General features: G+C 68.7%; 37 protein-coding genes, 1 tRNA gene and 1 pseudogene. 23 read left to right on the top strand and 16 right to left on the bottom strand.

The annotated features are described in order from the left end of the window. Positions 1-66 precede the first annotated feature (66 nt). Both argF and Q7S93_RS08720 read left to right on the top strand, forming a co-directional pair. On the top strand, positions 67-981 hold the full coding sequence (gene argF / locus Q7S93_RS08725) for an ornithine carbamoyltransferase (RefSeq protein WP_304713496.1): 915 nt from the start codon (positions 67-69) through the stop codon (positions 979-981). Between the two features lie 54 nt (positions 982-1035). Next, positions 1036-1947 carry an Hsp33 family molecular chaperone gene (locus Q7S93_RS08720; RefSeq protein ID WP_304713495.1) on the top strand — a complete coding sequence of 304 codons (912 nt, stop codon included), beginning with the start codon at positions 1036-1038 and terminating at the stop codon, positions 1945-1947. A gap of 6 nt (positions 1948-1953) precedes the next feature. Here the strand turns inward: Q7S93_RS08720 and metZ are convergent, their stop codons facing one another. Continuing rightward, on the bottom strand, positions 1954-3138 hold the full coding sequence (gene metZ, locus Q7S93_RS08715; protein ID WP_304713494.1) for an O-succinylhomoserine sulfhydrylase: 1185 nt from the start codon (positions 3136-3138) through the stop codon (positions 1954-1956). 137 nt (positions 3139-3275) lie between these two features. Here metZ and Q7S93_RS08710 point away from each other — a divergent pair, with 137 nt between their 5' ends. After that, positions 3276-4298: a 2'-deoxycytidine 5'-triphosphate deaminase gene (locus Q7S93_RS08710; protein WP_304713493.1), complete on the top strand. Its 1023-nt coding sequence runs from the start codon at positions 3276-3278 to the stop codon at positions 4296-4298. Between the two features lie 11 nt (positions 4299-4309). On the opposite strand, the gene Q7S93_RS08705 is transcribed toward Q7S93_RS08710, so the two are convergent. Next, positions 4310-4510, bottom strand: a complete 201-nt coding sequence (locus Q7S93_RS08705) for a hypothetical protein (protein WP_304713492.1) — start codon at positions 4508-4510, stop codon at positions 4310-4312. A gap of 53 nt (positions 4511-4563) precedes the next feature. Here Q7S93_RS08705 and Q7S93_RS08700 point away from each other — a divergent pair. The 10 genes from Q7S93_RS08700 (at position 4564) to Q7S93_RS08655 (ending at position 14419) form a co-directional block, all read left to right on the top strand. Then, positions 4564-4637, top strand: a tRNA-Gly gene (locus Q7S93_RS08700). 520 nt (positions 4638-5157) lie between these two features. Next, complete coding sequence (locus Q7S93_RS08695; protein WP_304713491.1) at positions 5158-5430, top strand: hypothetical protein; 273 nt, start codon at positions 5158-5160, stop codon at positions 5428-5430. A 204-nt stretch (positions 5431-5634) separates the two neighbouring features. Further along, a complete protein-coding gene (locus Q7S93_RS08690; protein WP_304713490.1) occupies positions 5635-6354 on the top strand; it encodes an IclR family transcriptional regulator in 720 nt (239 codons plus the stop codon). Positions 6355-6362: 8 nt separating this feature from the next. After that, entirely contained in the window at positions 6363-7769 is a 1407-nt protein-coding gene (locus tag Q7S93_RS08685; RefSeq protein ID WP_304713489.1) for an MmgE/PrpD family protein, read from the top strand. A 21-nt stretch (positions 7770-7790) separates the two neighbouring features. Then, on the top strand, positions 7791-9326 hold the full coding sequence (locus Q7S93_RS08680) for a carboxylesterase/lipase family protein (protein ID WP_304713488.1): 1536 nt from the start codon (positions 7791-7793) through the stop codon (positions 9324-9326). 16 nt (positions 9327-9342) lie between these two features. Beyond that, a complete protein-coding gene (locus Q7S93_RS08675) occupies positions 9343-10914 on the top strand; it encodes a carboxylesterase/lipase family protein (protein ID WP_304713487.1) in 1572 nt (523 codons plus the stop codon). Between the two features lie 47 nt (positions 10915-10961). Continuing rightward, the gene (locus Q7S93_RS08670) at positions 10962-11603 is read left to right on the top strand and encodes a pentapeptide repeat-containing protein (protein ID WP_304713486.1); all 642 of its coding nucleotides are present in this window, start codon (positions 10962-10964) and stop codon (positions 11601-11603) included. Between the two features lie 48 nt (positions 11604-11651). Continuing rightward, entirely contained in the window at positions 11652-12278 is a 627-nt protein-coding gene (locus Q7S93_RS08665; protein WP_304713485.1) for an NUDIX hydrolase, read from the top strand. 97 nt (positions 12279-12375) lie between these two features. After that, entirely contained in the window at positions 12376-13983 is a 1608-nt protein-coding gene (locus Q7S93_RS08660; RefSeq protein ID WP_304713484.1) for a leucyl aminopeptidase, read from the top strand. 16 nt (positions 13984-13999) lie between these two features. Further along, complete coding sequence (locus tag Q7S93_RS08655; RefSeq protein ID WP_304713483.1) at positions 14000-14419, top strand: hypothetical protein; 420 nt, start codon at positions 14000-14002, stop codon at positions 14417-14419. On the opposite strand, the gene Q7S93_RS08650 is transcribed toward Q7S93_RS08655, so the two are convergent. The 3 genes from Q7S93_RS08650 to Q7S93_RS08640 all read right to left on the bottom strand — a co-directional run bounded on the left by Q7S93_RS08650 (position 14416) and on the right by Q7S93_RS08640 (position 19368). After that, positions 14416-15390, bottom strand: coding sequence for an alpha/beta fold hydrolase (locus Q7S93_RS08650; RefSeq protein ID WP_304713482.1), 975 nt, complete (start codon positions 15388-15390; stop codon positions 14416-14418). The genes Q7S93_RS08655 and Q7S93_RS08650 overlap by 4 nt on opposite strands. Before the next feature lie 99 nt (positions 15391-15489). After that, positions 15490-17640: a malate synthase G gene (locus Q7S93_RS08645; protein WP_304713481.1), complete on the bottom strand. Its 2151-nt coding sequence runs from the start codon at positions 17638-17640 to the stop codon at positions 15490-15492. 312 nt (positions 17641-17952) lie between these two features. Then, a complete protein-coding gene (locus Q7S93_RS08640; RefSeq protein WP_304713480.1) occupies positions 17953-19368 on the bottom strand; it encodes a helix-turn-helix domain-containing protein in 1416 nt (471 codons plus the stop codon). A gap of 149 nt (positions 19369-19517) precedes the next feature. Between Q7S93_RS08640 and Q7S93_RS08635 the strand changes: the two genes are divergently transcribed. The 3 genes from Q7S93_RS08635 to Q7S93_RS08625 all read left to right on the top strand — a co-directional run bounded on the left by Q7S93_RS08635 (position 19518) and on the right by Q7S93_RS08625 (position 22428). Then, on the top strand, positions 19518-21110 hold the full coding sequence (locus Q7S93_RS08635; RefSeq protein WP_304713479.1) for an isocitrate lyase: 1593 nt from the start codon (positions 19518-19520) through the stop codon (positions 21108-21110). Between the two features lie 164 nt (positions 21111-21274). Beyond that, positions 21275-21625 (top strand): hypothetical protein, encoded by a 351-nt coding sequence (locus Q7S93_RS08630; protein ID WP_304713478.1) that lies wholly within the window; start codon positions 21275-21277, stop codon positions 21623-21625. Positions 21626-21666: 41 nt separating this feature from the next. Further along, positions 21667-22428, top strand: a complete 762-nt coding sequence (locus tag Q7S93_RS08625; RefSeq protein WP_304713477.1) for a hypothetical protein — start codon at positions 21667-21669, stop codon at positions 22426-22428. A gap of 67 nt (positions 22429-22495) precedes the next feature. Here the strand turns inward: Q7S93_RS08625 and Q7S93_RS08620 are convergent, their stop codons facing one another. Further along, positions 22496-23275 (bottom strand): hypothetical protein, encoded by a 780-nt coding sequence (locus tag Q7S93_RS08620; RefSeq protein ID WP_304713476.1) that lies wholly within the window; start codon positions 23273-23275, stop codon positions 22496-22498. Positions 23276-23453: 178 nt separating this feature from the next. Between Q7S93_RS08620 and Q7S93_RS08615 the strand changes: the two genes are divergently transcribed. Beyond that, positions 23454-24062, top strand: a complete 609-nt coding sequence (locus Q7S93_RS08615; RefSeq protein ID WP_304713475.1) for a sensor histidine kinase — start codon at positions 23454-23456, stop codon at positions 24060-24062. Here the strand turns inward: Q7S93_RS08615 and Q7S93_RS08610 are convergent. Next, positions 24034-24759 carry a Crp/Fnr family transcriptional regulator gene (locus Q7S93_RS08610; protein ID WP_304713474.1) on the bottom strand — a complete coding sequence of 242 codons (726 nt, stop codon included), beginning with the start codon at positions 24757-24759 and terminating at the stop codon, positions 24034-24036. The two genes, Q7S93_RS08615 and Q7S93_RS08610, sit on opposite strands and share 29 nt — an antisense overlap. Positions 24760-25180: 421 nt before the next feature. Then, positions 25181-25987, bottom strand: coding sequence for an undecaprenyl-diphosphate phosphatase (locus Q7S93_RS08605; RefSeq protein WP_304713473.1), 807 nt, complete (start codon positions 25985-25987; stop codon positions 25181-25183). 158 nt (positions 25988-26145) lie between these two features. On the opposite strand from Q7S93_RS08605, the gene Q7S93_RS08600 reads away from it, so the two are divergent. Then, positions 26146-26529: a YciI family protein gene (locus tag Q7S93_RS08600; protein WP_304713472.1), complete on the top strand. Its 384-nt coding sequence runs from the start codon at positions 26146-26148 to the stop codon at positions 26527-26529. Next, positions 26526-27779: an RNA polymerase sigma factor gene (locus Q7S93_RS08595; RefSeq protein ID WP_304713471.1), complete on the top strand. Its 1254-nt coding sequence runs from the start codon at positions 26526-26528 to the stop codon at positions 27777-27779. Before Q7S93_RS08600 ends, Q7S93_RS08595 begins: the two co-directional genes overlap by 4 nt. Before the next feature lie 83 nt (positions 27780-27862). On the opposite strand, the gene Q7S93_RS08590 is transcribed toward Q7S93_RS08595, so the two are convergent. The 5 genes from Q7S93_RS08590 to Q7S93_RS08570 all read right to left on the bottom strand — a co-directional run bounded on the left by Q7S93_RS08590 (position 27863) and on the right by Q7S93_RS08570 (position 34047). Beyond that, complete coding sequence (locus Q7S93_RS08590; protein ID WP_304713470.1) at positions 27863-28999, bottom strand: acyl-CoA dehydrogenase family protein; 1137 nt, start codon at positions 28997-28999, stop codon at positions 27863-27865. Between the two features lie 33 nt (positions 29000-29032). Next, positions 29033-30223, bottom strand: a complete 1191-nt coding sequence (locus Q7S93_RS08585; RefSeq protein WP_304713469.1) for an acyl-CoA dehydrogenase family protein — start codon at positions 30221-30223, stop codon at positions 29033-29035. Positions 30224-30255: 32 nt separating this feature from the next. Further along, positions 30256-31464, bottom strand: a complete 1209-nt coding sequence (locus tag Q7S93_RS08580; protein WP_304713468.1) for an acyl-CoA dehydrogenase family protein — start codon at positions 31462-31464, stop codon at positions 30256-30258. 73 nt (positions 31465-31537) lie between these two features. Next, the gene (locus Q7S93_RS08575) at positions 31538-32746 is read right to left on the bottom strand and encodes an acyl-CoA dehydrogenase family protein (protein WP_304713467.1); all 1209 of its coding nucleotides are present in this window, start codon (positions 32744-32746) and stop codon (positions 31538-31540) included. A gap of 77 nt (positions 32747-32823) precedes the next feature. Then, the gene (locus Q7S93_RS08570; protein WP_304713466.1) at positions 32824-34047 is read right to left on the bottom strand and encodes an acyl-CoA dehydrogenase family protein; all 1224 of its coding nucleotides are present in this window, start codon (positions 34045-34047) and stop codon (positions 32824-32826) included. Positions 34048-34207: 160 nt separating this feature from the next. Between Q7S93_RS08570 and Q7S93_RS08565 the strand changes: the two genes are divergently transcribed. Beyond that, positions 34208-35887, top strand: coding sequence for a bifunctional lysylphosphatidylglycerol flippase/synthetase MprF (locus Q7S93_RS08565; RefSeq protein WP_304713465.1), 1680 nt, complete (start codon positions 34208-34210; stop codon positions 35885-35887). On the opposite strand, the gene Q7S93_RS08560 is transcribed toward Q7S93_RS08565, so the two are convergent. Next, on the bottom strand, positions 35884-36126 hold the full coding sequence (locus Q7S93_RS08560; protein ID WP_370652106.1) for a hypothetical protein: 243 nt from the start codon (positions 36124-36126) through the stop codon (positions 35884-35886). The genes Q7S93_RS08565 and Q7S93_RS08560 overlap by 4 nt on opposite strands. 181 nt (positions 36127-36307) lie before the next feature. Between Q7S93_RS08560 and Q7S93_RS08555 the strand changes: the two genes are divergently transcribed. The 3 genes from Q7S93_RS08555 to Q7S93_RS08545 all read left to right on the top strand — a co-directional run bounded on the left by Q7S93_RS08555 (position 36308) and on the right by Q7S93_RS08545 (position 41130). Beyond that, the gene (locus Q7S93_RS08555) at positions 36308-39361 is read left to right on the top strand and encodes a peptidoglycan-binding protein (protein ID WP_441339426.1); all 3054 of its coding nucleotides are present in this window, start codon (positions 36308-36310) and stop codon (positions 39359-39361) included. Between the two features lie 66 nt (positions 39362-39427). Continuing rightward, positions 39428-40348 carry a sulfite exporter TauE/SafE family protein gene (locus Q7S93_RS08550; protein ID WP_304713463.1) on the top strand — a complete coding sequence of 307 codons (921 nt, stop codon included), beginning with the start codon at positions 39428-39430 and terminating at the stop codon, positions 40346-40348. Beyond that, the gene (locus tag Q7S93_RS08545; protein WP_304713462.1) at positions 40348-41130 is read left to right on the top strand and encodes a TIGR02186 family protein; all 783 of its coding nucleotides are present in this window, start codon (positions 40348-40350) and stop codon (positions 41128-41130) included. Before Q7S93_RS08550 ends, Q7S93_RS08545 begins: the two co-directional genes overlap by 1 nt. Positions 41131-41163: 33 nt before the next feature. On the opposite strand, the gene pdeM is transcribed toward Q7S93_RS08545, so the two are convergent. Next, complete coding sequence (pdeM, locus tag Q7S93_RS08540; protein WP_304713461.1) at positions 41164-41901, bottom strand: ligase-associated DNA damage response endonuclease PdeM; 738 nt, start codon at positions 41899-41901, stop codon at positions 41164-41166. 64 nt (positions 41902-41965) lie between these two features. After that, a pseudogene (locus Q7S93_RS08535) lies at positions 41966-42686 on the bottom strand (DNA ligase-associated DEXH box helicase); the annotation flags it as partial.

Genomic DNA, 42686 nt, shown 5'->3' with positions numbered 1-42686 from the left:
CTCTCACCGCTGATCCGGGACTTCCTCAGCCAGGCGACTCCGGCGCACTAATGCCGGAGGTTCAGCATGAAGCTACGGCATTATCTGCAATTCAACGATTTTTCCCGTTCCGAGTACGAGCATCTTCTCGAACGCACGCGCTGGATCAAGTCCCAGTTCAAGCATTACAAGCCCTATTACCCCCTGGTCGACCGCACGCTGGCGATGATTTTCGAGAAACAGTCCACGCGCACACGCCTGTCGTTCGAGGCGGGCGTGCAGCAGCTCGGCGGCTCAGCCATATTCCTCAGCACGCGCGATACCCAGCTCGGCCGCGGCGAGCCGATCGAGGACACCGCCCAGGTGCTGTCGCGGATGGTCGACGCCATCATGATCCGGTCCAACACCCACGAGGACCTGGAGCGCCTGGCCATGGCGTCCGCCGTCCCGGTGATCAACGGCCTGACCGACAAGAGCCATCCCTGTCAGATCCTGGCCGACCTGTTGACCTTCGAGGAGCACCTCGGCCCCGTGCGGGGGCGGACTTTGGCCTGGGTGGGGGACGGCAACAATGTCTGCGCCAGCTTCATCCATGCGGCGGGCAAGTTCGGCTTCAAGCTGAGCATCGCCTGTCCCACCGTCTACCATCCGGACCTGACCGACCTCGCCCGCGCCGCCGAGATGCAGGGCCAGGTGACGATGACCGAAGACCCCAGGGCTGCGGTCCGCGGCGCCGACTGCGTCATCACCGACACCTGGGTCTCCATGGGCGACACCGACCACGACGCGCGCCTGGCGGCCTTCGAGGCCTATCAGGTGGACGATGAGCTGATGGACCTGGCGGCCAAGGACAGCATCTTCCTCCATTGCCTGCCGGCTCACCGAGGGGAGGAAGTGTCGGACGCGGTGATGGACGGCCCGCGCTCGCGCATCTGGGACGAGGCGGAAAACCGCATCCACGCCCAGAAGTCGATCCTGGCCTGGTGCTTCGAGGCGATCTGAGCCGGCGGCCTCGGGGCTCGCAATCGGGACGTGGGGCGCCTATATGGCCTCGCCATGTCCCAGAACGCGCTTCCCATCCCTGACGACGTCGTCGGCCCCTTCCAGATCGAGGACGCCGCGGTCCGTGGCCGCCTCGTGCGGCTTGGCCCGGCCATCGATGAAATCCTGGCCGCCCACGCCTATCCCGAGCCGGTGGCCAACCTGCTGGGCGAGACCTGCGCGCTGGCCGCCCTGGTGGGCTCGGCGCTCAAGTTCGAAGGCCGGCTGATCGTCCAGGCCCAGGGCGAGGGCCCGGTGCGCTATGTGGTCGCCGACTACGACACCGCCGGCCACCTGCGCGGCTATTGCCGCTTCGATCCCGATGCGGTGGCCGAGGCCTCGCAGGGCTTTGTGCGTCCCGGCGCCCGCACCCTGCTGGGGGGCGGCGTCTTCATCATGACCGTGGACCAGGGCCCGGACATGGACCGCTACCAGGGGGTGACGGCCATCGAGGGCGAGACCCTGGCGCTCTGCGCCGAGCAGTACTTCGCCCAGTCAGAACAGACCCCGACGCGGGTCCGGCTGGCGGTCGGCCAGGCCGATGTGGGCCAGGGCCTGCGCTGGCGGGCCGGCGGCATGCTGATCCAGAACGTGGCCGAAGATCAGGCCCGGGGCTCCACCGAGGAGGCCTGGACCCGCAGCCAGGCCTTCTTCGAGACCATCGGCGAGGACGAACTGCTGGATCCCAGCATCTCGGGCCAGACCCTGCTGTTCCGCCTGTTCCACGAGGACGGGGTGCGGGTGTTCGAGGACCAGGCGCTGAGCGCGGTCTGTCGCTGTTCGGAGGAGCGCATCCGCGGCGTCCTGGCCTCGTTCGACGCGCAGGAGCGGGCCGACATGATCGAGCCGGATGGCCGGATCCACGTCACCTGCGAATACTGCGCCAGGACCTACCGGCTGGAGCCCGAGGGCCTGACGGGCGGCTGACCAGCCCTAGGCCTGATCCAGGGCCCGCTCGACGTCGCGCTGCAGGTCCTGGGCGTTCTCCAGGCCGACGCTCATCCGCACCCAGCCTTCGGTGAGGCCGATGGACTCCCGCTCCTCGGCCGGCATGGACCGGTGCGTCGTCGTGCAGGGATGGGTGGCCATGGACTTGGCGTCGCCGAGATTGTTGGAGATGTCGACGATCTGCAGGGCGTCCAGGAACCGCCAGGCGGCCTCGCGGCTGCCCAGGTCAAAGGCCAGCACATTGCCGCCGCCGCTCATCTGCTCGGCGATGACGGCCGCCTGCGGGTGGTCGGGCCGACCGCAATAGACGGTCTGGCGCACCTTGCCGTGGGCGGCCACGGCGTCGGCCACATGGGCGGCGTTGTCGCTCTGGCGGCGCACCCGAAGGTCCAGGGTCTCGAGGCCTTTCAGCAGCACCCAGGCGTTGAAGGGCGAGAGCGCCGGGCCGGTGTGACGCAGGATGTCCTTGTAGGCTTCCAGCATCAGCTCTTCGCCGCCCAGGATGGCGCCGCCCAGGACGCGTCCCTGGCCGTCGATATGCTTGGTGGCCGAATAGACGACGATGTCGGCGCCCAGCGCCAAAGGCTTCTGGAAGATCGGGGTGGCGAAAACATTGTCCACCACCAGCCTGGCGCCGGCCGCCTGGGCGATCTGCGCCACGCCACGGATGTCGGTCACCTCCAGCAGCGGATTGGCCGGGCTCTCCACGAGGAAGCACCTGGTGTTGGGGCGAACGGCGGCCTTCCAGGCCTCCAGATCGACGGCGTCCACATAGGTCACCTCGACGCCGAAGCGGGGCATCCACTCCGACAGGATCCAGCGGCAGGAGCCGAACAGGGCGCGGCCGGCCACGATGTGGTCCCCGGCCCGCACCAGGCCGGTCAGGGCCACATGGACGGCTGACATGCCTGATGCGGTGGCGCGGCAGAGGTCGGCGCCCTCCAGCAGGGCCAGCCGGTCCTCGAACATCTGCGTCGTGGGGTTGCCGAAGCGCTGATAAATGAAGCCCGGCGCATCCCCGGCGAACCGGGCGTCGGCGGCCGCGGCGGTGTCGTAGGCGAAGCTCTGGGTGAGGAACAGCGCCTCGGAGATCTCCCCATAGGCCGTGCGGGCCAGGCCGCCGCGGACCAGCTTGGTCTCCAGGTTCCAGTCGCGCGGATCTTCGGCCATGGGGGCTCCTCCCGGCAGGCAAGCTCGGAGTGCGCATCAACCGCCTTGAGGCTTTGCGGTCAAGGGCCGGCGCCCCAAGGCCGCAGCGCTGCGACAGCGGCTTGTCAGACTCAAGGCCAGCGGCGAGTGTCCCTGTGATGAATGACGCTCTGCTTTTGCCCGGCATCCTGCCCTGCCAGGCCATTGACGCCCTGATCGCCCAGGGCGCGATCACCAGCGCCACGGCCTTCGATTCCGACCAGGTCCAGCCGGCCAGCCTGGACCTGCGCCTGGGCGTGCGCGCCTGGCGGGTGCGGGCCTCCTTCCTGCCGGGCCTCGGCCGCAGGGTGGCCCAGCGCCTGGAAGATGTGGCCATGCACGAGCTCGACCTGGCCCGCGGGGCCGTCCTGGAGAAGGGCTGCGTCTATATCGCCGAGCTGCAGGAGCGCCTGACCCTGCCGCCGGGCGTGGCCGCCCGGGCCAACCCCAAGAGCTCGACAGGGCGGGTGGATGTCTTCGTGCGCCTGCTCACCGACCATGGGGCGGCCTTCGACGACGTGGCCGAGGGCTATGGCGGGCCGACCTATATGGAGATCGCGCCGCAGACCTTCTCCATCCTGGTGCGCACCGGCACCCGGCTCAACCAGCTGCGCCTCAAGCGCGGCGAGCCGCCCAAGCTCGATATGCGCAGCGTCGGCGTCGACCTGACCGAAGGGGTGGCCGGCTTCCGGGCGCGCCGCCACGCCGGTGTGATCGACATGGACAAGGAAGACGGCCACGACCCGCGGGACTTCTGGGAGCCTCTGGTCCCCCGCCATGGCGAGCTGCTGCTCGATCCGGGCGAATTCTACATCCTGGCCTCCAAGGAGGCCGTGGAGATCCCGGTGCTGCAGGCGGCCGAGATGACGCCCATCGATCCCTCGGTGGGGGAGTTCCGAGTGCATTATGCCGGCTTCTTCGACCCCGGCTTCGGCACCGAGGAGGCGGGCGGCCACGGTTCGCGCGGGGTTCTGGAGGTGCGCAGCCACGAGACGCCCTTCCTGCTGGAGGACGGCCAGACCGTGGCGCGTCTGGTCTATGAGCCCCTGACCGAAAAGCCGGACCGGCTCTATGGCGAAGGCGGCTCCCATTACCAGCGCCAGGGGCTGAAGCTGTCGAAACACTTCCGCCCCTGGGGCTGACGGCAGGGCATCTAGCCCATCTTGAAGATGCAGAGCTTGTCGCCGTCCAGGTCGCGGAAATAGGCGCCGTAGAAGTTCGGGATGCGAACGCCCGGCGCGCGCCCGTCGGCGGCCCCGGTCTTGAGGGCGAGGGCATGGATCTCGTCCACCATCTCCCGGGACGGGGCGGCCAGCGCCACCATGGTCCCGTCGCCGGCGGCCCGCCTGCGCAAGGGGCCCCTTTCGCCTTGCGAGGCCCCGGACCCTATGCCAGAACCGCCATCGCGCGGATGTAGCTCAATGGTAGAGCAGGAGCTTCCCAAGCTCACGACGAGGGTTCGATTCCCTTCATCCGCTCCAGTTGGCAGATCGGGTAGATCGTTCCACACGACATCCATCGCGGAGCTTCATTGCTCCATGTTGGCGGTCGTTCGCTCGGCCTGACCCAACCGCGCGGCGTCGAACGCAGGCGTGCACTGATGAGCTAGCGCTGCCTAGGCTTGGGGTTGGTCTTCGCCAAGTCGTCGCGCAGTTCCCGGGCCATGTCGTAGAGGATGCCCAGGCCAGCGCCGGCTTTTCAAGCTCACGGGGGGGCGTTGGCTGGAATCTGGATTTCCGGTTAGCCGGCCTTCGCGCCGACGGCGCTGCCATTCTTCCATGCTCAAGCCATCGTGCATGCGCGGATCTGCCATTTGGTGTTCTCCAAGACTGTCTGAAGGGGCGGACGCTCTACGCGCTTCGAGCGCGCGGCGGAGTCTTCAACGCTGCTGAAAGTGTCTCACAGGTCATTGCAAAATCCAGAACAAATGCGAAACAATGGGTCGTCCTGCAACGGTGGCTCGGCTCACCGATAGGGTGACGGCGCCCAGCGGAGGGGTTCATGGGGTTTGATGTCGACACCTTGTTCAGAGGCGCGCTGATCGCCATTGGGCTCCTGGCGTTCATTGTGGCCCGGAGACGGAAGTCTCCGGCGAGCGCCGTCTACACGATCCAGGTTGGCGATCTGACCCACGAAGTCGCCTATGTGGTCCGTGGCGGCCAGATCCACGTCACCAGCGACGGGCGGCGCGCCAGTGCGCCGCTGACGCCGACTCAGGACCCCGCGCGGGTCGCCATCGATCTGGCGATAGCGATGCATTCGGGCCAAGGGTAGCCGGAGCGGCGACGCCGCGCGCGGGGCTGTCGATCCCTACCAAGGGGATGGTTCCGTCACACCCTGGGGCCGCGTGATCGAACAGGGCGACGCCTGAAGTTCGACGACAAGCCCGTGTTCCGTCAGGCGGAATTTCATACCGCGCAATAGAATTCGGTTTTCGCCGGTGCTAGCGTCGCCCAATCACCGGGAGGCGGACGCAGGTTGGACAGGGCGGTATCCCGCAGTTTTCAGATCCTGGAGACCCTGGCGCAGGCCTCGGGGCCCTTGCGGCTGTCGGCCGTGGCGGCGCAGACCGGTCTGCAGAAGAGCACCGTCCACCGAATCCTTGGCACGCTGTGCGAGCTCGGCTATGCGCAGCAGGAGGACTCCGGGCTCTATGGCGCGAGCCTGAAGACCTGGGAGCTGGGGGCCGGCGTCATCGCCGACCTGCCCATCAAGCGGGTGGCCTCAGGCTATCTCCAGAACCTGCACCGCGACACCGGCGAGACGGTGAACCTGACCGTGCTGGTCGGCGACGACGTCCTCTATCTCGACAAGATCATCGCCCCACGGCCGGTGCGCTTCGGCGCCCGGGTGGGCAGCCGTGTGGCCGCGCCCCTGACCTCAGGGGGCAAGGCCATGCTGGCCCGGCTGATCGATGCCCCCGAACGGCTGGCGCGGATGGCGACCCGGCGGACGCTGGACGTCGCCGCCCTGCTGGCCGAACTCAATGAGGTCCGCGCCCGGGGCTATGCGGTGTCAGGCTACAGTCCCGGCGTGGTCAGCACCGGCGCCGCGGTCATCGGGCCGGGCCATAGGCCGATCGCGGCCCTGTCGGTCTCGGCCCCGCGGGAACGGCTGGACGCGGCCAAGTCGAAGGCGATCGCCGAGGCGGTCCTCGAAACCTGCGCCCGCATGGCCGAGGCGGTGAACAGACCATGAGTCAGAACATGACCGATGTCGTCCAGGTCACCCCGGCCCTGGCGGCCTTCATCGCCGGCGCCCACGGCCGTGCGCCGGCGCCCGAGCACGCCGAACTGGGGCGCCGCCACATCCTCGACACCCTGGCCGCCATCGTCGCCTGCCGCGACCTGGAGCCGGCCATCCTGGCCCGAAGTTACGCCCGGTCCCTCAGCGGCGGGGAGGGACCCAGCGCCGTCACCATCCTGGGGACGGAAGACCGGGCGGGCCTGGTGGATGCGGTGTTCGCCGGCGCCATGACCGGCCACGGCGCGGAGATCAACGACTTCATCCCCTCGGCCTTCGTCCAGCCGGGACCGGCGGTGGTGACCGTCGCCTTGGCGCTCGCCCAGGCGCGTGGCCTGTCGGGGGCGGCCGTCCTGCGGGCGGTGATCATCGGCTATGAGCTGGCCGGGCGGACGCCCAAGGCGCTCGGGATCGACAATCTGCGCCGGGCCGGCGTGGCCAACCACGGGATCGGGCCGCTGTTTGGCGCGGCGGCCACCGCCGCCAGCCTCCTTCGCCTGTCGGAGGACCAGGCCGCCCACGTGCTCACCTACTGCGCCCAGCAGGCCTCGGGCTCGTGGCAATGGCTGCTGGACGTGGAGCACATCGAAAAGGCCTTCGTCTTCGCCGGCATGGGCGCCCGGGATGGCCTGCAGGCCGCGCTGATGGTCGAGGCGGGTTTCCGCGGCGTGCGCGACAGCCTGGATCATCCGGCGGGCTGGATGCGCGCCTCGATCTTCGCTGGCGGTGACGCGAACCGGGCCTATCTGGTCGAAGAGCTGGGCGTCCGATCCGAACTGCCGCTGACGGCCTATAAGCGCTACCCCGTGGGCGGGCCGACCCAGCCGGCGGTCGAGGCCCTGCTGGCCCTGCGCGACCGCATCGGCACGGCCGAGGTCGCCTCGGTCCTGATCGAGATGCCGGGGCGGTGGCAGGCCTTCCGCGACGCGGCCATGCCGGCCCTGAACCTGCGCTATCTGGCGGCGATCATCCTGCTGGACGGCCGATTGGACTTCGTCTCGGCCCAGTCGCTTGAGCGGATGCGCGGCGACCGCGCCGTCCACGCCCTCATGGACAAGGTGGAGATCCGCCACGACCCGGCCCAGGAGGCCGCGCCGGGCCAGCCCCGGACGGAGTCGGCGAGGGTCGCCGTCACCAGCGTCGATGGTCGCTGTGAAACCGCCTATGTGCCCCACGTCCTGGGCTTCCCCTCCCACCCCATGGGCAAGGCCGACGTGGTCGCCAAGGCCCTGGAGCTGATGACGCCGGTCCTGGGCGAGGCCCATGCTCAAGCCGTGGTCGACGCCGTCGACGGGCTCGAAGACCTGCCGCGGGCCGCGACTCTCATCGACCTGATCGCCCGGCCAGACTCAAGCGCCGGCCAAGCCTGAAGCCCAACAAGAGGTGAGCTGATGTCCTCCGTGACCGAACTGTCCGTCGAGACCCCGGTGGTCGACACTGCCCAGGGCAAGGCGCGGGGGCGCCGGGCCGAGGGCGTCAGCGTCTTCAAGGGCCTGCGCTATGGGGCGCCCACAGGCGGCGCCAACCGCTTCCGCCCGCCCCAGCCGGTGGAGCCCTGGACGGGGGTTCAGGACGCCTTCGAATATGGCCACCAGTCGCCGCAGATGCGCAGCATGCTGGCCGACAAGGGGCCGATGAGCGAGGACTGCCTGCGGCTCAACATCTGGACGCCGAACACCGACAGCGCCGGCCGGCCGGTGATGCTGTGGTTCCATGGCGGCGGGTTCGAGGCCGGTTCCGGGTCGCAGAAGGTCTATGACGGCGCCCGGCTGGCCCTGCGCGGGGACGTGGTGGTGGTGGGCCTCAATCACCGTCTGAACGTCTTTGGCCACTGCTTCCTGGGCGAACGCCTGGGGCCGGACTACGCGGCGGCGGGCAATGTCGGCTATCTCGACCTGATCGCCGCCATGCGCTGGGTGCGGGACAATATCGCGGCCTTCGGCGGCGCGCCGGACAACGTCACCATCTTTGGCCAGTCCGGTGGCGGGCGGAAGGTCAGCCTCTGTTATGCCGGCCAGGACGCCGAGGGCCTGTTCCAGCGCGGCATCGTCCAGAGCGGATCGCACCTGCGCATCCAGTCGCCGGAACATGCGGCGTCCCTGACCGACGCCCTGCTCAAGATCCTGGACATCGCGCCAAACCAGGCCGACCGGCTGTTGGAGGCGTCGGTGGACGCGCTCAGCGCGGCCCAGATCAAGGTGATGCGCGAGACGCGCTCGCGGTTTTCGCCGGTGCTCGACGGCCTGGCGTTCCAGGCGCACCCCTTCCTGCCCGATGCGCCGGCCCGTTCGAACCACCTGCCGATGATGGTCGGCACGACGCGGACGGAACTCTCCAACCAGCTGGGCTATCAGGAGGGCGTCTTCGACATGGACGAGGCCGAGATGAAGCGCCGGCTGGCCAAGTTCATCCCGGCCGAGGATGTGGAGGCGGCGGTGGGCATCTTCCGCGCCGACAATCCCGGGGCCTCGCCGACCGAGGTCTATTTCACCATCACCTCGGCCCGCGGCTATGTGCTCGACCAGACGATCATGGCCGAACAGCGGGTGCGGGCGAACGCCGCGCCGACCTGGGTTTATCAGCTCACCTGGCGCTCCCCGGCCGAGGACGGGCGCAAGATCAGCCAGCACACGCTGGACCTGCCCTTCATGTTCGACAATGTGGCCTATGCGACCCATCTGACGGGCCCCGAAAGCGACGAGACCCGAGCCATGGCCCACGCCATGGCCGAGAGCTGGATCAGCTTCGCCCGCACCGGCGATCCCAACAACGCCGCCGTCCCCGACTGGCCCGCCTATGACCTGGCGGAGCGGCCGGTGATGCTGTTCGAGGTCCCGCCCCGCCTGGCTCACGACCCCTTTGCCGAGGAGCGCAAGCTCATGGCCCGTTACGAGACCCAGCAGATGGGTCGGACCCTGCACCGCTGAACGCCGGAGACCTGTGATGAGCACCCAGAGCGACACGACCGAGGCCGAGGCGATGTTCGCCGCCGTCCGCAAGGCCGAGGCCCGGCAGTTCCCCATCGTCGAGACCGCCGAGGGCAAGGTCCGCGGCCTGTCCTCGGGCCGCATCGCCAGCTTCAAGGGCCTGCGCTACGCCGCCGACACCGCAGGCGCCAACCGCTTCCGTGCGCCGCAGCCGCTGCAGCCCTGGGCCGGGGTGCGCGACGCCCTGGACTACGGGCAGATCGCCCCGCAGATCCCCGGCGACCGGCGCCATGCCTATGCCGACCTGATCCTCAACGACGTGCAGCCCGGCGGGATGGGCGAGGACTGCCTGGTCCTCAATCTCTGGACTCCCGACCCCAGCCCGCGGGCCAAGCGCCCGGTCCTGGTGCGGTTTCACGGCGGCGGCTTCTATGGCGGCTCCAGCAACGGGCCGGGCGGGGACGGGGAGATGCTGGCCCGGTTCGGCGACTGTGTCGTGATCACGGTCAATCACCGGCTGAGCGCGCTGGGCTATCTCTATCTGGGCGACGAGGGCGAGTTCGCCGATTCCGGCGCGGCCGGGGTGCAGGACCTGGTGGCCGCCCTGCAATGGGTGGCGCGCAATGTGGAGGCCTTTGGCGGCGATCCCAGCCGGGTGCTGATCTTCGGCCAGTCCGGCGGCGGGGCCAAGGTCAGCCACCTGCTGGGCATGCCCTCGGCCAAGGGGCTGTTCTCCAGCGCCGGGGTCATGAGCGGCTCGCGCCTGGTGGCCATGAAGCGGGACGAGGCGGCCAAGGTCGCCGACCAGCTCCTGCAGCGCCTGGGCCTGAAGGCCAGCCAGATCCGCGAACTGCAGGCCGTGCCCTATCAGACCCTGCTGGCCGCCCAGGCCGATGTGGAGGCCGGCGAGCGCTCCCGGGGCGAGGCGCCGCAGTCCTTCTCACCGGTGCTGGGGCACGCCATCCCGCACCATCCCTTCACGCCGGGCGCGCCGCAGGAATCCCTCGACATCCCGCTGATCGTCTCCACCGCCCTGGACGAGCGGACCTATCGGGAGGTCAAGTTCGACATGACTTGGGACGAGGTCTTGGAGCGCTTCCGCCGCCGGGTGGGCGAGGAGGCCGAGATGCTGCTCGCCGCCTATCGCGACGAGGACCCGGCCGCGACGCCCTTCGTCATCAGCGCGCGGATGGCCAGTGACACCTCATTCCGCCTGGGCGCCGTCACCATGCTGGAGCGCAGGCTCGCGGCCGGCGGCGCCAGGTCGTGGTCCTATCTCTGGGCGAGCCCCAGCCCGGCCTTCGGCGGACGTTATGGCGCCGTCCACGGGATCGACGTGCCCTACGCCATGTACGACATCCGCTCGCCCCTGGCCGGGCCGACGGCGGACAATCAGCGGCTGGCCGGAGAGATCGCCTCGGCCTGGGTCGCCCTGGCGGCCACGGGCGACCCCAACAATGCGGCCACCCCGGCCTGGGCGCCCTACGACGCCGAGGCGCGCACGACCCTGGTGTTCGGCGCGCCCACTGAGGCCAAGTCGGATCCCCGCAGCTTCTTCCGGGAATACTGGTCCAGCCGGCGAGGCTGAGCGCCCGCTTCGCTTGCATCGGGAGGCGGCCGTGACTAGCCAGGGGGATGACCCGACAGCCCGCCGATCTCTTTGAGCCAGCTCCGCCGCCGGGCGTGGCGGACAGGGCGGCCGTGGCGGCGGTCCTGTCCGCCCATGGCGCCAGCCGCTTCGTCGGCTGGGACCTGGCCGCCGCCGATCTCACCGACCTGGAGCTGGCCGGCTGCGTCTTCGCCCGCTGCCGGGCTGGGCGGGCCGACTTCGGGTCGGCCGACCTGACCGAGGCGAGCTTCACGGGCTGTGATCTCAACAATACCCGCTGGCGGGGCGCCCGCCTGGCGGCGGCCCGCCTCGCCGACTGCAAGCTGACCGGCGCCCAGTTTCAGGAGGTCAGCGCCCTGGGCCTGACGTTCGAGCGTTGCCTGCTGGTCAACGCCTATCTGCGGGGGGTGAGCTTCCGCAAGGCCGAGCTCGAGGCCCTGGACCTGCAAGGCGCCGACCTCGCCGGCTGTGACTTCCGCGAGGCGGTGCTGCTCGCCTGCAATCTCCGCGACGCCAATCTCACCGACGCCCGTTTCGAGGCCGCCGACCTGCGGGGCGCGGACCTGGGGGACCTGCGGCTTTCCGACGCCGGTCGGTTCCGCGGCGCCTTCATCTCCAAGGCCCAGGCGGCCCAGCTGCTGATCGGGCTGGGTCTCAAGGTGGTCTGAGCCAGATCAGGGTTCACGCCTCGCGCGCCGTAGCGTAGCTGATGAGGCATGAGCCACCTCTTCGCCGCCACGTTCCGCGAGACCCTGACCCGCGCCTGCGCCGCCTTTCCCCGCATCGCCTATCCGGGGGCGGACCTGAAGCGGGCGGCCGTCGCCATCACCCTGGTGGAGGCCGACGACGGGTCAGGCGAGACCGCCTTCCTGCTGACGAGGCGGGCGGCGGCCATGCGGGCGCACGCCGGCCAGTGGGCCTTGCCCGGCGGCCGCTGCGACCCCGGCGAAACCCTGGAACAGGCCGCCCTGCGGGAGCTGGAGGAGGAGCTCGGGGTGACGCTGCCGGCCTCGGAGATCCTTGGGGTGCTGGACGACTATCCCACCCGGTCGGGCTATGTGATCAGCCCCGTGGTGGCCTGGCTGGACGGCGCCTGCGAGATGCGGCTGAACCCGGCCGAGGTCGCCTCGGCCCATCGGATTCGCCTGGATCATATCGGCGACGAAACCGCCGTCAGCTTCGAGACCATTCCCGAAAGCCCGCGTCCTGTGATCCGCATGCGGATCGGCGACCAGCACCTGCACGCCCCCACCGCCGCCCTGGTCTATCAGCTGCGCGAACTGGTCGCCGGCCGCGTCACCCGGGTCGCCGACCTCGACCAGCCGGTCTTCGCCTGGCGATAGGCGCACTTGCGGACGGGGACCTTTGGCTTTTGACTGGCCTCCTCGCTTCGAACATTGAGCCGCCGTTGCGCCGTCCCCGTCCGATCCTGGAGCCCCCATGCCCCATCCCCGTCTCTTCGCCTGCGCCGCCGCCTGCGTTCTGGCGCTTGCCGCACCCACACTCGCTGAGGCTCAGGGCGCGGGATCGACGGCTGCGGCCAGCCAGGGCGTGGCGGCCAAGCCCGTGTGGCGGGCCGTCAGTTTCACCACCGAGGCGCCGGCGGCTGGCGGCCTGCTGGTCCTGCCCTTGAGCAGCGAGGCCGACCTTGCGACCCGGGCCGCGAGCCTGACAGAGGCCGAACGCGCAGCGTTGGCCCGGGCGCTGGGCTCAGCTGATTTCTCGTACGACGCCCGCAAGACCCTGAGCCTGCGGGGCCTCGGCGCCTGGGACATGATCCTGGTGGTCGGGCTGGGCGAGACGCCGTTGGCCAAGACCTACCAGTCGGCGGGCGCTGTCGCCGGGCGCGCGCTGATGGACGAGCCGGGCGCCGTGACGGTGCTGGCCGGCGGCCTGCCGGCGGAGGCGGCGTCCGAGTTCGCCATCGGCCTGGGGCTTGGCGACTATCGCTCCGACCTCCACCAGGCCAAGGCCCGCGCGCGCAAGGCGCCGGGGGCCGCGACCCTGGTGAGCGAGGCCGCCGCGGCGGCAGAGGCGCAGTACCGGCCCCGGGGCGAGGCGATCGTCTCGGCCATGGCCTGGGCGCGGGACATCTCCAACGAGCCGGCCAATATCGTCTATCCCGAGGTGTTCGTCGCACGGGCCCAGGCGGCTCTGGCTGGCGCGGCCGGCGTCTCGATCGAGGTGCTGGACGTGCCCGCCATGCAGCGGCTGGGCATGGGCGCGCTGCTCGGCGTCGGCCAGGGCTCCGAGCGCCCGCCGCGCATGCTGGTCATCCGATACCGTGGCGCGGGCGCTCCGGCCGCGCCCGTGGTGCTGGTGGGCAAGGGGATCACCTTCGACACCGGGGGAATCTCCATCAAGCCCAGCACGAACATGGGCAATATGAAGATGGACATGTCTGGCGCGGCCAGCGTCACCGGGGCGGCGATCGCCCTGGCCAGGGCTCGGGCGCCGGTCAATGTGATCGCCGTAGCGGCCCTGGCCGAAAACATGCCGGACGGTCGCGCCATCCGCCCTGCCGACGTACTGACGGCGATGAACGGCAAGACCATCGAGATCGTCTCCACCGACGCCGAGGGCCGCCTGGTCCTGGCGGACGCCCTGTCCTGGGTGGACGCCCAGCTGGAGCCGGCTGCGGTGGTGGATGTGGCCACCTTGACCGGCGCCGTGCGGCAGGCCCTGGGGGATGAGTATGCCGGCCTGTTCACCCGCCATGACGCCCTGGCCGATCAGCTCGAGGCGGCCGGCGAGGCGGTGGACGAACCCCTGTGGCGGCTTCCCCTGCACCCCAGCTACGGGTCCGACATCAGCTCCACCATCGCCGATCTGAAGAATGGCGGCGGCGAAGGGGCCGGCGCCGGCACGGGCGCCCACTTCATCGGCGAGTTCATCGACCCCGACATTCCCTGGGCTCACCTGGACATCGCCGGCATGGCCTATGGGGCGGCCGATGACATGAAGCCTGCGGGCTCGGCCGGGTTTACGGTGCGTCTGCTTGAGCGTTTCGTGCGGGATTTCCAGCCCATCGCCGGCCCTGAAACCTGATCGGAAAGTCATGCTGATGCGCCCCCTCCTGCCTGGCGTCGCCCTCGTCCTGCTCCTGGCCGCCTGCTCGCCCGGGGAAGAGGCCGGGCCTGGCCAAGCGCCGGCGCCGACCACAGAGCCCGCGGTCAGCGCCATCTCCGTCACCGCGCCGCCCACCTTCCAGGGGGAGTGGAACGCCGATCCTTCAGCCTGTGGCGGGGGTGGCGACGAGTCGCGCCTGACCATTGGTCCGGACGCCATCGGCTTCTATGAGAGCCAGGGTGAGATCAGCGCCACCCGCCTTGAGGCCGACGGCCGCCTGGCGATCGAGGCGATGATGAGCGGCGAGGGCGAAACCTGGGTCGACAGCCGGGTGTTCCAGCTCTCCGAGGACGGCCAGACCCTGACGGATGTGAGCGAAGGCTCAACCGGCCTCGTTCGCCGCCGCTGTCCTTAGGGCGCGTCTGCCGCCTGGGCCGAAATGAACTCCGCGACAGCCGCCCAAAGGGCCTGGTCATGGCCGACCCAGAGGTGGCCGCCTTCCTCGAACAGGACGAGTTCGGCCGTGGGCGCCAGCTGCGCCACATGGACCGCGGCCCGGTCGGTCCCATAGAGGTCGTCCCGGGCGGCGATGGCCAGCACGGGGCAGGCGATCCGGTCAAAATCGTAGGGGGGCGGCGCGCCGGAGGTGGCGCCGTCCATGATCAGGCCGTCCCGGCGCGGGCGGATCGGCAGGATGTGGAACAGGACCTCGCTTACCCGTCGGCGCTCTGAGGCCGTGGCCGTGGTCAGCAGGGCCGGATCAGTCCCCAGGACCGTGCGGACCATCAGATCCGGCGCGGCCTTCATCCCCAGCCAGAACACCAGGTCCGAGCCCAGGGCGGCCTGGATAAGGGCGTCGACCACGGGCGGGGTTGGCGCCCGGGCGTCGGGCGCCCGGTCGGGCGCATAGAGGGCCGGGGCGACCAGCACCAGGCCCCGGCAGAGCTCAGGATGGCGCAGCGCCAGCTGGGTCGCCGACAGGGCGCCGGCCGAGCCGCCGAGGATCACCACGGGCCCCGTTGCAAGGGCGCCCAGCAATTCGGCCAGGGCGTCGGCCTGCATCTCCGGGGTCGCGCCCGCCGGCATGGGGCTCTGCAGGTAGCCGAACCGCGAGGGGGAGATCCGCCGGACGCCCGTCAGGGGTTCCGAAAAGGCCAGGCCCTGGTCAAAGCCGCCGCCGCTGCCATGGATGACCAGCACGGCGGGCCCCTGGCCGTCCTCGGCGTACTCCACCGGCCCGAAGGCGGTCTCGACCACCTGGCTACGCCCGGCGAGCGCGGCGCGGGCCTGGGTCATGTCGCGATGATAGGCCCGCGCGCCGGTCCCGAGGGCGGCTAGGGCGGCCAGCGACAGGGCGGCCAGCAGGCCTGTGGTCAGCGGGCGCAAGGACGGCGTCTCCAGGTTCGCGGACCTGAGAGAAACGCCGCCTGCGCCAGCCCGGCTATGACGCCGGTCAAATCCGCCCCCGAAGGGGCGGGACCAGGATCAGGCGCCGGCGGCCTGCGCCTTACGTTCGCGCCGGCGGCGGGTGAGGATGTGCTCGGTATAGCCGTTGGGCTGGACGCGGCCTTCGAACACCAGCTCCAGGGCGGCCTGATAGGCGACGCTGGCGTCGAGATTCAAGCTCATGGGCTGATAGAGGGCGTCGCCGGCGTTCTGGCCGTCCACCACCTTGGCCATGCGGGCGAAGGTTTCGCGCACCTGGGCCTCGGTGCAGATGCCGTGGTGAAGCCAGTTGGCGATGTGCTGGCTGGAGATCCGCAGGGTCGCCCGGTCCTCCATCAGCCCCACGTCGTGGATGTCCGGCACCTTGGAGCAGCCGACCCCCTGGTCGATCCAGCGCACCACATAGCCGAGGATGCCCTGGACGTTGTTGTCCAGCTCCTGGGCGATGTCGGCGGCGTTCCAGTTGGACTTGGCCAGGGGCAGGGTGAGCAGATCCTCCAGGCCCGTGGGCTCAGTGGCGTCCATTGAGGCCTGCAGGGCGGCCACATCCACCTGGTGATAGTGCAGGGCGTGCAGGACGGCGGCCGTGGGCGAGGGCACCCAGGCGGTGTTGGCGCCGGCCCTGGGGTGGCCGATCTTGGCGGCCAGCATGTCCTTCATCATGTCGGGGGCGGCCCACATGCCCTTGCCGATCTGGGCGCGGCCGATGAAGCCGGTGGCCAGGCCGATCTCCACATTGCGCTTCTCATAGGCCGGCAGCCAGGGCTCGGCCTTCATGGCGTCCTTGCGGACCATGGGGCCAGCCTCCATGGCGGTGTGGATCTCATCGCCGGTGCGGTCGAGGAAGCCGGTGTTGATGAACACGATCCGCTCCCGGGCCGCATGGATGCAGGCCTTGAGGTTGGCGCTGGTGCGGCGCTCCTCGTCCATGACGCCGATCTTGACGGTGTTGCGCGGCAGGCCCAGCGCGTCCTCGACCAGGTCGAAGAGGCGGACGGCCAGCGCCACCTCGTCGGGTCCATGCATCTTGGGCTTCACCACATAGATGGAGCCGGCCGGGCTGTTGGTCTTCTGGCCCTTCAGGTCGTGCAGGGCCGCAGCCACGGTGATCAGGGCGTCGACGGCGGTCTCGAAGGCGTCCTGGCCATCGAAGCGCACCATGTCGGTGATCATGTGGTGGCCGACATTGCGGACCAGCAGGAGGCTGCGGCCGCGCAGGGTCAAGTCCGAACCGTCCGGGGCGGTATAGACCCGGTCGGGCTCCAGCCGGCGGGTCTCGGTGCGGCCGCCCTTGGGGAAGCTCGCCTCCAGGTCGCCGCGCATCAGGCCCAGCCAGTTGCGATAGACGCCGGTCTTGTCCTCGGCGTCCACGGCGGCGACGGAATCCTCGCAGTCCTGGATGGCGGTCAGGGCGGCTTCCACCAGCACGTCGGCGACGCCTGCCGGGTCGTCCTTGCCGATATTGCTCGACCGGTCGACGAGGATCTCCAGGTGCAGGCCGTTGTGACGCAGCAGCACGCCCTCGGGGGCGTCCTTTGAGCCCCGCCAGCCGGCCAGCTGATCGTCGGTGGCGAGGCGGGCCTCGGTCCCGTCCTTCAGGCGGACCACCAGGTCCTTGCCGGCGATGGCGTAGCTGACAGCGTCGGCGTGGGAGCCGGCCGTGAGCGGGGCCACCTGGTCCAGCAGCTGGCGGGCATAGGCGATCACCTTGCCGCCGCGCTCGGGATCATAGCCCTTGCCGCCGGTGGGCGGCTCCAGGGCGTCGGTGCCGTAGAGGGCGTCATAGAGGCTGCCCCAGCGGGCGTTGGCGGCGTTCAGCGCATAGCGGGCGTTGGACACCGGCACCACGAGCTGCGGTCCCGCCAGGCGGGCGATCTCGGGGTCGACGTTCTGGGTGTCGATCTTGAAGGCCGGCGGGGCGGGCAGCAGATAGCCGATCTCGCGCAGGAAGGCGGTCTGTTCGGAAACGCTGACATCCTTGCCGCGGCGCTCGCGCCACCAGGCGTCGATGGCGGTCTGCAGCTCGTCCCGGCGCTTCAGCAGCTCGGCGTTGCGCGGGGTGAAGTCGGCCAGGATGCTTTCCAGAGCCGCCCAGAAGGCTTTCGGCTCTACGCCCGTGCCCGGCAGCAGCTCGCCTTCGACAAAGGCGTGCAGAAGATCGTCGACCGAAAGGGTGTTGCTGATGTCCATGCGCTTAACCAGGCTCTCGATATGGCGTTCTCGACGACGCCGCGCTTAAGGCGACATCCTCGCTCGGCCGCTTTACTGCACGGAAGCGCGCGGCTTTGAAGCCCCTATCGCAAGGGAGGCCCCCGGCCGACGCGCACCTGCCTGCCGGCCGCGCCCGGAGATTGCAGGATGAAGCTTGCGCAGGCGAGGGCGTGCCCGCGCAAATCCTTGCGGCCGACCGCCCATCCTGGGGAAGACATCGCCCCGCAGTCTAAACCCTAAGTCTTACGCGCGTTTCGCCCGATAACCGGTTCCCACCTATCGGAACGCGCTCTAATTGTCGGAAAATCCGAACGGGGCGCTGGTGCGCCGGATATCGTCCACCAGGATCTGCCGGCCGATGGGCGGCGCCGAGCGGGCGGTGCAGTCGGTGCGGTGGCAAAGCCGGCAGGTGACGCCGATGGGGGTGGCCTGATCTGGCCCCGGCCGATTCTGGGTATAGATCAGGCGGTCGGCGTGCTCGGCCGCGCAGCCCAGCGCGATGGCCCGCTCCACCCGCAGCGCCCCATAGGCCCCGCCGCCGGCGCTGACCGTGCGGGCGATGGAGAAGAACCGCTGGCCATCCGGCAGCTCCAGCCATTGGGTGACGATCTGCCGAGGCGTGCGGAAGGCGTGGTGGACTGACCACAGGGGACAGCCGCCCCCGTGGCGGGCGAAGGGGAAGCCGGCCCCGTCCAGCCGCTTGGACACATTGCCCGCCTCATCGACGCGGATGAAGAAGAAGGGCGCCCGCTCCTGCCCAGGCTTCTGCAGGGTGGTCATCCGGTGGGCGGTCTGCTCGAAGCTGGCGGCGAACTGCCGGGCCAGGGCCTCGACGTCATAGCGCCGCGCCTCCACGGCCCGGGCGAACGCCGTGTAGGGCATCAGGATGGCGGCGGCGGCATAGCTGGCCAGGGCCCGCCTGGTCAGGCGCTCGCCGCTTTCGGTGGCGAAACTGCCTTCGGCGAGCACGGCGGCCACCTCGGCCCGCATTTCCAGATAGGCGAGTTGAAGCGCCAGCTGAAAGGTCTGACTGGCGGTGTCCAGGGAGTCGTCGAGCAGGATTTCCTTGCGGTGCTGATCGAGTCTTCGCACCGATCCGACCATCACATTGGCCGGCAGGCGGCGCACCCGCAGGCCGTGGCGGGCCTTCAGATAGCCGGCCAGGCCCTCATGGCTGGCCACGTTCTGGGCCAGGCGCTCGGCGGCGTCGTCGAGGGTGGGGAAGTTGTTCCGCCGCGCCGCCAGGAACCGGCGTGACTCCGCCACCGGGTCGGGCGCCTCGATGGCGCTTCCGGCCCCCGTGGCGTGAGCCTCGGCCGTGCGGTCGGCCAGGGCGAGCTGTTCTTCCTGATAGGCGGTGTAGAGGCGCAGCAGGGCCTCAGTGACGCCGGGAAAGTTCGTCGCCGCATCCGCCGTCTCCAGGGACGGCAGGTCGATATCAGCGAACATCGGGTCCTTCAGCACCGCCTGCAGCCGGGCGGCGTCGTCGGAATCGGCGTTGCCGGCCAGGGCGGCGATGTCGATGCGATAGGTCTGGGCCAGGCGCAGCAGCATCTCGGCGCTCAGCGGCCTGTGGTTGCGTTCGAGCAGCGCGATGTAGGAAGCCGAAACCTCCAGGTCGGACGCCATGTCGGCCTGGGTCAGACCCAGGTCGCGGCGCATCCGGCGCAGGTTGGCCCCCACATAGAGGCGACGTTCGGTGGACATGGTCAGGCTTTCATAGGCGTCGCCATCCTTACAACATTACAATCAAAATCTGTAAAGTTTGACATCCCAACCGCGCGGGGGGTTTCGCAGCCCCGGCCCGCCCCTGTAGGAGCGCCGTCAAATCCCGGCGGATTTCGAGGAGAAGCGCAATGGCCTATCAAGAACACACCACCAAGATGAGCGAGCTCATCAAGAGCAAGAACGGAACCTGGGACGGGATCAATCCCGAGTCCGTGGCCCGCATGCGGCTGCAGAACCGCTTCCAGACCGGCCTGGACATCGCCCGCTACACCGCGGCGATCATGCGCAAGGACATGGAGGCCTATGACGCCGACTCGTCCAAGTACACCCAGTCCCTCGGCTGCTGGCACGGCTTCATCGGCCAGCAGAAGATGATCTCGATCAAGAAGCACTTCGGCAACACCGACCGTCGCTACCTCTATCTGTCGGGTTGGATGGTGGCGGCCCTGCGCTCGGACTTCGGCCCGCTGCCCGACCAGTCGATGCACGAGAAGACCTCGGTTCCGGCCCTGATCGAAGAACTCTACACCTTCCTGCGCCAGGCTGACGCCCGCGAACTCGGCATGATGTACCGCGACATCGACGCCGCCCGCGCGGCCGGCGACAAGGCCCGGGAAAAGACCCTGCTGGACGCCGTCGACAACTATCAGACCCACGTGGTTCCGATCATCGCCGACATCGATGCGGGCTTCGGCAACGCCGAGGCGACCTATCTGCTGGCCAAGAAGATGATCGAAGCCGGCGCCTGCGCCCTGCAGATCGAAAACCAGTTTTCCGACGAAAAGCAGTGCGGCCACCAGGACGGCAAGGTCACCGTGCCGCACGAGGACTTCATCCAGAAGATCCGCGCCTGCCGCTACGCCTTCCTCGAACTGGGCGTGGACGACGGCATCATCGTCACCCGCACCGACTCGCTGGGCGCTGGTCTGACCAAGCAGATCGCCGTCAGCCATGAAGCCGGCGACCTGGGCGACCAGTACAACAGCTTCCTGGATTGCGATGAGGTCGACGCCTCGCAGGTCGGCAACGGCGACGTCATCATCAGCCGCAACGGCAAGCTGCTTCGCCCCAAGCGCCTGCCCTCCAACCTGTTCCAGTTCCGCGAAGGCACCGGCGCCGACCGCTGCGTGCTGGACTCCATCACCTCGCTGCAGAACGGCGCCGATCTCCTCTGGATCGAAACCGAAAAGCCGCACGTCGAGCAGATCGCCTCGATGATGGACAAGGTTCGCGAAGTCATCCCGAACGCCAAGCTGGTCTACAACAACAGCCCGTCGTTCAACTGGACGCTGAACTTCCGCCAGCAGGTCTATGACGCCTACAAGGCGGCCGGCAAGGACGTCTCGGCCTATGACCGCGACAAGCTGATGAGCATCGACTACGACGCCTCCGAACTGGCGATCGAAGCCGACGAGAAGATCCGCACCTTCCAGGCTGACGGCGCCAAGCGGGCCGGCATCTTCCACCACCTGATCACCCTGCCGACCTATCACACGGCCGCCCTGTCCACCGACAACCTGGCCAAGCGCTATTTCGGCGACGAAGCCATGCTCGGCTACGTCAAGCAGGTGCAGCGCGAAGAAATCCGCCAGGGCATCGCCTGCGTGAAGCACCAGAACATGTCGGGCTCCGACATCGGTGACGATCACAAGGAGTACTTCGCCGGCGAAGCCGCCCTGAAGGCCGGGGGCGCCCACAACACGATGAACCAGTTCGGCTAAGCCGGCCGGTTCAACGACCAGACGGAGGGCCCGGGGTTTCGACCCCGGGCCCTTTTTCGTGGGCGAAGCCTGACGCCAAAAAGTTCCTCGTCGACGCGAAAATGATCCCGGGAACAACCCGTGGCCCTTGCGGCTTCCCTTCATCACAAATGGGAGCTGACCAAATGTTGAAATCTATCCTGACGCTTACGGCCACCGCCGCGCTTCTCGCCGCCTGCGGAAACAACGATCAGGCCGCCGACGCCGATCGGACCGAAGGCCCGATGGTCTCGGCCTCGGAGGCCCCGCGGAACGAAGCCGTCGACACCGAACCCACCACCGGGGACGCCGGCCAGACCCCGGGCGCCAACTCGTTCACCGAAGCCCAGGCGCGCGGCGCCATCGAGAAGGCCGGCTACACCGAGGTCGGCGCTCTGACGCAGAACGCCGAAGGCATGTGGCAGGGCACGGCCATGCAGTCCGGCGCGCCAGTGCAGGTCTCCGTCGATTACCGCGGCGAAGTGGTCACCCAGTAGACGCCCGGCCCCCAATCCACAGACTTACGGAGTTTGATCCCATGACCAAGACCATCACCCGGCTGTTCGACAGCCATACCCAGGCCCTGGCCGCCATCGACGACCTTGAGCGCGCCGGTATCGATCATGACCGCATCAGCATTATCTCGAACAACGCGGACGACTGGCATGCCGGTCACAAGCATCCCACCGGCGGCAAGGCGGCTGGCCCGCTGGGCGACCGTAACGGCGACGGCGAAAACGACGTGGCCGACGGCGCCGGCAAGGGCGCGACCACCGGCGGCCTGATCGGCGGCGCCGGCGGCCTGCTCGCGGGCCTCGGCATGCTGGCCATTCCGGGTCTTGGCCCCGTGGTCGCTGCGGGCTGGCTGGCCTCGACGGCGGTCGGCGCAGCGGTTGGCGCGGCGGCCGGCGGCGCTACCGGCGGCCTTCTGGGCGCGCTGAAGGAAGCCGGCCATTCGGACGAGGACGCCAATGTCTATGCCGAAGGCGTTCGCCGCGGCGGCACCCTGGTCAGCGTGAAGGCCAAGGGCGATGACACCGCCCGCGTCGAGCAGATCCTGGTGCAGCAACGGGGCGTTGAGGCCGCCGTGCGGGGGCCGGCCTATCGCGAGTCCGGCTGGAACAGCTTCGACCACAACGCTCAGCCCTATAGCCGCGACGAGGTGCTCCAGGAGCGGCAGCGCTACCAGGAACCGCGCTCCTTCGCCGCTGATGTGAGCGGCGAGCCGCGGGCGATCGATCCTGATCGTCGCGCCAGTGACACCGGCATCGTCACGCCGATCCGTGGCGCCGACGTCTGATCAGGGCTCACACGCCTTGAGAGAACGCCCCCGACCTGCAGAGGCCGGGGGCGTTTTCATATCCGCCTCAGCGGTCGGTTAGCCCATAGGGCGAGAAGGGCTTGCGGCGGAAGGCGAGCCAGGCGGTGAGCAGGAGCATGCAGCCGGCGGCCACAAAGCCAGCGCCGCCCACCAGGGGTTTGGGGCCCCATTCGGCGACGCCCACGGCGGCCAGCCCCCAGGCGACGGCCAGGCCATAGGTCGGGACCTTGACGCGCTCTGCGACGATGGCCGCGATGAGCGTCGTGACCACGACCCCGGCCAGGGCGGGGACAAGGGGTTGCGCTGGATTGATGATCCCTTGGGCGGTGAGAACGGTCAGGATGTTGACCGCCGAGGCGACCGTCAGCCAGCCGGCCAGCAGGCCTAAGGGCCAGACCACGAGGTAGCGGGACAGGCCAACCAGGCCGAGATCCCGCGCCCTGGCGGTGATCAGGCCCCAGATGATGGCGCCGGCCGAGACCAGGATGATGGCCACGGTCGCCCAGTCGAGGTCGGCGGCCGAGGCGATGATCCACAGGCCGCAGCCCAGGCTGGCCAAGGCCGACGGCCAGCCTACGCTGGCCATCAGATGAGGTTCAGCGCGGCCGGGGAGCGTCTGGAAAACCGCATAGAGGGCCAGACCCGCATAGATGACGCCCCAGATCGAAAAGGCGTAGCCTGCCGCCCGAAGCGTCTGGTCACCGTCCCGGGAAAATTCGGCCGCTGTCTGGCCCCATCCTGTCAGGGCCTGCAGGGCAGGAACCATGATGGCGAAGGCCACCGCAGCGATGATGGCGATCTGCCGGCCGGCGGTTCTGTCGTTCATGTCGCACCTGTAGGGCCATGGATTAAGCTTGCTGCGGGTCGTAACCCACGCAGAGCCAAAAAGGATCAGCGCCGCGGCAAGGGTCCAGAATTCTCGTCCTATGTCGAGCAGGCGACAAACTTGACTATAGGCGTCATGTTTATTGCCGTTAAGGTTGTGTGCAAAGGTCGGGGCGACGATGGCGGAACATGAGGGCGAGCGCGACGCGGAGGCGGCCTCCGAGGTTCGCCATCGCACCGCAAACACCCTGCAGCTCCTGGCCACCCTGGCGCGGATGCGGGGGCAGAAGACGTCGGATCTCGAGGCCCGTCGCCAGCTGACCTGGATGGCCGAAGCGATTGGCGCCCTCGGCGCCCTGGAGCGTCGTCGCTCGGGCGACACCGTGGATTTCGCCGCCTATCTGGAAGAAATGGCTCAGGTCTGGCGCCGTCGCCAGGCCGGCCAGGCGGTTGAGGTGTTGGTTGAGGTCGATGACCTCAAGGTCCGCGATCAGGCCGCCTCGACCCTGGCCCTGATCACCAACGAACTCGTCGGCAACGCCCTGACCCACGGCCTGGTGGGCGCCGAGGCGCGGCGGATTCACATCACCCTGCGCCGGGACGTCGGCGGTCTGGCGCGGCTGATGGTGGCCGATGGGGGGCCTGGCTTCGATCCCGCTTCGGCGAACCGTCGGGAACGGTTCGGACTCTGGCTGGCCAGGAGCCTGGCGGGGCAGGTGAGGGGCGAGCTGGATCTGCAGCGCGGTCCCAATGGCGGGATCAGGGCTCAGCTGACGTTTCCGATTTGACCTGGCGCTGCGCCGCCGGCAGCAGGCGGTCGTAGGTGCGGCGGACGACGCCGTAGCATTCGCAGGCTGCGGCCTCGAGCACGGCCCGATCGATGATGTCCACCAGGCCCCGGCGGTAACGGATTGCGCCCTTGTCCTGCAGGCTGCGCGCCACCGCCGTCACGGTCGTGCGCTGCACCCCCAGTATGTCGGCGAGGTATTCTTGCGTCAGGGCCAGGGTGTCGCCCTCGACCCGGTCGTGGCAGGACAGGATCCAGCGGCAAAAGCGCTCCTCGACCGAGTGCAGGGCGTTGCAGGCCACGGACTGGGTGACGTTGGCGTAGAGGCCTTCACCATGGGCGTCCACCAGGTCTCGCAGCGCCGGACTGGCGGTCCAGGCCTCATGCAGAACCGTCGCGCTCAGGCGCAAAGCCCGCCCCTTCCCCTGGACGACGGCCCGGCTGATCGCCGTCCGCTGGCGGATGGCGGCGGGCAGACCCACGGCGCCTTCTGGTCCGATCATCGCTGACTCGATGGCGGCCCCGTTCTCCATCAGGGCCATCAGGGAGATGACTCCCACGAGGGGGAAATAGACGTGGTCGATGCGATCGCCGGGCTCATGAAGCGTGCGGCCACGCTCAAGCTCGAACGGGACCAGATGCGGGGACAGACGCGCGAAGTCACCGGGGGGAAGCGCGGCCAGGAGCCTGTTCTGCAACGGGGTGGTCTGCCTCTGCGTCGGGAATCAATACCGCCCAGGGGCGAAGTCAGAATTTATCGATCCAGATCGAGGCAGACTGTCGAGGACTCGACACTCAAAGACCGGCGCGATGAAAGATCCAAGAGAAACCGAAGCTGCCCGAAATCACGACCCGTCGCCGATAAACAGATATGTCGGGTGTCCGACCCAGAGTCTCCGCGATGTCTTGCCGCGGCTGCAGGTCGCTCGCTCTATTCCTGGGGCCTGGGAAGCTCGCAGGGCCGCCTGAGCAGGCGCAACAGAAAAAAGGCCCCGCAAGGCGGAGCCTCTCATGTACGCGTGGTGCGCAATCGCCAGCGATAGCGAGGCGGTATCGATATGAGGTCCGCGGCGAGCGCCCGGGCGAAGCGCACGGGGCCCGCCCCTGGGGTTTCCTGGCTCAGGCGAGGTAGAGGAAGGCCAGGGCCGCCGACCCCAGCGCGATCCGGTACCAGGCGAAGGGCGCAAAGCCGTACTTGCCGACGATCGTCACCAGGCTCTTGACCACCAGCAGGGCGGTCAGGAAGGCCATGGTGAAGCCGATGGCGATGCCCAGGAAGTCCTCGAAATTCAGCAGGTCCCAGGACTGGTAGAGGTCATAGGCGGTGGCCGCCACCATGGTCGGGGCGGCGAGGAAGAAGGTGAACTCGGCAGCCGTCTTGCGCTCCACCCCCAGAAGCAGCGAGCCCATGATGGTGGCGCCCGAGCGGGACACGCCGGGGATCATGGCGATGCACTGGAAGAGGCCGATCAGCAGGGCGTTGCGCCAGGACAGCGTCTCGATGCTCATGATCCTGGCCTTGGGTGCGAACCGCTCGATCAGCAGGATGGCGACGCCGCCCACCACCAGGGAGACGGCCACGATCTCGGGGGACTCCAGCATGGCCTTGATGGCGTCATAGGCGAAGACGCCGATCACCATGGCCGGCAGCACCGCCAGGATGATGTTCCGGGCAAAGGCGATGTCGCCCGGCTGGGCCTTCAGCACGCCCATGCCCACATTCCAGAACCGCTGCGCATAGACCACCAGGATCGCCATGATGGCGCCGAGCTGGACCACGATCTTGAAGGTGGTTTCGGCCGGTCCCTTGAAGCCTAGCAACTCACCAGCCAGGATCATGTGGCCGGTGGAGGAGACGGGGAGGAATTCGGTGATCCCCTCGATGATCCCGAGGATGATGACGCTGATAAGCGAATTCTGGTCCAAGCCGGCCCCCCAAAGTACAGGCCGCTGCGATAGCGAATATCCCACCCCTTGGCGAGGCGGCCGGGCGCCCGCGACGGGGAAAGCCTGCAATTTCTCCTGACGCCCTGTCGGACCAAGGCATAATCGCCCGTCCTTGGATCAACAGAAAGATCGCGCCCATGCTCTACGCCATCCTTTGCTATCACGCCGAAGCCATCGTCGGCGGCTGGTCCAAAGCCGAGGACGACGCGGTCATGGAGAAGCTGGACGCGGTCCACCAGAGGTTGGCGGCGCAGGGCCGGCTGGGGCCGGTGGCGCGCCTGCTGCCCACCTCGGCGGCGACCACCCTGCGCAAGGACAGCGATCCGCCGCTGGTGCTGGACGGCCCCTTCGCTGAGACCAAGGAGCAGCTGCTGGGCTTCTACATCGTCGACTGCGACGATCTGGACCAGGCGCTTGAAATCGCCCGCGACCTGGGGCGCGCCAATCCCGGCGGCGCCTATGAGCTGCGGCCGATCGGGGTGTACCATTCCAGCGCCCTGCCGAGCGACGTAAGCCAATGAGCGACCTGGCCTGGATCGACGGGGCCCTGGCGGCCGCCCGACCTCAGGCCATGGCCGCCCTGCTGCGTTATTTCCGCGACCTGGATATCGCCGAAGAGGCCTTTCAGGAGGCGAGCCTGCGGGCCCTTCGGAACTGGCCCGACAAGGGCCCGCCCCGCGATCCCACCGCCTGGCTGATCTTCGTCGGGCGCAACGCCGCCCTGGACGGGGTGCGTCGCAAGGCCCGCGAGGCGCCGCTGCCGCAGGAGGTGCTGATCTCCGACCTGGAGGACGCCGAGGCCGATCTGGTGGAGCGGCTGGACGGGGCCGACTATCGCGACGACGTGCTGCGGCTGCTGTTCATCTGCTGTCATCCCGATCTGCCGGCCACCCAGCAGATCGCGCTCGCCCTGCGGATCGTCTGTGGTTTGAGCGTCGCCGAGATCGCCCGGGCCTTTCTGGTGGGCGAGAGCGCGATGGAGCAGCGGATCACAAGGGCCAAGGCCAAGGTGGCCAAGGCCGGCACACCCTTTGAGACGCCCGGCGCGGTGGAGCGGGCCGAGCGCCTGGCGGCGGTGGCGGCCATGGTCTACCTGCTGTTCAACGAGGGCTATTCGGCCAGCGGCGGCGAGGCGCCCCTGCGCAGCGGGCTCTGCGATGAGGCGATCCGCCTGGGGCGGCTGTTGCTGCGCCTGTTTCCCGCCGAGGCCGAGATCATGGGCCTGACCGCCCTGATGCTGCTGCAGCACGCCCGCGCCCAGGCCCGCTTCGACGCCGACGGGGCGATCATCCTGATGGAGGATCAGGACCGCACCCATTGGAACGGCAAGATGATCGCCGAGGGCCTGGCCCTGATCGACAAGGCCATTCGCCATCGCCAGCCCGGCCCCTACCAGATCCAGGCGGCCATCGCGGCCCTGCACGCCCGCTCCCCCCGGGCCGAGGACACCGACTGGCCGCAGATCGCCGGCCTCTATCAGGCCCTGGAGCATCACATGCCCTCGCCGGTGGTCACCCTGAACCGGGCCGTGGCGGTGTCGAAGACCGAGGGCCCAGCCGCAGCGCTGGAGTTGATCGAGCCCCTGGCCAACCGGCTCGCCGCCTATTTCCATTTCCATGGGGTGAGGGGCGCCATGTTGCTCCAACTGGAGCGCAGGACCGAGGCCCGCGAGGCCTTCGACCGCGCCATCGCCCTGGCGCGCACCCCGGCCGAGGCCGCCCACATCCGCCAGCATATCGACCGCCTGCAGGCCGAGGCGGCCCAATCCTGAGCCCAAATGAAAACCCCCGGCCGTGAGGCCGGGGGTCCATGTGGTCGAACCTGTCTCCCCGACCGAGGCCGGGGGAACGGGCCTTAGTAGCCCTGGATGCGGGCGTAGCGGTCGCGATGATAGCCCTGGTTGCCAAAGGCCGCCTCGGCCGCACGGGCGCGCTTCATGTAGAAGCCCGCGTCGTGGGCGTCGGTCATGCCGATGCCGCCATGCATCTGGACCATCTCGTTGGACACCAGATGGAAGACGTCGCCCATCTTGGCCTTGGCCAGGCTGACCAGTTCCGGAACGTCCGGGGTGTCGGCGTCGATCGCCTGGAGGGCGGCTTCGACGGCCGAGCGGGCCAGTTCGAGATCGGTGAACATCTTGGCCGCGCGGTGCTGCAGGGCCTGGAAGGAGCCGATGACCTGGCCGAACTGCACCCGGACCTTGAGGTAGTCGAGGGTGATTTCGAAGGCCTGCAGGGCCGAGCCGAGCATTTCGGCGCAGAGGCCGGCGCGGGCGCGGTCCAGGGTCTTTTCCAGCAGGGCGTAGCCCTTGCCGACTTCGCCCAGAACGGCGTCTTCACCCACTTCGACGCCGTCGAAGGTGATGTTGGCGGCGCCACGGCTATCGGCCAGGTGCAGACGCTTGCGGCTCACGCCCTTGGCGTCGCCAGCCACCAGGAACAGGGTGATCCCGTCGGTGTCGCCGGCCGCGCCCGAGGTGCGGGCCGAGACGACCAGCAGACCCGCCGCCATGCCTTCCAGCACGAAGGACTTGGAGCCCGACAGCTTGTAGCCCGAGCCGGACTTTTCGGCCTTCAGGGCGACCTTTTCCGGCGCGTGGTGCGCGCCTTCGTCGATCGCCAGGGCGCCGACGACTTCACCGCCGGCGATCTTCGGCAGCCATTCCGACTTCTGGGCGTCGGAGCCGCCCAGCACCAGGGCCGAGGCCGTGGCCAGGCCAGAGGCCAGCAGCGGAGACGCGGTCAGGGTGCGGCCGGTTTCCTCCAGGATCAGGCCCATGGAGAGGTAGCCGAAGTCCGAGCCGCCGTATTCCTCGGGGATGATCACCCCGGCCCAGCCCATCTCGGCCATTTCGTTCCAGGCGTTGGCGTCGTAGCCAAGCTCGACCCCGCTGTCGCGCATCTTGCGGAACGCGGTGACGGGAGACTTTTCCTGCACCCAGCTCTTCGCGGCGTCGCGGAGCATTGTCTGTTCTTCGTTGAGAACGGCCATCTTATTGTAATCCCTATGAATTCTATTGAGTGCTTATTTCGGGTCGGGCAGGCCGAGGATGCGCTTGGAGATGATGTTGTTCTGCACCTCCTGCGAACCGCCATAGATGGTCGTCGCCTTGCCACCCAGCCAGGAGCGCACGGCGCCCAGCTCTTCGGCGGTGAAGTCGTCGCCTTCCCAGCCCAGGCCCTGGTGGCCCATGAGCTCGATGGTCAGTTCGGCGCGATCCTGCATCCAGCGGGTGCCCGCATTCTTCATGATCGAGGTGGCCGCCGAAGGCCCGGAATTGGCCTTGGATTCGGCCATGGCGCGCATGGCGGTCAGCTGGAAGGCGCGACCGTCGATCTCGTTCATGATCACCCGGGTGCGCAGGTCGGTGTCGGCCAGGCGGCCCGACTCGTCGGACCCCACATATTCCTTGGCCAGCTTGACCAGCGAACGACCGCCGCCGCCGCCGCCGGCGCCCGACAGGCCCGAACGCTCATGCGGCAGGAGGCGCTTGGCCACCGTCCAGCCGCCGTTGACCGGGCCGACCACCTGGTCCTTTTCGACGCGGACGTCGGTCAGGAAGGTCTCGCAGAAGGGCGAATTGCCGGCGATCAGCGGGATCGGGCGGACTTCGACGCCGGGGACATCCATCGGGAACAGCACGAAGGAAATGCCTTCATGCTTCTTGGTGGTGTCGGTGCGCACCAGGCAGAAGCACCACTGGGCCCACTGGGCGCCCGAGGTCCAGATCTTCTGGCCGTTGACGATATAGTGGTCGCCCTTGTCCTCGGCGCGGGTCTGCAGCGAGGCGAGGTCGGAACCCGCGCCAGGCTCGGAGAAGCCCTGGCACCATTGCAGCTCGCCCTTCACGATCGGCGGGATGTGCTGCTGCTTCTGGGCCTCGGTGCCGTATTCCAGCAGGGTGGGGCCGAACATCATGACGCCCATGCCGCCGATGGGGTTGTAGGCCCCCACGCGACCCAGCTCCTGCTGGATGATGCGTCCGTGCGCCGGGGTCAGACCGCCGCCGCCGTACTGGGTCGGCCAGGTGGGAACGCCCCAACCCTTTTCGCCCATGGCCTTGCGCCAAGCGTCCATGTCCGGAGTCGGCTCGGACCGTTCTTCGCGCATCATCATCCCCCCCTTGCCCTTCAGGGACTTGGGGAAGTTGGCTTCGATCCAGTCGCGCGCTTCCGTGCGGAAGGCGTCCAGATCAGAGCCGCCAAAATCAGCCATTAAATATCTCCTTTAAAATCAGTCGCTTGTAATCATTTCGAAGGCGCAGCGTCCGGCAGGCCGAGGATGCGCTTGGAAATGATGTTGTTCTGCACCTCATTGGACCCGCCGTAAATCGAGCCCGCCTTGCCAGCCAGCCAGCCGCGCACGGCGGCCAGCTCTTCTTCGGTGAAATCCTCGCCTTCCCAGCCCAGGCCCTGATGACCCATGAACTCCAGGGTCAGCTCGGCCCGGTCCTGCGCCACCTTCATGTTGGCGTTCTTCATGATCGAGGTCGTCGCCGAAGGACCAGAATTGCCCTTGGCTTCCAGGGCCGCGCGCTTGACGGTCTGCTGGAGGGCCTTCAGGTCCATGTCGTTCATGACGATGCGGGTGCGCAGGTCGAGATCGGCCAGGCGGCCCTGCGCGTCCTCACCCACATACTTCTTGGCGACGATGCCGAGCGCCTCGCGCTTGCCGCCTTCGCCGGCCCGGCCGCCCATGCCGCTGCGCTCGTGCTGCAGCAGGCGCTTGGCCACGGTCCAGCCGCCGTTCAGCGGGCCGACCAGGTTCTCCTTGGGCACCTTCACGTCGGTGAAGAAGGTCTCGCAGAAGGGCGAGGAGCCGGCGATCAGGCGGATCGGGCGAACCTCGACGCCCGGCTGATGCATGGAGAAGACCACGAAGGAGATGCCTTCATGCTTCTTGGTGGTGTCGGTGCGCACCAGGCAGAAGATCATGTCCGCCCACTGGCCGCCGGAGGTCCAGATCTTCTGGCCGTTGACCAGCCAGTGGTCGCCCTTGTCCTCGGCCCGGGTCGAGAGCGAGGCGAGGTCCGAGCCGGCGCCGGGCTCGGAGAAGCCCTGGCACCAGCGCACCTTCCCGGTGACGATGTCGGGGATGTAGGCCTTCTTCTGATCTTCGGTGCCGTATTCCAGCAAGGTGGGGCCGAACATGCCGACGCCCATGCCGCCGATCGGGTTCCAGGCGCCGAGGGCGGCCATTTCCTGGTTCAGCACCCGGGCTTCCTGGGGCGAAAGGCCGCCGCCGCCGTATTGGGCGGGCCAGGTGGGGACGCCCCAGCCCTTTTCGCCCATCCGCTCGCGCCAGACGGCCATATCGCCGGTGAGTTCGGCGCCGCCGGCCATGGCCCGGGTCTGGGCTTCGGTATCATGGGCCAGGGACTTGGGGAAATTGGCCTCAAGCCATTCGCGCGCCTGGGTCCGGAAGCCGTCGAGATCGGCGCCACCAAAGTCAGCCATGAATATTCTCCCTAAAAATCATTATGTTATGATTTATTATAGCATGAAGTTCGGCGTTCGTGGAGTCGTCCGCTTACTTGGGGTCAGGCAGGCCAAGCACCCGCTTCGAGACCACGTTCAGATTGATTTCCGAGGTTCCGCCCTCGATGGAATTGCCCTTGGACCGCAGCCAGGCGCGAACCAGGGCCAGCTCGGATTCGTCATAGCCTTCGCCCGACCAGCCCAGGCCCTGGTGGCCGAAGGCCTCGACCATCAGCTCGTTGCGATCCTGGGCGATCTTGGCCCCGGCGTACTTCATGATCGAGGTGGCGGCGCTGGGCCCGGCGTTCGACTTGGCCTCGTCGGCGGCGCGGCGCACGGTCAGCTGGAAGGCCCGGGCCTCCATGCGATGCTCGATGATCCGTCGGCGCAGGTCGTGGTCGGCGATCCGGCCGGTTTCGTCGAGGCCGATATACGTCTTGGCCGCGTCTTCGACGCTCATCACCGCCGTCGGCGCGCCGATATTGCCGCCGCCCAGGCCCGCCGAGATGTTGTCGCGCTCGAACTGCAGCAGGCGCTTGGCCACCGTCCAGCCGCCGTTCAGCGGGCCGAACAGCTGGTCCTTGGGGACCTTCACATCGGTGAAGAAGGTCTCGCAGAAGGGCGAGCCGCCATTGATCAGCAGGATGGGCCGAACCTCGACGCCCGGGTTCTTCATGTCGATCAGCAGGAAGGAGATGCCCTCATGCTTCTTCGAGGTGTCGGTGCGCACGAGGCAGAAGCACCAGTCGGCGAGATTGGCGACCGAGGTCCAGATCTTCTGGCCGTTGACCAGCCAGTGGTCGCCCTTGTCCTCGGCGCGGGTCTGGAGGGAGGCGAGGTCCGAGCCCGAGCCCGGCTCGGAATAGCCCTGGCACCAGCGGACGGAGCCGGTGACGATGCCGGGCAGATGCTGGCGCTTCAGTTCCTCGGAGCCGTATTCGATCAGGGTGGGGCCAAACATCATGACGCCCATGCCGCCGATGGGATTGCGCGCGCCGATGGCGGCCATCTCCTCGGCCAGCACCCGGGCCTCCTGGCGCGACAGCCCGCCGCCGCCATATTCCGCCGGCCAGGTGGGCACGCCCCAGCCCTTGGCGCCCATGGCTTCGCGCCACTGTCGAGCCTCCGGGCTCTCCTTGCCGCCGGCCGCCGCAGCGGTCTGGCTGGCCGCATCGCCCTTCAGGGCCTTGGGGAAGTTCGCTTCGAGCCAGGCCTTGGCCTCGCTGCGGAAGGTGTCGAGATCGCCGCCAAAATCGGCCATGGAAATCCGCCTTTACAAATAATGCCCGTCTGGACGCCCGACAGCCGAAAATGCGGCCGCAGGCTCTGCTCGACCCGCTACTTGGGGTCGGGCAGCCCCAGCACGCGCTTGGAGATGACGTTCAGGTTCACTTCGCTGGTGCCGCCCTCGATAGAATTGCCCTTCGAGCGCAGCCAGCCGCGGGTGGCGATGATCTCGCCGGGCTTATAGTCGTCGCCCTGCCAGCCGAGGCCCTGGTGGCCCATGGCTTCGATCATCAGCTCCGACCGCTCCTGGGCGAAGGTCGCCGCGGCGTACTTGATGATCGAGACCGCCGCGCTGGGGCCATTGCTGGCCTTGGCCTCGGCCGCCGTCCGGCCGATGGTCAGGCCCAGGCACTGCATGTTCATCTTGTTCTGGGTGATGCGGGTGCGCAGGTCGGTGTCGGCGAGCACCCCGCTGGCGTCCACGCCGCAATAGGTCTTGGCCACCTGGGCCAGGTCGCCGCTGGCGCCGCCGGCCCCACCGCCGCCGCCGAAGCCGCCGGAGATGTTCTGGCGCTCGTACTGCAGCAGGCGTTTGGCGATCTCCCAGCCGCCATTGACCTTGCCCACCAGGTTTTCCTTGGGGATCTTCACATCGGTGAAGAAGGTCTCGCAAAAGGGGCTCTCGCCGGAGATCAACTGGATCGGCCGGGTCTCGACGCCGGGGGACCGCATGTCGATCAGCACGAAGGAGACCCCTTCATGCTTCTTCGAGGCGTCGGTCCGCACCAGGCAGAAGCACCAGTCGGCCTTGTCGGCGTAGGAGGTCCAGATCTTCTGGCCATTGATCAGCCAGTGGTCGCCCTTGTCCTCGCAGCGGGTCTGAAGTGAGGCGAGGTCCGAACCCGCGCCCGGCTCGGAATAGCCCTGGCACCAGCGGATCTCGCCCTTGACGATCTTGGGCAGGTGCTCGCGCTTCTGATCCTCGTTGGCATATTCCAGCAGCACCGGACCCAGCATCCAGACGCCGAACGAGGCCAGCGGCGTGCGGTAGCGGCCAGAGTTCAGCTCCTGGTCCAGGACGCGGGCCTGGGCGGGGGTCAGGCCGCCGCCGCCGTATTCGGTGGGCCAGGTCGGGGCGGTCCAGCCCTTCTCGCCCATCGTGCGCATCCAGGCGATCTGCAGGTCGTCGGAGTCCAGAAAGGCCTGGCCGCCCCACATGGCTTCGGGATCGACCTTGGCGGCGGGATCGCGGAGCTCGGCCGGATAGTTGGTCTCCAGCCACGAACGGACATCGGACCTGAAGGTGTCGAGCTCTCCGGCGCCGAAGTCGGCCATGGCGGTCTCCCAATGCTGTAAGCAGATTTTGCGCGCCACATTAGCGCCGGGCGGCCCCAGGGCAAGACGCCTTGCGAACAGTTGTTTGACGCAGGCGACAGCCCTGCGGCGCGAATCCGGGCTATATACTCCCCAACTCGCCACCAGGACGCTCCATCCCATGAGGATCTTGCGCGAACTGCGGCCCGCCGGCCTGGCCGCAGCCCCGCTGACCGGCGCCGTGCTCACCCTGGCGGCCGGCGTCATGCTGGTCGTGTCGGCCGCCACGCCGTCGGTGCCCAATCGCTTCCTCCTGCTGACCGAGCTTGCGCCGGCGCCGTTGATCGAAGCCAGCCACTTCCTGTCCAGCGTGCTCGGCCTGGTGCTGATCTTCCTGGCCTTCGGCCTGCGGGCCCGGCTGGACGCCGCCTGGATCGCCACCATGGTGGCGCTGGGCGTGGCCCTGCCGCTGACCCTGCTGAAGGGGATCGTCTGGGAAGAGACCGCCTGGCTCGCCGCCCTGATGCTGGCCCTGGCGCCGTTCCGCGCCGCCTTTATCCGTGAGGCCCGGCTGTCGCGGATGGAGATCACGCCGGGCTGGCTGGTCTCGGCCGCCGCCCTGGTGCTGGGCGCGGGCCTGCTGGGTCTCTGGTCCTTCCAGAACGCCGACTATGGGCACCGCAGCTGGATCAGCGTCATGGTCGAGGATGACGCGGCGCGCGCGATCCGCGGCTGGGTGGGCGCGGCGCTGGCCCTGATCGCCTTCGGCCTTTGGCGCCTCTTCGCCTCGGCCGCGACGCCGCGGGTGGTCACCCCCGATGACCAGGACTTCCAGCAGGTCCGCGCCATCCTGGCCTCGGCCCAGGCGGTGGAGCCCAGCTCGAACCTGGCGCTGCTGGGCGACAAGCGGTTCATCTTTTCCCAGAGCGGCCAGTCCTTCCTGATGTTCGGGGTTCGCGGCCGCTCCTGGATCGCGCTCGGGGCCCCGGTCGGCCGCCGGGACGAGCGGCTGGAGCTGTTGTGGCGCTTTCGCGAGATGGCCGACGCCCACGCCGCAAGACCGGGCGTCTATGCCCTCGGCGCCGACGACCTGCCCGACGTGGTCGAACTCGGCTTCTCCCTGCAGAAGATCGGCGAGGCGGCCGTGGTGCCCCTGGAGACCTTCTCGGTGGAGGGGCGCAAGCGGGGCAATCTGCGGCGGGCCTGGCGCAAGGCCGGCGAAGAGGGCGCCACCTTCGAGGTGCTGGCGCCGGCCGACTTGCCGCCTGTGCTCGACGAACTGCAGGTGATCTCCGACCAGTGGCTCGACGCCCATGCCGGGGGTGAAAAGAGCTTCACCATGGGCGGTTTCACCCGGGCCTATGTGGCGGAATTCCCCATCGCCATCGTCCGGCAGTACGGGCGGATCGTGGCCTTCGCCACCCTCTGGACCACCAGTTCGCGCTCGGCCTTTTCGATGGATCTGATGCGCTATTCGGACGCCGCGCCGAAGAACATCATGGACTATCTGTTCATCGAGCTGATCGCCTGGGGCCGGGCGCAGGGCTATCAGGCCTTCGAGTTCGGCATGGCCCCCCTGGCCGGGCTCGAGGATCGCCCCTTCGCCCCGATCATGTCGCGGGTCGGCCGGCTGCTCTTTGAACGGGGCGAGGAAATCTACAATTTCCAGGGGGTGCGGCGCTACAAGGACAAGTACGACCCCCTCTGGCAGCCGCGCTATCTGGCCGCCCCCCACAAGTGGGCCATCCCGCTGCTGCTGGCCGATGCGGGCCTGTTGTCCTCCGGCGGCATGGCGGGCCTGGCCAAACGCCCGCGCAAGACAGAGTCCAGGGCCGGCGAAGGCGTCGACACCGCCGCCTAGAAGCGGTTCGGGCCGGTCGACACGCCCATCAGGTTCACCAGATGGACCAGGATGACGATCAGGCCAGCCGCCCCCAGCAGCATGACGAAGCGATAGGGAATGAGGCGCGGGCCGCGGCGCAGATCCGGCGGCCGGGCGCCCTTCCAACCGGCGAACAGGGTCAGGGCCAGCAGGGCGGCGCCGGCGGCGAGGGTCAGGGACAGCTCCATCTGCGACGCCGTAGCGCAGGCGTCGGACAAGGGCAAATCGCGCCGTTAACGAACCGTTAACCCCACCGCTGGCTGTTGGCGGGGCAGGGTCTGTGGGCTTTTCGCGGTCGTCCACAGGTGATCGGCCCGAACGCTACATCTAGCGTTAACGCCGCGTTTACACCCCAAGGTTCGGTGGATAGCGTCGAACTCGGGTAGGAGATCGATTCGAATGACGGCGGCGGCGCCATGGAGCGTCAAGGGCATCGACCCAAAAGCCAGGGAGGTCGCAAAGGACCTCGCCCGGCGGTCGGGCATGACCTTGGGCGAGTGGCTCAATCGAATGATCCTTGATGATGAAGGTCCGGAAGACGCCGTCTCCGAGGCTGATCTCGCGCGCCGACCGCTCCCCACCTATTTCGAAAGCCTGCGCCGCACCGAGGACGCGCCCGCCCGTGTCGAGGCGCCCGAACATCCCGCCGACGAGATGGGCCGTATCGCCCTGGCGCTCGACCGTCTCAGCGAGCGCCTGGAAGTCTCCGAGAGCCGGACGGGCCTGGCGGTCTCCGGCGTAGAGCATTCGGTGCGCTCGGCCCTGGCCCGGATCGAGGCCGCCGAGCGTGAGCATGTGGCCGTGGCCGCCCGGTTCGAAGGGGCGGTGGAAGAGGTCGCCTCCGAACAGAGCCGCGTGGCCGAACGCCTGCGCCGCATGGAGGCCGAGGCCGTAGGTCCCCGGTCGGCCGAAGCCCTCCGCGCCCTGGAAGGCGCGGTCGGCAAGGTCGCCAACCACCTCTATGAGGGCGAGACCCGCACCCGCGAGGCCCTGGGCGCCATCGAGGCGCGGATGGAGCGGGTGGAGGCTCAAGGGGGATCTGAGTCACCGGGCCTGATCGAGGAGGTGGTGGGCCGTGTCGCCCAGCGTCTCAGCGAGGCCGAGACTCGCACGACCGAGGCCCTGGAGAGCCTGCGCGCCTCCTTCGCCCACCTCGACGGCCGCATGGGTTCGGTGGAGGCCGGCGAGGGGCCGGGCTTCGACCGCCGCCTGGAAGAGATGGCCGCGCGCCTGACCGAACGGGTCGAGGCCGCCCGGGTCGAATTGACCCAGAAGCTGCACGCCTCGGCCGATGGACGGTTCGACCGCATGGAGCGCCGGCTCGGCGAGATGACCGAGCATGTGCGCGCCGCCGAGCAACGCTCGGCCCAGGCCATCGAGGCCATGGGCCGCGAAGTGCTCAGCATGGCCGACAATCTCAACCGCCGCGTCCAGAGCGCCGAACATTCGAGCGCCCAGGCCATCCAGACCGTGGGCGGGGAAGTGGCGCGGATCGCCACGGCCATGGAGGCCAGGCTTGGCCGTTCCGACACCCTGCACGCCGAGGCGCTGGAGAAACTGGGCGGCGAGATCGGCAAGATCACCGAGCGCCTGAGCGAGCGGATCGCCACCTCCGAGCGCCGGTCAGCCCAGGCCATCGACGATGTGGGCGACCAGGTGGCCCGCGTCACCGAGCGCATCAGCCACCGCCAGGAACGGGCCACCGAAGAGCTTTCCGAACGCATCCGCCTGAGCGAGGAGCGCACCGCGCGCCTGCTGGAAGAGGCGCGCGAACGCATCGATCGGCGGCTGGCTGAAGTCCCGCCGCCGCGGAACGTGGAGCCCCCGCCGGCTCCCTCCGCAACCGAAACGTCCAAGCCTTCCGTCTCGCCTTTCGACCTGGAGCCCTTCGCCGGCTTTGGGCCGGCCGAGCCTGACCCGGCGCCAGAAGACAAGGCCGAGCCCTTCGTCCGACAGGCCTTCGCCTCACAGGCTGAGGGCTTCCCCGGCGCCTATGCCGCCGACACCGAGCGTCCGCCGCTGGCGGCCGAGGACTTCGAGGCCGCCGACGGCTTCGATCCCCCGGAGCCGACCCGCGCCGAGCCGCCGCCGCTGATCGCCGTCGAACCCCCGGCCGATCCTTTCGCGCCCGAGCATGAGGCTCCGGTCTCCCGCCGCAGCATCGCCCAGAGCTTCGAGGCCGCCCCGAAGGTGGGCGCCGAGATCGATGATGACGACTTTGGCTTTGAGGACGAAGCCGAGTTCGTGGAGCCGTCGCCCCGGCCGCGGGCTGGCGAGGGCCACACCCTTTCCACCCGTGAGGTGATCGCTCAGGCCCGCGCTGCGGCCCGGGCCGCCCCCATGGCTGAGACCAAGGGCCGCAAGGGCAAGGGCAAGGGAAAGACGTCCGAGGAGCCCCGGTCGGGCTCGATGTTCAGCGCCTTTTCGGTCCGCCCCAAGAAGCGCGCCGGCTCGACCCTGCAGACCGCCCTGCTGATCGCCGGTGGCGCGGCCTTCATGGGCATGGCCGCCGGCGGCATGGTGCTGATGGGCAGCGAGCCTTCTGGCGACCTGCCCTCGAGGGTGGCCAACGCCGTTTCGGCCGCCCGCGACAACGCCGGACAGGGGCCTGAACTGGCGGAGACGGGCACGCCCCGGGCCGCCTCGGCCCTGACGCCGGAACCGCTCACCGATCCCGAAGGCGCTGCGGTCCAGACTCGAGATGACCTGCCGGCCCTCTATGCCGAAGCGGTGAGCAATGTGGAGTCCGGGGCAGAAGGCGGCCTGGACGACCTGAAGCGCGTGGCCAATCTTGGCTATGCGCCCGCCCAGTTCTATCTGGCCAAGCTCTACGAGCAGGGCGGCGAGACCCTGCCCAAGGACATGGTCGAGGCCAGGCGTTGGACCGAACGCGCCGCCCAGGGCGGCGACCGCAAGGCGATGCACAACCTCGCCCTCTACTATTTCGAAGGCCAGGGCGGACCCAAGAACTCCACCACTGCGGCCCAGTGGTTCCGTCGCGCCGCCGATCTTGGCCTGGTGGACAGCCAGTACAATCTGGGGCGCCTCTATGAAGAGGGCTTCGGCGTCAGCCAGAACGCCGCCGAGGCCTACAAGTGGTTCCTGATCGCCGGCCAGGCGGGCGACAACGACGCCGCCGCCAGCGCCGAGCGCATCAAGGATGCGCTCTCCCCGGCGGCCCAGGCCGTCGCCGAGCGCTCGGCCAGCGCCTTCAAGCCCATGGCCCCGACCGCCACGGCCAGCGCTGCGGCCCCCGCAGGCGCCGCCCCGGCGTCGGTCCAGACCGCGCAGCGGGCCCTGTCGCGCCTCGGCTATTATCAAGGCCCCATGGACGGCGTGGCGTCGCCGGCCCTGCGTCTTGCGGTGGCGGCCTATCAGCGCGATCAAGGCATGGCCGCCACGGGCGCCCTCGACACGACGACGGTTTCGAAGCTTTCTGTCTTCACGCGTTGAGGCGAACGCGTCGGTCCGACCTGCCGGGCGCCCTGCGCCATTGTTCGTATGTGAGGCGCTAAAGGCGTGGATATCTACCTGCCCATAGCAGAGGTCTCGGTGAACGCCGGGATTCTCGTGCTGCTTGGGGCGGTGGTAGGGTTCATCTCCGGCCTGTTCGGCATCGGCGGCGGCTTCCTGATGACGCCGATCCTGTTGTGGATGGGCATTCCGCCGGTGGTGGCGGTGGCCAGCGAGGCCAACCACGTGGCCGCCTCCTCGGCCTCCAGCGTCATTTCCTACAGCCGCAAGCGACAGGTGGACTTCCGCATGGGCGGCGTCCTGGCCGCCGGGGGGGCGGTGGGGGCCATCGTCGGCGTGGAAGTGTTCCGCTGGCTGCGTCTGCTGGGCCAGGCCGACCTGGTCGTCTCCCTCTCCTATCTGATCTTCCTGGGCCTGATCGGCGGGCTGATGCTGGTGGAGTCCCTCGGCTCGGTGCTGCGCCAGCGTCGGGGCCAGCCGCCGGCCAAGCGGCGCGATCGCCGCCCGGTCTGGCTCTACGGCCTGCCGTTCAAGGTGCGCTTCCCCCGCTCGCGGCTCTATATCAGCATCATCCCGCCGGTGATCCTGGGGGTTTTCGTCGGCATTCTCTCGGCCATCATGGGGGTGGGCGGCGGCTTCATCCTGGTGCCGGCCATGGTCTATATCCTGCGCATGCCGGCCGGCGTGGTGGTGGGCACCAGCCTGTTTCAGATCATCATCACCACGTCGCTGGCCAGCATCCTGCAGGCCGGACGCAACCAGTCGGTGGATATCGTCCTGGCCACCCTGCTGCTGCTCGGCGGCGTGCTGGGCGCCCAGTTCGGCGCCCGGGCCTCATCCCGTTTCCGGGCCGAGGAGCTGCGCGCCCTGCTGGGCCTGATCGTGCTGATCATGGGCATTCAGATGGGGCTGGTCCTGTTCATCACCCCGGAAGACCCCTTCATCTTGGTGGGTGCTGGCAAGTAGTGGTTACGCCCGCCATTCCCCCGCCCGATATCTTCGTGCCCGAGCCGGGACCCTCGGTCTCGGCCGCCCTGACCGACGCCAATGTCCGGGTGACCTCGGCCTTTTCGGGCGCCCAGATCGTGCTCTACGGGGCGGTGTTCGATCCCGACACCCGGCCCTCGGATGTGGTGGTCATTGTCCGCGGCCCCGACCAGCCGATCCGGATCGCGCGAAAGGTGCGTGTGGCGGGTCTCTGGGTCAATTCCAGGCCGGTGGTCTTCGAAGGCGCCCCTGGCTTCTACATGGCCGCCTCGTCGAGGCCCCTGACCGAGATCGCCAGCTTCTCCACCCTGCGCCGCCTGGGCGCCGGCATCGACCATCTGCCCATGAACGCGCCCGAAGAAGAGCGGATCGAGACCCGCTACGGGGTCCGCGACGTGGTGGTCAGCCGCCTGGGGGGCGACTATCTCGAATGGCGCCGGGCGGTGATCCGCCTGAAGGAGAAGGCCAGCCTCTACGCCACCGACCACGAAGGCGTGCGGTTCGTGGACCGGGGCCTGTTCCGCGCCGAGATCGACCTGCCCACCTCGGCGCCCATCGGCGAGTACCAGACCGAGATCATCCTGTTCCAGGACGGGGAGCCGGTGTCCCGTCGCGCCCGGACCATAACGGTGGAGAAGGCCGGGCTGGAGCGCTGGCTCTTCCTGTTCGCCAATGAGCAGCCCTGGCTCTACGGCATCGTCTCGGTGCTCATCGCGCTCACCTCAGGCTGGCTGGCCTCGGTGGTCTTCCGCAGGCGCTGAGCCCCGCCATTGGCCCCCCTGTCAGTGCCCCCGTCAGTCACCGGTCAGCGAGCGCCAGCCCACCGCATGCACGCGGTCGCGGCCCAGGGCGCCAGCCAGGGGCGGGCGGGCGAACAGGCCGGCGAAGGCGGCGTCCTTCAGATTCAAACCGCCGGCATAGGCGCCGAAGGCCGGCAGGATCATGCGCGCGCCGTCGGTGGCGAAGCACCGCCGGCGCACCGTGCCACGGCCCGAACTCACCCGGGCGCAGGGGTGCAGGTGGCCCGACAACTCGCCGGGCTGCTCGCCGGGCTCCGGCTCGTGCCGCAGGACGAGGCCGCCCAGGGCCATGGTGTCGATCACCTGGCCGGGCAGGCGGCGGGGGCCGTCGGCGTCGTGATTGCCCACCAGCCAGATCAGGGTCCGGCCCTGCGCCAGCGCCACCAGCCTTGCGGCGTCGTCGGGTGAGAGGCGGTCCTCGGCCCGGCCGTCGTGAAAGCTGTCGCCTAGGAAGATCACCACCCGCGGCTCAAGGGCCGCCACCTCGGCCTCCAGGCGGTCGAGGGTGTCGCGGGTGTCATAGGGCGGCAGGAACTGGCCCCGCATGCCATAGGCCGAGCCCTTTTCGAAATGCAGGTCGGCGACGATCAGGGCGGCATGATCCGGCAGCCACATCGCGCCCGACGCGCGCAGCACGGTCATCTCGCCGTTGATGGCGATCGCCAGGCCGCCACAGGGGGAGGCGCTGAACGAGGTTGCGTGGTTCGACACGCGCTGCGCGCTGCTCACCATGACGAACTCCAATGCCCGTCATCCTGAACAGCGCTGAAAGCGCGTGTCGAAGGACGCACGACGTTCATCCCATAGCCTCCGCGATCAGCGCCTCGGCCGCCTCGGCCAGCATCATCTCGCTGGCCCCGCCCGGCGCGCGTTCGCGGCCCAGTTCCATGAACATCGGCACCGCGAACGGCGAGACCCGGTCCAGCGACACATGCCGGATGTGTCCCTTGATCCGGCCGAGCATCTGCGCAACCCGCTCGATCTCGACCAGGTTGGTCGCCGCGTCCGAGCGGGCACAGCGCAGCAGCAGATGGTCCGGCTGGTGCCGGCGCAGCACGTCGTAGATCAGGTCCGTCGAAAAGGTCACCTGCCGCCCGGACTTCTCCAGCCCGGGCATCCGCCGCTCGATCAGGCCGGAGATCAGGGCGCAGCCCTTGAAGGCGCGCTTCATCAGGAAGCTCTCGTCCAGCCAGGCCTCGAGATCGTCGCCCAGCATGTCTTCCTCGAACAGGGCGTCGAGATCGACCCCGTCCATCGGCCGCAGCGACCAGATGGCCATCGAATAGTCATTGCAGACGAAGCCCAGGGGTCCGATGCCGAGCCGGTCCAGCCGGCGGGTGAGCAGCATGGCCAGAGTCGTGTGCGCATGGCGCCCGTCAAACGGATAGCAGGTCAGGAAATGCCGCTTTCCCTGTGGAAAGGTCTCCACCAGCATTTCCTCGGGCCGGGGCAGGGCCGAATGCAGCCGCTGGGCCTCCAGCCACTCGCGGACCTCGTCGGGAAAGACATGCCAGGTG

This window comes from Phenylobacterium sp., from assembly GCF_030646615.1.
Lineage (GTDB): Bacteria > Pseudomonadota > Alphaproteobacteria > Caulobacterales > Caulobacteraceae > Phenylobacterium.
Note: the sequence above shows the minus strand (reverse complement) of the source record. Positions and strands in the feature narration are given on the sequence as shown.

What these genes read in the sequence shown, in the direction of transcription:
- argF (WP_304713496.1), top strand. Translation starts at nt 67, where the DNA reads ATGAAGCTACGGCATTATCTGCAATTCAACGATTTTTCCCGTTCCGAG.
- Q7S93_RS08720 (WP_304713495.1), top strand. Translation starts at nt 1,036, where the DNA reads ATGTCCCAGAACGCGCTTCCCATCCCTGACGACGTCGTCGGCCCCTTC.
- metZ (WP_304713494.1), bottom strand. Translation starts at nt 3,138, where the DNA reads ATGGCCGAAGATCCGCGCGACTGGAACCTGGAGACCAAGCTGGTCCGC.
- Q7S93_RS08710 (WP_304713493.1), top strand. Translation starts at nt 3,276, where the DNA reads ATGAATGACGCTCTGCTTTTGCCCGGCATCCTGCCCTGCCAGGCCATT.
- Q7S93_RS08695 (WP_304713491.1), top strand. Translation starts at nt 5,158, where the DNA reads ATGGGGTTTGATGTCGACACCTTGTTCAGAGGCGCGCTGATCGCCATT.
- Q7S93_RS08685 (WP_304713489.1), top strand. Translation starts at nt 6,363, where the DNA reads ATGACCGATGTCGTCCAGGTCACCCCGGCCCTGGCGGCCTTCATCGCC.
- Q7S93_RS08680 (WP_304713488.1), top strand. Translation starts at nt 7,791, where the DNA reads ATGTCCTCCGTGACCGAACTGTCCGTCGAGACCCCGGTGGTCGACACT.
- Q7S93_RS08675 (WP_304713487.1), top strand. Translation starts at nt 9,343, where the DNA reads ATGAGCACCCAGAGCGACACGACCGAGGCCGAGGCGATGTTCGCCGCC.
- Q7S93_RS08670 (WP_304713486.1), top strand. Translation starts at nt 10,962, where the DNA reads ATGACCCGACAGCCCGCCGATCTCTTTGAGCCAGCTCCGCCGCCGGGC.
- Q7S93_RS08665 (WP_304713485.1), top strand. Translation starts at nt 11,652, where the DNA reads ATGAGCCACCTCTTCGCCGCCACGTTCCGCGAGACCCTGACCCGCGCC.
- Q7S93_RS08660 (WP_304713484.1), top strand. Translation starts at nt 12,376, where the DNA reads ATGCCCCATCCCCGTCTCTTCGCCTGCGCCGCCGCCTGCGTTCTGGCG.
- Q7S93_RS08655 (WP_304713483.1), top strand. Translation starts at nt 14,000, where the DNA reads ATGCGCCCCCTCCTGCCTGGCGTCGCCCTCGTCCTGCTCCTGGCCGCC.
- Q7S93_RS08645 (WP_304713481.1), bottom strand. Translation starts at nt 17,640, where the DNA reads ATGGACATCAGCAACACCCTTTCGGTCGACGATCTTCTGCACGCCTTT.
- Q7S93_RS08640 (WP_304713480.1), bottom strand. Translation starts at nt 19,368, where the DNA reads ATGTCCACCGAACGTCGCCTCTATGTGGGGGCCAACCTGCGCCGGATG.
- Q7S93_RS08635 (WP_304713479.1), top strand. Translation starts at nt 19,518, where the DNA reads ATGGCCTATCAAGAACACACCACCAAGATGAGCGAGCTCATCAAGAGC.
- Q7S93_RS08630 (WP_304713478.1), top strand. Translation starts at nt 21,275, where the DNA reads ATGTTGAAATCTATCCTGACGCTTACGGCCACCGCCGCGCTTCTCGCC.
- Q7S93_RS08625 (WP_304713477.1), top strand. Translation starts at nt 21,667, where the DNA reads ATGACCAAGACCATCACCCGGCTGTTCGACAGCCATACCCAGGCCCTG.
- Q7S93_RS08620 (WP_304713476.1), bottom strand. Translation starts at nt 23,275, where the DNA reads ATGAACGACAGAACCGCCGGCCGGCAGATCGCCATCATCGCTGCGGTG.
- Q7S93_RS08615 (WP_304713475.1), top strand. Translation starts at nt 23,454, where the DNA reads ATGGCGGAACATGAGGGCGAGCGCGACGCGGAGGCGGCCTCCGAGGTT.
- Q7S93_RS08600 (WP_304713472.1), top strand. Translation starts at nt 26,146, where the DNA reads ATGCTCTACGCCATCCTTTGCTATCACGCCGAAGCCATCGTCGGCGGC.
- Q7S93_RS08595 (WP_304713471.1), top strand. Translation starts at nt 26,526, where the DNA reads ATGAGCGACCTGGCCTGGATCGACGGGGCCCTGGCGGCCGCCCGACCT.
- Q7S93_RS08590 (WP_304713470.1), bottom strand. Translation starts at nt 28,999, where the DNA reads ATGGCCGTTCTCAACGAAGAACAGACAATGCTCCGCGACGCCGCGAAG.
- Q7S93_RS08585 (WP_304713469.1), bottom strand. Translation starts at nt 30,223, where the DNA reads ATGGCTGATTTTGGCGGCTCTGATCTGGACGCCTTCCGCACGGAAGCG.
- Q7S93_RS08580 (WP_304713468.1), bottom strand. Translation starts at nt 31,464, where the DNA reads ATGGCTGACTTTGGTGGCGCCGATCTCGACGGCTTCCGGACCCAGGCG.
- Q7S93_RS08575 (WP_304713467.1), bottom strand. Translation starts at nt 32,746, where the DNA reads ATGGCCGATTTTGGCGGCGATCTCGACACCTTCCGCAGCGAGGCCAAG.
- Q7S93_RS08570 (WP_304713466.1), bottom strand. Translation starts at nt 34,047, where the DNA reads ATGGCCGACTTCGGCGCCGGAGAGCTCGACACCTTCAGGTCCGATGTC.
- Q7S93_RS08565 (WP_304713465.1), top strand. Translation starts at nt 34,208, where the DNA reads ATGAGGATCTTGCGCGAACTGCGGCCCGCCGGCCTGGCCGCAGCCCCG.
- Q7S93_RS08555 (WP_441339426.1), top strand. Translation starts at nt 36,308, where the DNA reads ATGACGGCGGCGGCGCCATGGAGCGTCAAGGGCATCGACCCAAAAGCC.
- pdeM (WP_304713461.1), bottom strand. Translation starts at nt 41,901, where the DNA reads ATGGTGAGCAGCGCGCAGCGCGTGTCGAACCACGCAACCTCGTTCAGC.